The organism is Acinetobacter sp. ANC 4862 (assembly GCF_004336635.1).
GTDB lineage: Bacteria > Pseudomonadota > Gammaproteobacteria > Pseudomonadales > Moraxellaceae > Acinetobacter.
Window position 1 is genome coordinate 1 of the sequence record NZ_SJXH01000004.1, and the last position, 57,671, is coordinate 57,671.

58 protein-coding genes and 3 pseudogenes (1 of these 61 running past the window's edge) are annotated in these 57,671 nt (G+C 41.4%); 22 read left to right on the forward strand and 39 right to left on the reverse strand.

What is annotated here, in order from left to right; translation table 11 throughout:
- The 5 genes from E0409_RS02720 to tig form a co-directional block, all read right to left on the reverse strand.
- Positions 1-297 (reverse strand): IS5 family transposase (locus tag E0409_RS02720; RefSeq protein WP_131287340.1); only part of this gene is annotated, 297 nt, incomplete at its 3' end.
- A gap of 113 nt (positions 298-410) precedes the next feature.
- The gene (locus E0409_RS02725; protein WP_131287343.1) at positions 411-1,124 is read right to left on the reverse strand and encodes a DUF2846 domain-containing protein; all 714 of its coding nucleotides are present in this window, start codon (positions 1,122-1,124) and stop codon (positions 411-413) included.
- A gap of 204 nt (positions 1,125-1,328) precedes the next feature.
- Positions 1,329-2,639 carry an ATP-dependent protease ATP-binding subunit ClpX gene (clpX, locus tag E0409_RS02730; RefSeq protein ID WP_131287345.1) on the reverse strand — a complete coding sequence of 437 codons (1,311 nt, stop codon included), beginning with the start codon at positions 2,637-2,639 and terminating at the stop codon, positions 1,329-1,331.
- Between the two features lie 27 nt (positions 2,640-2,666).
- Complete coding sequence (gene clpP / locus E0409_RS02735; RefSeq protein ID WP_131287347.1) at positions 2,667-3,272, reverse strand: ATP-dependent Clp endopeptidase proteolytic subunit ClpP; 606 nt, start codon at positions 3,270-3,272, stop codon at positions 2,667-2,669.
- Between the two features lie 192 nt (positions 3,273-3,464).
- Complete coding sequence (tig, locus tag E0409_RS02740; RefSeq protein ID WP_131287349.1) at positions 3,465-4,799, reverse strand: trigger factor; 1,335 nt, start codon at positions 4,797-4,799, stop codon at positions 3,465-3,467.
- Between the two features lie 804 nt (positions 4,800-5,603).
- Here tig and E0409_RS02745 point away from each other — a divergent pair.
- From E0409_RS02745 to E0409_RS02785, 9 genes are all read left to right on the forward strand, one after another.
- Positions 5,604-7,913 carry a TonB-dependent receptor gene (locus tag E0409_RS02745; protein ID WP_131287351.1) on the forward strand — a complete coding sequence of 770 codons (2,310 nt, stop codon included), beginning with the start codon at positions 5,604-5,606 and terminating at the stop codon, positions 7,911-7,913.
- 107 nt (positions 7,914-8,020) lie between these two features.
- A complete protein-coding gene (locus E0409_RS02750; RefSeq protein ID WP_131287353.1) occupies positions 8,021-8,704 on the forward strand; it encodes a Fe2+-dependent dioxygenase in 684 nt (227 codons plus the stop codon).
- 366 nt (positions 8,705-9,070) lie between these two features.
- On the forward strand, positions 9,071-11,308 hold the full coding sequence (locus E0409_RS02755) for a catecholate siderophore receptor Fiu (protein WP_131287355.1): 2,238 nt from the start codon (positions 9,071-9,073) through the stop codon (positions 11,306-11,308).
- Positions 11,309-11,684: 376 nt separating this feature from the next.
- Positions 11,685-12,368, forward strand: coding sequence for a Fe2+-dependent dioxygenase (locus tag E0409_RS02760; RefSeq protein WP_131287357.1), 684 nt, complete (start codon positions 11,685-11,687; stop codon positions 12,366-12,368).
- Entirely contained in the window at positions 12,365-13,468 is a 1,104-nt protein-coding gene (locus E0409_RS02765; RefSeq protein WP_131287359.1) for an alpha-hydroxy acid oxidase, read from the forward strand. The genes E0409_RS02760 and E0409_RS02765 overlap by 4 nt, the downstream gene beginning before the upstream one ends.
- A 267-nt stretch (positions 13,469-13,735) precedes the next feature.
- On the forward strand, positions 13,736-15,433 hold the full coding sequence (gene leuA, locus E0409_RS02770; RefSeq protein ID WP_131287361.1) for a 2-isopropylmalate synthase: 1,698 nt from the start codon (positions 13,736-13,738) through the stop codon (positions 15,431-15,433).
- Positions 15,434-15,534: 101 nt separating this feature from the next.
- A complete protein-coding gene (gene metX / locus E0409_RS02775) occupies positions 15,535-16,695 on the forward strand; it encodes a homoserine O-succinyltransferase MetX (RefSeq protein ID WP_131287363.1) in 1,161 nt (386 codons plus the stop codon).
- Positions 16,695-17,288, forward strand: coding sequence for a methionine biosynthesis protein MetW (gene metW / locus E0409_RS02780; protein ID WP_131287365.1), 594 nt, complete (start codon positions 16,695-16,697; stop codon positions 17,286-17,288). Before metX ends, metW begins: the two co-directional genes overlap by 1 nt.
- Complete coding sequence (locus E0409_RS02785) at positions 17,285-17,872, forward strand: tetratricopeptide repeat protein (protein ID WP_131287368.1); 588 nt, start codon at positions 17,285-17,287, stop codon at positions 17,870-17,872. The genes metW and E0409_RS02785 overlap by 4 nt, the downstream gene beginning before the upstream one ends.
- Before the next feature lie 38 nt (positions 17,873-17,910).
- On the opposite strand, the gene E0409_RS02790 is transcribed toward E0409_RS02785, so the two are convergent.
- A complete protein-coding gene (locus E0409_RS02790; RefSeq protein ID WP_252151764.1) occupies positions 17,911-18,351 on the reverse strand; it encodes a GNAT family N-acetyltransferase in 441 nt (146 codons plus the stop codon).
- Between the two features lie 124 nt (positions 18,352-18,475).
- Between E0409_RS02790 and rdgB the strand changes: the two genes are divergently transcribed.
- A complete protein-coding gene (gene rdgB / locus E0409_RS02795; protein WP_131287372.1) occupies positions 18,476-19,102 on the forward strand; it encodes an RdgB/HAM1 family non-canonical purine NTP pyrophosphatase in 627 nt (208 codons plus the stop codon).
- A 124-nt stretch (positions 19,103-19,226) separates the two neighbouring features.
- On the opposite strand, the gene E0409_RS02800 is transcribed toward rdgB, so the two are convergent.
- Positions 19,227-20,114, reverse strand: coding sequence for an AEC family transporter (locus E0409_RS02800; RefSeq protein ID WP_131287375.1), 888 nt, complete (start codon positions 20,112-20,114; stop codon positions 19,227-19,229).
- A 154-nt stretch (positions 20,115-20,268) separates the two neighbouring features.
- Here E0409_RS02800 and tatA point away from each other — a divergent pair, with 154 nt between their 5' ends.
- The 4 genes from tatA (at position 20,269) to E0409_RS02820 (ending at position 24,178) form a co-directional block, all read left to right on the forward strand.
- Positions 20,269-20,502: a twin-arginine translocase TatA/TatE family subunit gene (tatA, locus tag E0409_RS02805; protein WP_131287377.1), complete on the forward strand. Its 234-nt coding sequence runs from the start codon at positions 20,269-20,271 to the stop codon at positions 20,500-20,502.
- A gap of 6 nt (positions 20,503-20,508) precedes the next feature.
- Complete coding sequence (tatB, locus tag E0409_RS02810; RefSeq protein WP_131287379.1) at positions 20,509-20,976, forward strand: Sec-independent protein translocase protein TatB; 468 nt, start codon at positions 20,509-20,511, stop codon at positions 20,974-20,976.
- Positions 20,973-21,752, forward strand: a complete 780-nt coding sequence (gene tatC / locus E0409_RS02815; protein WP_131287381.1) for a twin-arginine translocase subunit TatC — start codon at positions 20,973-20,975, stop codon at positions 21,750-21,752. Before tatB ends, tatC begins: the two co-directional genes overlap by 4 nt.
- Before the next feature lie 170 nt (positions 21,753-21,922).
- Positions 21,923-24,178, forward strand: coding sequence for a PhoX family protein (locus E0409_RS02820; protein WP_131287383.1), 2,256 nt, complete (start codon positions 21,923-21,925; stop codon positions 24,176-24,178).
- Between the two features lie 41 nt (positions 24,179-24,219).
- On the opposite strand, the gene E0409_RS02825 is transcribed toward E0409_RS02820, so the two are convergent.
- Complete coding sequence (locus E0409_RS02825; protein WP_131287385.1) at positions 24,220-25,002, reverse strand: NRDE family protein; 783 nt, start codon at positions 25,000-25,002, stop codon at positions 24,220-24,222.
- A 93-nt stretch (positions 25,003-25,095) separates the two neighbouring features.
- Between E0409_RS02825 and lgt the strand changes: the two genes are divergently transcribed.
- The 3 genes from lgt (at position 25,096) to E0409_RS02840 (ending at position 26,742) form a co-directional block, all read left to right on the forward strand.
- Positions 25,096-25,908, forward strand: coding sequence for a prolipoprotein diacylglyceryl transferase (gene lgt, locus E0409_RS02830; RefSeq protein WP_131287387.1), 813 nt, complete (start codon positions 25,096-25,098; stop codon positions 25,906-25,908).
- Positions 25,909-25,990: 82 nt separating this feature from the next.
- Positions 25,991-26,377, forward strand: coding sequence for a hypothetical protein (locus E0409_RS02835; RefSeq protein ID WP_131287389.1), 387 nt, complete (start codon positions 25,991-25,993; stop codon positions 26,375-26,377).
- Complete coding sequence (locus tag E0409_RS02840) at positions 26,377-26,742, forward strand: hypothetical protein (protein WP_131287391.1); 366 nt, start codon at positions 26,377-26,379, stop codon at positions 26,740-26,742. The genes E0409_RS02835 and E0409_RS02840 overlap by 1 nt, the downstream gene beginning before the upstream one ends.
- Positions 26,743-26,816: 74 nt before the next feature.
- On the opposite strand, the gene rplT is transcribed toward E0409_RS02840, so the two are convergent.
- Both rplT and rpmI read right to left on the reverse strand, forming a co-directional pair.
- Positions 26,817-27,176: a 50S ribosomal protein L20 gene (gene rplT, locus E0409_RS02845; protein WP_131287394.1), complete on the reverse strand. Its 360-nt coding sequence runs from the start codon at positions 27,174-27,176 to the stop codon at positions 26,817-26,819.
- 11 nt (positions 27,177-27,187) lie between these two features.
- Complete coding sequence (gene rpmI, locus E0409_RS02850; protein WP_004278281.1) at positions 27,188-27,382, reverse strand: 50S ribosomal protein L35; 195 nt, start codon at positions 27,380-27,382, stop codon at positions 27,188-27,190.
- A 236-nt stretch (positions 27,383-27,618) separates the two neighbouring features.
- Here rpmI and E0409_RS02855 point away from each other — a divergent pair, with 236 nt between their 5' ends.
- Both E0409_RS02855 and E0409_RS02860 read left to right on the forward strand, forming a co-directional pair.
- The gene (locus E0409_RS02855; protein ID WP_131287396.1) at positions 27,619-28,878 is read left to right on the forward strand and encodes an MFS transporter; all 1,260 of its coding nucleotides are present in this window, start codon (positions 27,619-27,621) and stop codon (positions 28,876-28,878) included.
- A gap of 104 nt (positions 28,879-28,982) precedes the next feature.
- Positions 28,983-29,717, forward strand: a complete 735-nt coding sequence (locus E0409_RS02860) for an energy transducer TonB (protein WP_131287398.1) — start codon at positions 28,983-28,985, stop codon at positions 29,715-29,717.
- A 38-nt stretch (positions 29,718-29,755) separates the two neighbouring features.
- Here the strand turns inward: E0409_RS02860 and E0409_RS02865 are convergent, their stop codons facing one another.
- The 3 genes from E0409_RS02865 to E0409_RS02875 all read right to left on the reverse strand — a co-directional run bounded on the left by E0409_RS02865 (position 29,756) and on the right by E0409_RS02875 (position 31,214).
- Positions 29,756-30,178 (reverse strand): YqaA family protein, encoded by a 423-nt coding sequence (locus E0409_RS02865; RefSeq protein WP_131287602.1) that lies wholly within the window; start codon positions 30,176-30,178, stop codon positions 29,756-29,758.
- 18 nt (positions 30,179-30,196) lie between these two features.
- Entirely contained in the window at positions 30,197-30,481 is a 285-nt protein-coding gene (locus E0409_RS02870; RefSeq protein ID WP_131287400.1) for a hypothetical protein, read from the reverse strand.
- A gap of 109 nt (positions 30,482-30,590) precedes the next feature.
- Complete coding sequence (locus tag E0409_RS02875; protein ID WP_131287402.1) at positions 30,591-31,214, reverse strand: glutathione S-transferase N-terminal domain-containing protein; 624 nt, start codon at positions 31,212-31,214, stop codon at positions 30,591-30,593.
- Between the two features lie 317 nt (positions 31,215-31,531).
- On the opposite strand from E0409_RS02875, the gene E0409_RS02880 reads away from it, so the two are divergent.
- The gene (locus E0409_RS02880) at positions 31,532-31,999 is read left to right on the forward strand and encodes an Hsp20 family protein (protein ID WP_131287404.1); all 468 of its coding nucleotides are present in this window, start codon (positions 31,532-31,534) and stop codon (positions 31,997-31,999) included.
- 202 nt (positions 32,000-32,201) lie between these two features.
- Here the strand turns inward: E0409_RS02880 and infC are convergent, their stop codons facing one another.
- From infC to E0409_RS02900, 4 genes and pseudogenes are all read right to left on the reverse strand, one after another.
- Positions 32,202-32,753: a translation initiation factor IF-3 gene (gene infC / locus E0409_RS02885; protein ID WP_131287406.1), complete on the reverse strand. Its 552-nt coding sequence runs from the start codon at positions 32,751-32,753 to the stop codon at positions 32,202-32,204.
- Positions 32,754-32,758: 5 nt separating this feature from the next.
- Complete coding sequence (gene thrS, locus E0409_RS02890; RefSeq protein ID WP_131287408.1) at positions 32,759-34,681, reverse strand: threonine--tRNA ligase; 1,923 nt, start codon at positions 34,679-34,681, stop codon at positions 32,759-32,761.
- A gap of 230 nt (positions 34,682-34,911) precedes the next feature.
- Positions 34,912-36,072: pseudogene (locus E0409_RS02895) on the reverse strand (alanine racemase).
- Positions 36,073-36,082: 10 nt separating this feature from the next.
- Positions 36,083-36,913: pseudogene (locus E0409_RS02900) on the reverse strand (D-arabinono-1,4-lactone oxidase); the annotation flags it as partial.
- Between the two features lie 329 nt (positions 36,914-37,242).
- Here E0409_RS02900 and E0409_RS02905 point away from each other — a divergent pair.
- Positions 37,243-38,883, forward strand: coding sequence for an acyl-CoA synthetase (locus E0409_RS02905; protein ID WP_131287410.1), 1,641 nt, complete (start codon positions 37,243-37,245; stop codon positions 38,881-38,883).
- A 149-nt stretch (positions 38,884-39,032) separates the two neighbouring features.
- On the opposite strand, the gene yjgA is transcribed toward E0409_RS02905, so the two are convergent.
- The 9 genes and pseudogenes from yjgA to mazG form a co-directional block, all read right to left on the reverse strand.
- A complete protein-coding gene (gene yjgA, locus E0409_RS02910; protein ID WP_131287412.1) occupies positions 39,033-39,569 on the reverse strand; it encodes a ribosome biogenesis factor YjgA in 537 nt (178 codons plus the stop codon).
- A gap of 2 nt (positions 39,570-39,571) precedes the next feature.
- Positions 39,572-39,841, reverse strand: a complete 270-nt coding sequence (locus E0409_RS02915; protein WP_010325935.1) for an HPr family phosphocarrier protein — start codon at positions 39,839-39,841, stop codon at positions 39,572-39,574.
- Positions 39,838-40,689 (reverse strand): RNase adapter RapZ, encoded by an 852-nt coding sequence (rapZ, locus tag E0409_RS02920; RefSeq protein WP_131287414.1) that lies wholly within the window; start codon positions 40,687-40,689, stop codon positions 39,838-39,840. Before rapZ ends, E0409_RS02915 begins: the two co-directional genes overlap by 4 nt.
- Before the next feature lie 25 nt (positions 40,690-40,714).
- Positions 40,715-41,560, reverse strand: a complete 846-nt coding sequence (gene panC / locus E0409_RS02925) for a pantoate--beta-alanine ligase (protein WP_131287416.1) — start codon at positions 41,558-41,560, stop codon at positions 40,715-40,717.
- 2 nt (positions 41,561-41,562) lie between these two features.
- On the reverse strand, positions 41,563-42,372 hold the full coding sequence (gene panB, locus E0409_RS02930; RefSeq protein ID WP_131287419.1) for a 3-methyl-2-oxobutanoate hydroxymethyltransferase: 810 nt from the start codon (positions 42,370-42,372) through the stop codon (positions 41,563-41,565).
- Between the two features lie 39 nt (positions 42,373-42,411).
- Positions 42,412-42,900 (reverse strand): 2-amino-4-hydroxy-6-hydroxymethyldihydropteridine diphosphokinase, encoded by a 489-nt coding sequence (gene folK / locus E0409_RS02935; protein WP_131287421.1) that lies wholly within the window; start codon positions 42,898-42,900, stop codon positions 42,412-42,414.
- Entirely contained in the window at positions 42,897-44,348 is a 1,452-nt protein-coding gene (pcnB, locus tag E0409_RS02940; protein ID WP_131287423.1) for a polynucleotide adenylyltransferase PcnB, read from the reverse strand. Before pcnB ends, folK begins: the two co-directional genes overlap by 4 nt.
- A 136-nt stretch (positions 44,349-44,484) precedes the next feature.
- Positions 44,485-44,841 (reverse strand): annotated as a pseudogene (locus E0409_RS02945) (ComEA family DNA-binding protein).
- Positions 44,842-44,902: 61 nt separating this feature from the next.
- Positions 44,903-45,664, reverse strand: coding sequence for a nucleoside triphosphate pyrophosphohydrolase (mazG, locus tag E0409_RS02950; RefSeq protein WP_131287425.1), 762 nt, complete (start codon positions 45,662-45,664; stop codon positions 44,903-44,905).
- A gap of 120 nt (positions 45,665-45,784) precedes the next feature.
- Here mazG and E0409_RS02955 point away from each other — a divergent pair, with 120 nt between their 5' ends.
- Positions 45,785-46,558, forward strand: coding sequence for an SDR family oxidoreductase (locus E0409_RS02955; protein ID WP_131287427.1), 774 nt, complete (start codon positions 45,785-45,787; stop codon positions 46,556-46,558).
- Positions 46,559-46,638: 80 nt separating this feature from the next.
- Here E0409_RS02955 and E0409_RS02960 read toward each other — a convergent pair whose 3' ends face one another.
- From E0409_RS02960 to E0409_RS03020, 13 genes are all read right to left on the reverse strand, one after another.
- Positions 46,639-47,286, reverse strand: coding sequence for a 4'-phosphopantetheinyl transferase family protein (locus E0409_RS02960; protein WP_131287429.1), 648 nt, complete (start codon positions 47,284-47,286; stop codon positions 46,639-46,641).
- A gap of 92 nt (positions 47,287-47,378) precedes the next feature.
- Positions 47,379-48,788 (reverse strand): ribosome biogenesis GTPase Der, encoded by a 1,410-nt coding sequence (gene der / locus E0409_RS02965; RefSeq protein ID WP_131287431.1) that lies wholly within the window; start codon positions 48,786-48,788, stop codon positions 47,379-47,381.
- Between the two features lie 3 nt (positions 48,789-48,791).
- Positions 48,792-49,940, reverse strand: a complete 1,149-nt coding sequence (bamB, locus tag E0409_RS02970; protein WP_131287605.1) for an outer membrane protein assembly factor BamB — start codon at positions 49,938-49,940, stop codon at positions 48,792-48,794.
- Positions 49,940-50,641 (reverse strand): YfgM family protein, encoded by a 702-nt coding sequence (locus E0409_RS02975; protein WP_131287433.1) that lies wholly within the window; start codon positions 50,639-50,641, stop codon positions 49,940-49,942. Before E0409_RS02975 ends, bamB begins: the two co-directional genes overlap by 1 nt.
- Positions 50,642-50,671: 30 nt before the next feature.
- Positions 50,672-51,967, reverse strand: coding sequence for a histidine--tRNA ligase (hisS, locus tag E0409_RS02980; protein ID WP_131287435.1), 1,296 nt, complete (start codon positions 51,965-51,967; stop codon positions 50,672-50,674).
- Positions 51,964-53,079 (reverse strand): flavodoxin-dependent (E)-4-hydroxy-3-methylbut-2-enyl-diphosphate synthase, encoded by a 1,116-nt coding sequence (gene ispG, locus E0409_RS02985; protein WP_131287438.1) that lies wholly within the window; start codon positions 53,077-53,079, stop codon positions 51,964-51,966. Before ispG ends, hisS begins: the two co-directional genes overlap by 4 nt.
- Before the next feature lie 24 nt (positions 53,080-53,103).
- Positions 53,104-53,892: a helix-turn-helix domain-containing protein gene (locus E0409_RS02990; protein ID WP_131287440.1), complete on the reverse strand. Its 789-nt coding sequence runs from the start codon at positions 53,890-53,892 to the stop codon at positions 53,104-53,106.
- Positions 53,883-54,689: a type IV pilus biogenesis/stability protein PilW gene (pilW, locus tag E0409_RS02995; protein ID WP_502699784.1), complete on the reverse strand. Its 807-nt coding sequence runs from the start codon at positions 54,687-54,689 to the stop codon at positions 53,883-53,885. Before pilW ends, E0409_RS02990 begins: the two co-directional genes overlap by 10 nt.
- 16 nt (positions 54,690-54,705) lie before the next feature.
- On the reverse strand, positions 54,706-55,941 hold the full coding sequence (gene rlmN, locus E0409_RS03000; protein WP_131287442.1) for a dual-specificity RNA methyltransferase RlmN: 1,236 nt from the start codon (positions 55,939-55,941) through the stop codon (positions 54,706-54,708).
- 123 nt (positions 55,942-56,064) lie between these two features.
- On the reverse strand, positions 56,065-56,496 hold the full coding sequence (gene ndk, locus E0409_RS03005) for a nucleoside-diphosphate kinase (RefSeq protein ID WP_067722016.1): 432 nt from the start codon (positions 56,494-56,496) through the stop codon (positions 56,065-56,067).
- Positions 56,497-56,605: 109 nt separating this feature from the next.
- Entirely contained in the window at positions 56,606-56,806 is a 201-nt protein-coding gene (gene iscX, locus E0409_RS03010; protein ID WP_131287444.1) for a Fe-S cluster assembly protein IscX, read from the reverse strand.
- A gap of 86 nt (positions 56,807-56,892) precedes the next feature.
- Positions 56,893-57,444: a phosphatase PAP2 family protein gene (locus tag E0409_RS03015; protein WP_131287446.1), complete on the reverse strand. Its 552-nt coding sequence runs from the start codon at positions 57,442-57,444 to the stop codon at positions 56,893-56,895.
- A 31-nt stretch (positions 57,445-57,475) separates the two neighbouring features.
- On the reverse strand, positions 57,476-57,671 hold the 3' end of the coding sequence (locus tag E0409_RS03020) for a glycosyltransferase family 4 protein (protein ID WP_131287448.1). Its footprint extends 1,088 nt past the window's final position; the window shows 196 of its 1,284 coding nt (coding positions 1,089-1,284); its start codon lies beyond the right edge, outside the window; its stop codon occupies positions 57,476-57,478.

Sequence of the window (57,671 nt, forward strand, 5' to 3'; positions counted from 1 at the left end):
CACAATGGTTGAGTCCAGCATGGCATATTCATTATCACTTTCATGTGATAGCACTTCAAAAACTTTCTGCCATACGCCTGCTTTAGCCCAACGGCTAAAGCGAGTGTGCACGACTCTAAAATCCCCAAAGCGTTCTGGTAAATCTCGCCACGGAATACCTGAACGATACCGATACAATACTGCTTCAACAAATAGCCTGTTGTCTTTGGCAGTTACTCCAACAGTACTCGCTCGTCCGGGCAACAGATCCTTAATCTGTTCCCACTGATCATCTCTTAATGCATAGCGTTTAGTCATGAAAAAATAATGAGGACAGGTTAGATTTTCTCAAGCTAATTGATGACAGGCTCTAGATAAATTTTTTACTTAATCGAAACTTATTTTTCAGCTTCAAATTGAGGAATGTGTATTTACCAGGTCATTGGATTCCACAACTTAAATGGTGTGGTCAGTTGCACATCTTCCGCAGGATCATATTTAGCAGGTTTAAGCTTTTGAGCTTTTTTGCGTATCTTACCTGTATTTTGATCTTGGGCCACAAAGTTAAAACTTTCCGATTTTAACTGGGTAAATGCAATTTCGTTTAAGCCTGCTTTTTCAGGCACCATCATCAATGGACCCGAAACTTCACGACGAGTACTTAAATTTTCTTCATCATATTTAATAAAATAGGACTGCCCAGCTTCCACGGTAAAATCTAAATATTTAGGCTTTTGAAAATGTTGTGCACCCAAAGGACGACTGCTCGATAAACGATAGGTTCCTGCTGGCAATTCAATCCAGTAATAATGATTATTCAATAAACTGGGAATGCGCTCACTATTAATAAAAAGACTAGATGCCACAATTTCTTGACGGTTCCATTTACTGTCAGGACGATACATATACACAATGGCAGCTTGATCATTTTGTGCTTGTACAGGCTGAAAGCGCTGGCCTAATTTTTGGTTGACCCAAGCACCAATGGTAAACATACCGAGACGGTGCTGCTCAATAAAGCCTGGCTTGCTGTTAAAATCAACAGGTTTTAGGGTTGATGTTACTTGGGCATGTTCAACAGCAGATTTGCCATGACACCCCATTAAAATAATGCTTGCACAGACCGCAATACAGACTCCACGCATGATTTTCCCTCACCGCGTATTTTTTATTTTTGTACTCAATTAAACACTTAATTTTTCGCTATATTGATTGCGACATTGATCTGAGTTAGTTGATCTTATTTAGGCATCCACGCCTAGTGTTTGAGATTAACATTGCGTTTTATTTTTGGAAATAAAAAACGTGCGAAAACACAAGTTTTCCGCACGTTTCAGACGAATAGCGAATTAAGCAGATTTAGAGTTTACAACTTTCAAATCTACTTTAGGCGCAGCTTCAGTCTCTGCTTTAGGTTGACGCTCTGCCTTTAACTCTGGCTTTCCTTCACCATTAATCACCGCATCAGTTACGACCACAGTACCGACATCGGTGCGGCTTGGTAAATCATACATGGTTTCAAGTAAAGAATTTTCCAGGATTGAACGCAGACCACGTGCACCTGTATTACGTTCTAATGCTTTTTTAGCCACAGCACGCAATGCAGAATCTTCAAATACAAGGTCAACATTTTCCATACCGAATAAATATTGGTATTGGCGTGTTAAGGCATTTTTCGGTTCAGTCAGAATCTGCATGAGTGCTTCTTCATCCAACTCTTCCAAAGTTGCAATCACTGGTAAACGACCAATGAACTCTGGAATTAAACCGAATTTCACCAAGTCATTGGCTTCCACTTGACGGAATAAATCAGACAATTTTTTAGTTTCGTCTTTTTTCTTCACGTCCGCAGTGAAACCAATACCGCCTTTTTCTTGACGTTGTTGGACAATTTTCTCAAGACCTGAGAAAGCACCGCCACAAATGAACAAGATATTCGAGGTATCAATTTGAATGAACTCTTGTTGTGGATGCTTACGACCACCTTGTGGTGGAATCGAGGCAACCGTACCTTCGATCATTTTCAATAATGCTTGCTGTACACCTTCACCCGATACATCACGGGTAATCGACGGGTTTTCAGACTTACGGGTAATCTTGTCGATTTCATCGATATAGATAATACCCTTTTGCGCTTTCTCTACATCGTAATCAGCTTTTTGAAGAAGTTTCTGTACGATGTTTTCAACGTCTTCACCGACATAACCAGCTTCGGTTAATGTCGTTGCATCTGCCATAGCAAATGGAACATCGAGAAGACGCGCTAAAGTTTGAGCAAGCAAGGTTTTACCTGAACCGGTTGGTCCAACCAGCAGAATATTACTTTTCGCAAGTTCTACCGCATCATCAGGTTTATGACCTGAGTTGGTGACTTTTAAACGTTTGTAATGGTTATAAACCGCAACTGAAAGCGTTTTTTTCGCAACATCTTGACCAATGACATATTGATCAAGCGCAGCACGAATTTCATGTGGTTTTGGCAAAGGTTTAGTTGCCCAATCACCAGATTCGACTTGCTGACTGGTCTGGACTAAATCTAAGCATACGTCCACACACTCATTACAGATGTAAGCGTCCTCACCTGCAATCAGTTTCCCGACTTCAGACTGCGTTTTACCGCAAAATGAACAATGCTTTTGTCCTTGAGGATGTTCGGACATATTCACTCCAATATTAAAATCTGAAAATTATGGACGTTTACTTAACACTTCATCCACGAGACCGTATTCTTTAGCAGCCTGGGCTGTCATAAAGTTGTCACGGTCAGTATCTCTTGCAACAGTTTCATAGTCTTGACCACTATGCTCTGCCATTAAACGGTTTAAACGTTCTTTAATGAATAGAATTTCACGTGCGTGAATTTCAATATCCGATGCTTGACCACGGAAACCACCGAGTGGCTGGTGAATCATCACACGGGCATTTTCCAAGCAATAACGCTTACCTTTCGCACCGGCATTCAACAAGAACGCACCCATAGATGCCGCCTGCCCCATACAATAAGTCACCACATCCGGTTTAATAAACTGCATGGTGTCATAAATTGCCATACCTGCAGTCACCGAGCCACCTGGTGAATTAATATAGAGGTGTATATCTTTATCTGGGTTCTCTGCTTCTAAAAACAACATTTGCGCAACAATTAAGTTGGCCATGTTGTCTTCAACTTCACCTGTTAAAAAAATTACACGCTCACGCAAAAGGCGTGAATAAATATCAAAAGAACGCTCACCACGAGAGGACTGTTCTACGACCATTGGCACTAAAGCGTTATCAATTGTTGGAACATACATACGTTATTTATTCCTAAATTTTTTGTTACTCAACTCATAGTCACAATATGAGGGATAATTGTCGAAATTGCAAAATATTCCCAATTAAATAACAGATATTTTTTGCATAAGCTTTGTTAATCCAGGACACGTTGAATATAAGCCAATACATAAAAAAAGGCGCATGATGCGCCTTTTTTCGATCAGCTAAACTTAGCCTTGTTGACGAGCTTGTTGCTCTTTCAACAATTCTTCGTAGCTTACAGCTTTATCAGTCACTTTAGCAGACGCTAAAATGTGATCAACGATTTGATCTTCTAACACAACAGCTTCGATTTGAGCACGTTGTTGTTTGTCATTGTTGAAGTATTCAATAACTTCTGTAGGATCTTCATAAGAAGAAGCCATGTCATTGATGTAAGCTTCAACACGAGCAGGATCAACTTCGATTTTAGCATCAGCTAAAACTTTGCTTACCAACACACCCAATTTAACTGCTTTCTCAGCTTGTTCTTTGAACAAGTCATCTGGAAGCATGCTGCTGTCAAATGCTTGCGCACCTTGAGCACCAAACTGTTGAGTGAATTGTTGAATCATTTGTTGACGTTGACGGTCAATTTCTTGAGCCAACATAGACTCAGGAACTTCAACTTCGTTTGCAGCTACAAGCGCGTCAAAAGTCGCAGCTTTAACTTGGTTACGAAGACCGTTTTTCACTTCACGATCCATGTTTTTACGAACGTCAGCTTTTAATTTTTCAACGCCTTCTTCTTCAGTTAAACCAAAGATTTTTAAGAATTCAGCATCAATTTCTGGAAGTTTTGGTTTTTCAACTTGCTTAACAGTAATTTTGAACTGCGCAGCTTTACCAGCAAGGTTTTCAGCTTGGTAGTCTTCAGGGAAAGTTACATCAATAACTTTCTCTTCGCCTTTCTTCATACCAACGATACCGTCTTCGAAGCCAGGAATCATACGACCAGAACCTAAAACAAGTTTAAAGTCTTCAGCAGTACCGCCTTCAAACTTTTCACCGTCAACAGTACCTTCGAAATCGAAAGTTACTTGCATGTCTTTTTTAGCCATGCCTTTGGTTTCAGCCCAAGTTTGACGTTGTTTTTGAAGGTTTTCAATCATTTGGTCAACGTCTTTATCGTTAACTTCAGTTGTTTTACGTTCAACTTCCAAATCGTCAAAAGCTTTCACTTCAACTTCTGGATAAACTTCTACAGTTGCTTGATAAACAAGAGCGTCTTCTTTGTTTTCAACTTTATCAATGTTTGGCATGCCAACAGCATTGATTTTTTCTTGCTGAATTGCTTCGAATACTGTGTCACGAATTACATCGTTCACAACTTCTTGATAAATGCCTGCGCCATATTCACGACGTACAACATTTAAAGGCACTTTACCTGGACGGAAGCCGTTGATCTTCACAGTTTTAGCAGTGCGTTTTAAACGAGCTTCAAATTGCTCGTTCACACGGCTCGTCGGTACAGATACATTTAAACGACGGGCAACGCCCGAAACCGCTTCAGAAGTTACTTGCATGGCTTCCTCGATATAGAAATAGTAATTGCAATTTTGAAAGTGCCATATTATATGACAACATTGGAAGATATACAAAACAGGATGATTTAACCATTAAATTTTAAGCTTTCTTCTGATAAAATCCGTTTTTATTTCAATTTCCTAACACTTTATCTGGCAAATACGCTCATTTTGTATGCTCTTTAGCTAAAAGCGTAAATTTTCTTAATTTTGAGTAGTTAGCTGATTGAGTTCGTACATCCTAACTTAGAGTTGCATCACTCTTTGTAACTGCCAATAAAAAAACGTGCTTTAACTGGTAATAATCTCAATCACTGAAAATCACTTTTTTAATTGCGTTACAAAATTTATAATGCGCCAATACTCCCTATTTAAATCCGGTTCATAACCTTTATCACCCAAAACAAACACGGATGAACTTTGTATAATTTCATTACAAGAGATCTTGAACAAAATTTATTAGCGCTTCGACTCAAGTGAAAATAGGGCATTGATAATGAATGCAACCTACTCCATGGAAGAAACACGATGTAACATCAAATTAACGCTTCGACATCAAAAATTGCTTAAAAAATTCTTAATATTATTATGATTAAAATTCACAATCAAAAATCACACATTAACCGTTTTTACAAATAAATAAATAAAATCAAAAATTTAAAAACTTATTACCATATTCTTTTATTCAACAAACAAATCAATATAAATATAATGATCGCAAACTACAATCAAAATTAATAGTTATATAAAATAAGAATCATTATTATTCTCATACATTTTCACAGTTCACCTTTTGAGTTAGAAATGGCCTTCATAAAAACACGCAAAAAAATCGTATCTTCTGCGATTGTGTCATCACTTTCAGTCATGGCAGGGAATGCAATTGCACAAGATCAAGTGACTCAACTTGATACTATTCGTACTCAAGCAGAAGTAGAAACAACTCAAGGTTTAAAAGTAGATAAATCTGCAAACACGAAGTTCGTTGCTCCGCTGCTGGATACACCTAAATCAGTTTCTATCATTTCTAAACAACTGATTGCCGATACTCAAGTAACAACTTTAAGCGATGCTTTGCGTACTGTGCCTGGTATTACTTTAGGTGCGGGTGAAGGTGGTAACCCAAATGGCGACCGTCCATTTATTCGTGGTTATAACTCTGAAAGTTCAATGTATGTGGATGGTGTGCGTAGCGCAACTTCACAAAACCGTGAAATGTTTGCTGTAGAGCAAGTTGAAGTCACTAAAGGTTCAGCTTCTGCAATGGGTGGTGCGGGTACCACTGGCGGTAGCATCAATATGATTTCTAAAGTTGCTAAAAAAGGTGACTTTTTGGAAGGTTCTGTTGGTGCAGGTACAGACAATTACCAACGTATCACTTTAGATGGCAACAAAGATTTTGGTAATGGTATTGCAGCCCGTGTTGCAGTATTGGGTCACAAAAATGAAAAAGCAGGTCAAGCCGATGGTACTGAATACGCACGTGCTGGTATCGCGCCAAGTATTACTTTTGGTTTGGACACAGCGACTCGTGCAACTTTAAGCTATTACTACTTAAAGTCGGACGATACTCCAGATTCAGGTGTTCCGTATAACAATCCTTTCTCAGCAACCAATCAGCCTGCTCGAATTTCTGAAAATGGCAATGGTAAACCAATTGATGTCAAACAAGGTATTTACTACGGTTGGAAAGATCGTGATTTCCAAAAACAGGAAAATCAGATCGGAACAATCAAGTTAGAACATGATTTAACCGATAACTTAACAATTAGTAATACTGCCGTGTATGGCAACTCTAAAAATGATTACCTTTGGACCAATCCAGATGATTCAAGAGGTAATTTTTATCAACTTGGCGGTTCTTTAACAGGTAATGTTTGGGCACGTGCAAACTCTCGTGTAGCCGATACTGATACTTTTACTGACCAGCTTGCACTCACCGGCAAATTCAATACAGGTTTCCTTAAGCATAGCTTTAACCTAGGTGCAGAGTACTCAGATCAGGAAACAGATCGTACTCAATACATTATTGATGGTGTTAACGCTACAGGTAATGTACACAATGCCTGTAATGCTGGCGATATTACTTTGGGCTGGTGTACTTCGGTACAAAACCCAAACCGTGGGCCATGGACAGGTACATTAAGTACTAATGGTGCCGACCAATACAATATTCAAAGCAAATCAAAATCTGTTTATTTCTTAGACAGTATTGAATTTAATCCACATTGGATTTTAGATTTGGGCGTTCGTTGGGATGACTACTCAACTGAGCAAACCATGCTTGCAGGTCGTTTTAATACTACGACTCCAGCAGGAACAATTGTCAAACTTGAAAATGATAAAGACTTTATCAACTATCAAGCGGGCATTACATTTAAACCGGTTGAAAATGGCAGTATCTATGCCAGCTATGCAACATCTGCAAATCCAGTCGGTGTAGATGGTGGCGATGGTTCTGAAGGGATTACAGCTGCAATCAATAATCTTAAACCTGAAGAAGTCCGCACCATGGAGTTAGGAACCAAATGGGATGTCTTGAATGACAAGCTCAACCTGACTGCAGCTATTTTCCGTACTGAAAAAACCAATACCCGTGCAATAGCAGACGATGGCACAACCAGCAATATTGGTGAAACTCGTGTCGATGGTATTGAGCTTGGTGTAAATGGGAACATCACGGATAAATGGGCTGTATCTGCGGGTTATACTTATTTAGACAGCGAGTTAGTTGATGGTGGTTATGAAGAAATTACACCTAGTACAATGCCTAAAACTTATAGACCAAGCAGCAATAACGGCAATCAGGTTCAAAACGTATCGAAAAACAGTGCAACACTTTGGACAACCTATGCACTAACTCCAGCTTTAACACTAGGTGCTGGCGCTGTCGCGATGGACAAAGTCTATGGTAATGCAGCAAATACCAAGTTTGTACCGGGCTATGTCCGTTATGATGCCATGGCACGTTACAACGTAAACAAAAATGTTGACCTGCAGTTGAATGTCAACAACCTGTCTGACGAACGTTATTTCACTAAGGCTTATGCATCGCATTATGCAACTGAAGCAGAAGGTCGTAGTGCAGTATTGTCTTTAAACTTCAAATACTAATTTCAATTAAAACCATAAGTTAATTATGGATTTAATCTAAAATAGCCTCATAATAATGAGGCTATTTTTATAGCTAAAAGAATTCATTCTTCCAAAGGTGTATTGCCGTGATCCATCATATTCCCAACGTACTGAGTAAAGAACAAGTTCAATATTTCCGTGAAGAAATGAATAAAATTGAATGGGTGAATGGCAAAGTCACTGCGGGTACACTTTCAGCCACAGTTAAACAAAACCAACAACTTCCGGAAGATCTTCCCTTAACCCATCATTTAAGCACCATTATTTTAGAATCATTAGGACAACATCCCTTATTCCTGTCTGCCGCTATTCCTTTAGACATCATTCCTCCCCTGTTTAACCGTTATGAAAATAATGAAGCCTTTGGTTTCCATGTCGACAATTCGATTCGTCGAATTCGTGGAACCAATGAACGCTTAAGAACAGATTTATCCTGTACGGTTTTTTTAAGCGAGCCAGAAGAATATGAAGGTGGGGATTTAGTCGTAGAAGACACGTATGGCTACCATGAAGTCAAACTTCCTGCAGGCGACATGATTCTCTACCCTTCAACCAGTTTACATGAAGTCACGCCAGTAACCTCAGGTTGCCGTATTGCATCATTCTTTTGGGTACAAAGCATGATTCGTGATGAAGCTGAACGTCATATGCTTTTCAATCTTGATCAAAGTATTCAGAACCTGCGTATGCAGTTGGGTGATCAGCATGATGAAGTGATCAAGCTGACCAATCTTTATCATAATTTAATGCGTAAATGGGCTGAACTGTAATTCTTTTAACCCCAAAAATTAAATGGGCGGCCGAGATTTGATATCGGCTAGCCTAGTCAATGACTTATAAATATAAGAATATCTGTTTTCTCTGTGAGCCAGATTTGACTGTCATCATATCGTTTTCCCTGTGAGCACGATTACTTTATTTAATGAACAAGCTTGAGTTAAATCATATTCTCAGCCATTTTCATGATAATTAAATACTTACCATCACTATTGCTAATAATAATAATTATCATTATAATTTATATTAATTGTTACAGGCCATAACAATATCTCCACTTTTGCTGCTATTTTGCCGACTTTAAAAGTGGCAAGGCAGTAATGGAATTCTGTCATATACGATATTAGGGATTAGCCACAATGGCACAGATTAAAAGCCGTAAACACAATCGAAATGCGCAACTGGTTGCTTTAGCCGCATCTCTCCCCCTCATGGCTCATGCAGCAAATACACAAGATGTCACTCAGCTTCCCACCATTACCGTGAAATCAGATGCAGAAAATAAATATAAAGCGGATAAGGTGAGTTCGCCTAAATACACTCAACCTCTGGTAGATACCCAACAAACCGTTTCAGTGATTAAAAAAGAATTATTAAAAGAACAAGGTGCAACCTCTCTGGTTGAAGCCTTAAGAAATACGCCGGGAATTACCCTGCAGCTCGGTGAAAATGGCAATACCAGTGCCGGTGATGCTTTTCAAATGCGTGGTTTTTCAACCCAAACGTCGACCTATGTCGATGGTATTCGTGATCTGGGTGCTGTTACTCGGGATGTATTTAACCTGGAACAGATTGAAGTCGTCAAAGGCCCTTCTGGCGCAGAAGCAGGACGTGGATCGGCATCGGGTTATATTAACTTGGCCACAAAACTTCCTCAGACTGAAAATAGTCGCGAAGTTTCTGCAACTTATAATACGGCAGAACATGCCCGCCTGACTGCCGATATGAATCAAGTGATTAGTGATGGCGTTGCTTTTCGTTTAAATGCGATGGGACAAGACGGCGGTGTCGAAGGTCGCGATTTTATTGAAAATAATAGTTGGGCCATTGCCCCTTCAATTTCTTTCGGTCTAGATAGCGATACGCGTCTGTATCTCTATTCACAGCATATTCGTCAACGCAATATTCCGGATGGCGGTATTCCGACTGTCGGCATGGAAGGTTTTTACAATACAGATTCAGCTTTAGCTTCAGCACCTAAAGTCAACCGTGAAAATTATTACGGTCATGTGAATGATTATGAAGATGTCGATGCAGACATGTTCACTACAAAAATCGAAAGTGATTTGGCAGAAAACCTAAAACTGACCAATATTACCCGCGCAGGCAAAACCCAGATGCAACGGGTATTAACCGGGATTAATAGCCTGAGTACCAACGGTTCGACCAATCCGAATGACTGGACAGTGAGCCGCTCTCGCCAAGGGGTAGATCAGGAAAATAAGATTCTGGCTAACCAGACTACTTTAAATTTGAATTTAAAAACCGGTGCTATTGAACATGATGTTGTTGCAGGTCTGGAATTCTTAAAAGAACAACAACATACAAAAACTATGGCGACGCAAATGCCGGGTCAAGCGACGGTCACAACCTCTTGGGCCAATCTTTATGATCCAGATCGCAATGAAGCAATGCCCGGCCTGATGTATAACGGGGGCTATACCCATGGTGAAACCGATACAGCTGCCGCCTATTTATTCGACACGCTTAAATTTGGCGAGCGCTTCCAGCTGAATGGTGGGGTACGTGTCGATTATTATGATACTGAATATGGTGCTTTAACCCTGCCATCAGGCAGCAGTAGCTTAGTGCCTGCCAATTTTGCTGCACACGATACTTTAGTGAGCTGGAAACTCGGGGGGCTATATAAACCTACAGCTAAAAGTAGCGTTTATGCCTCTTATGCCAAATCATTGACACCGCCCGGCAGTGCCAACTTTAGCCTTTCAGCAGAAGGGATTAACAGTGCAGCTGCAAAACCACAGGAAACCAACCACTATGAAATTGGAACCAAGTGGGATCTGCTGAATGATCAATTGGCGATTAATGCTACTGTGTATTACACTGAAAATGAAAACCAGTTTACTCAGGATGCAATTACCAGAGAATCCATTCAGGAAGGTAAAACAACCGTCAAAGGTGTAGAACTCAGTGCTGTAGGTAAAATCACCGATGCATGGAGTGTTTCTGCGGGTGTCGCCCATATGAAAACCGAGCAAGAAGACCAGTTAAGTGTTAATGCAACCACTGGAGCGATTACCCATACCAATAACGTACGCTGGTCACCTGAATGGACTGCAAGCCTATGGTCGACCTATGATGTTGCAGGCTTTAAACTCGGCTTGGGTGCACGTTATGTGGATGATCAAAAACGTGTGATTACGGACAGCACTGCAGTGGCGAATATGCCAAGTATTCCGAGCTATGTGGTATTTGACGCCATGGCCGGTTATACCCTCAATAAAAATGCCTCTGTGAACCTAAATGTCTATAATCTGGCAGATAAAGAATATATCAGCACCTTAAACAATGGCGGCGGTCGTGTGGTATTGGGTCAACCACGTTCAGCAGCGTTGACCTTTAATTATAAATTTTAAGCAATTCGCTAAGTCTGAGCAGATTGAGTATAAATGTAGTGTGTTAGAGCTAGGGTCTGTTGACACTTCCTCTATGTTTGCGACGACGCATATTTTTTAGCTGATATGAGGCATGGAGTAGGAAATTTAGTCATTCTAAATGGCTACTTCATAACGATATAGCAGCAAAAAATATGCTTGTCCCGTAGGGCTGTGGCTAAAATTATCTCAGATTTCGTTTTGAAACTTGATAATAGTCTCGCTATTCTCTACGTTTCATGCCTCATCTGCTCAATTTTAGCCTACAGCGCAAATCATTTATGAAGTATCAACAGACCCTATGCACTACATGATTTATTTTTGAGTCCACCTTATTCAAGGGATGCAGATAAAGCTGATGATGTTACATATTCCTGAAATTTTAACCAAACAGCAGGTTACTGAATTACGCCAGCAACTGGATGTCAGCCATGCCTGGATTCAGGGTCAACAAAGCGCAGGCTTTCAGGCTCAAAAAATAAAAAATAATCTGCAAATCGATGTGAACAGCATTATCTATCAATCCCTCTCTCCCAAGATCTTGCAAGCCTTACAACGAAATGCTCAGGTCAAATCTGCGGCACTGCCCAAACATATACTCTCGCCTTTGTTTAACTGCTATCAAGATGAGGGCAATTATGGCAATCATGTCGATAGTGCAGTGCAATATTCAGATGCAGCAGGACATGCAATTCGTACCGATGTTTCCATCACCCTGTTTTTATCTGAACCGGATGAATATGAAGGTGGTGAACTGATTATTGAAGACAATTATGGCAGCCATGCAGTAAAACTGGATGCAGGTGATGCCATTCTCTACCCTGCGACCAGTTTGCATCGGGTTGAACCGGTAACTCATGGCAAACGGGTTGCAGCATTTACCTGGTTGCAAAGCATGGTCAAAGATGATTGGCAACGCAGTATGTTATTCAACCTGGATATGACCATTATGAAACTACGACTACAAGTGGGCGATTCAGAAGAAATTATCAGTTTAACAAGCCATTATCATAATTTATTGCGCCAATGGGGCGATTTATGAAACCGGTTACACCACTTGATCCTTTCAGCCAAATTCCGGCACATTTGCAAACCCTTGCCGATTATGAGCGACAAGCTGAAAAGCACCTTCCAGAAAGTACCTGGCATTACTTGCAAGGCGGTGCCATGGATGAAGTCAGTGTTCAGGAAAACCTGGATCAGTTTAAAAAAATCCAGTTGATTCCCAGACATTTAAATGACCTAACTCAAGGTAATACCGCATGTGAAATTTTGGGACAAACCTTTCCTCATCCAATTTTTTTGGCACCGATTGGTCATCAACAGCTGTTTCACTCGGATGCTGAACTGGTGACGGCTTTAGCCGCTGAAGTACTACAAAGCAACCTGATTTTAAGTACTTTTAGCAATACCGATATGCGTAGCCTTAAAGCTGAAAATCCTTACAAATGGTTTCAACTCTATTGGCAAGGTGACCGTGAAAAATCTTTAGCATTGGTTAAAATTGCAGAGCAGCATAACTTTAAAGCTCTAGTCATTACCGTCGATTCACCGCATACCGGTATTCGGGATCGTGAACGTCGGGTGTTTTTTCAGTTACCCGAAGGTATGCAACATCCGCATACACCCACGCATATTCCCCTGCCTGAAATTGGTGAAGATCAACATCCGGTATTTAATGGCTTAATGCAGATTGCCCCGAAATGGGATGACATCGAGTGGATCATTAAAAACACCTCACTCCCGGTGATTTTAAAAGGTGTGGTTCATCCCAAAGATGCAGAACGTGCAGTTCAATCCGGTGTTCAAGGATTGATTATTTCCAATCACGGTGGACGAGTTTTAGATAGCTGCATTTCGCCACTCACTGCCCTGCAACGTATTAAAGCAGTGGTTCCTCAGGATTTCCCTTTAATTGTCGATGGTGGAATTCGTCGCGGAAGCGATATTTTTAAAGCCATTGCTTTAGGTGCTTCAGCCGTTTGTATTGGTCGTCCCTATATTCATGGTTTAGCGGTTGCCGGTGCTTTAGGGGTTGCCCATGTGATTAAAATCTTAAAGGAAGAATTTGAGATTACGATGGCTTTAGCGGGAACTGTGACATTAAACGAGATCACTTCCGACTATATTTTTCACAAATAATCAAATTAAAGGAAAATATTTTCTATAAATATGCTGTAAACGCAAAAATAGAAATTTATTTTCGGAATAAGTGGATTAATATTTAGTTATAGATTTGCAAGTACTGCGATAAAGCTAAGTCGTAATAATTTATCAATATTTTACGACTTTCGACTAAAGTACCTGAAGCAGTGCTTGTAAATGGTTAGAATAGACACAATCTATATTCGTAGTACGTTGCCGTTATCCACGATTAAAAGCAATACATGCTACACAAGGAGTTACCTCATGATGTTGGCTGATCCAAGTAAAAAATATCGTCGCATGTACCAACGTGTAGACTTGCCAGACCGCCAATGGCCAAATAACGAAATTAACAAAGCGCCAATATGGATGAGCACCGACCTTCGTGACGGTAACCAAGCGATTTTTGAACCGATGGATATGGATCAAAAATTCAAAATGTTCCAGATGTTGGTGAAAATTGGCTTTAAGCATATTGAAATTGGTTTCCCTTCTGCATCGCAAATTGACTTTGATTTCACCCGTAAATTGATTGAAGAAAATCATATTCCAGATGACGTTTACATCGAAGTTTTGGTTCAGGCGCGTGATCATTTGATCCAACGTACTTTTGAATCGTTGATTGGTGCAAAACGCGCGATCGTACATATCTACAATTCAAACTCACCGACTTTCCGTCAAAAAGTCTTGAATGTCGATGTTGCCGGTGCAAAGCAGTTAGCGGTAAATGCTGCGACAAAAGTGAAAGAATATGCAGCGCAATATCCTGAAACTGAATTTATTTTTCAGTACAGCCCGGAATGTTTCTCTGCGACTGAATTAGAAGTGGCAAAAGCGGCCTGTGATGCAGTGACTGAAGTTTGGGAAGCTTCCCCGACCAATAAAGTGATCTTGAACTTGCCAGCTACTGTGGAGGTGTCGACACCAAACGTCTATGCCGATCAAGTAGAATGGATGCACCGTAATATTGAACGTCGTGATGGCGTGATCATTTCTGTGCACTGCCATAATGACCGTGGTTGTGGGATCGCAGCTTCTGAATTGGCAATTATGGCCGGTGCTGACCGAGTCGAAGGTTGTGTGTTTGGTAATGGCGAACGTACCGGTAACGTGGACGTTGCAGCAATTGCATTGAACATGTACACCCAGGGTGTTGCACCAAACTTGGATTTCTCCAACATTAATGAAATTATTGCCACTGTTGAAGAATGCACAGGTTTGCCAGTGCACCCGCGTCATCCATATGCAGGCGACTTAGTATTTACTGCATTCTCTGGTTCGCATCAGGATGCGATCAAAAAAGGTTTTGAATACCAGAAAAACCAAGAAATGTGGGATATGCCTTACTTGCCAATCGACCCTAAAGATTTAGGTCGTGACTATGATGCGGTGATTCGTGTCAATTCACAGTCAGGTAAAGGCGGTATTTCCTACTTGTTGGAATCAAATTACAATGTAGTGTTGCCGCGTCGTTTACAAATTGAGTTCTCACAAGCGGTTCAGCAAGTCACGGATGAACAGGCAAAAGAAATTTCAGCACAAGATATTTGGGCTTTGTTCAAACAGAATTATGTTGCAATCAAAGACGCTCATTACTCTGCGAAAAACTACAGATTGTCTGATGACAATGGCAACCAGGTGATTGAGTTAGATATCGAAATTAACGGTAAAAATCAACACTTACGTGGTGAAGGTAACGGTCCGATTTCTGCCATCTTGAATGCATTACAATTACCAATTGATGTCTTGAACTATGAAGAACGTAGTATTAGTTCGGGCGCTCATGCCAAAGCCTTGGCTTTAATTGAGCTTCAAGTGAAAGGCACGGGTAAATCTGCATTTGGTGCAGGTGTTCACGACAACATTGTGACTGCTTCAATCGAAGCGATCATTGCCTGTACCAACCGTTTGATCGAGCAAGGTGTATTGAGCACAGAACAGGTTGTTGCGGCTGCCGTATAAGTATTAGCAATAATATTTAGCACTAAAATGACTTTAGAAGGATACCCTCAAGTGGTATCCTTTTGTTTATACATTCTAAAGATTTAAGGCGAATTATTCCTGTGTCTTTTCCAGCTGAATCAGTGGGTCTAGTTACCCCACAAAAGTTCTCATTCGAAGAGCCGTTAGAGCTTGAATGTGGTCGCATTCTCCCACGTTTCGAAATCATGGTTGAAACCTACGGTACACTCAATGCAGATAAATCCAATGCGATTCTGATTTGCCATGCGTTGTCGGGTCATCATCATGCTGCAGGCTATCATCATGAAGATGATAAAAAGCCAGGCTGGTGGGATGCCTGTATTGGTCCGGGCAAAGCGATTGATACCTCTAAATTCTTTGTTGTTGCCCTCAACAACATTGGCGGTTGTAGTGGATCTACCGGTCCAATATCGCCAAATCCTGAAAATGACAACCGCCCTTATGGTCCAGACTTTCCTTTAGTTACCGTTCGTGACTGGGTCAAAACCCAAGCCATGCTGTCTGACCGTTTAAGCATTGATGTCTGGTACTCGATTATTGGTGGTTCACTTGGCGGCATGCAGGCTTTGCAATGGTCGGTGGACTATCCCGATCGTTTAAAAAATTGCGTGATTATTGCCAGTGCACCAAAACTGTCTGCACAGAATATTGCCTTTAACGAGGTTGCGCGTCAGTCGATTTTGTCGGATCCAGATTTCCATAACGGCCGCTATTTGGAAAATGACAGTTATCCAAAACGTGGCTTAATTTTGGCACGTATGGTCGGTCATATTACCTATTTGTCTGAAGAAGCCATGAAACAGAAATTTGGCCGTGACTTGAAGTCAGGCAAATTTATGTATGGTTTTGACGTTGAATTTCAGGTGGAAAGCTATTTGCGTTATCAAGGTGAACAGTTCAGTCGTAACTTTGATGCCAATACTTACCTGATTATGACTAAAGCACTGGATTATTTCGATCCTGCACGTGAATATGAATTGTCTTTAACCAAGGCGATGGCGAATACCAAATGCCGTTTCCTGGTGGTTTCATTCACCACCGATTGGCGTTTTACCCCGAAGCGTTCACAAGAAATTGTGGATGCACTGATTACCAATCATAAACCGGTCAGCTATGTCGATATTGATGCAGAACAAGGTCATGACTCGTTCCTGTTCCCTATTCCGCTTTACGTTAAATCATTACGTGCATTTTTAGGTGGCGCAGAACACCTTGAAGCAACACATCAGGAGACTGTGTAATGCGTATCGATCATCAACTTGCAGAAACATGGATTAAACCTGATTCAAGCGTACTCGATTTAGGTTGTGGTGATGGTGAACTGCTGGCGCATATGGGCAAAAAGCACAATATTCGTGCATATGGATTGGAAATTGATCAGGAAAAGATTGCAATTGCGGTCAGTCGAGGGTTAAATATTATCCAACAAGACCTGAACCTCGGTTTAAGCCGCTTTGCAGACCAGTCCTTTGACTATGTGGTTATGGCACAGGCTTTGCAAGCAGTAGATGCACCAGACGTATTATTGCGTGATATGGTGCGTGTGGGGAAACAAGCAATTATTACCTTTCCTAACTTTGCCCATTGGAAGACGCGTTCTTTCTTGGCTTTAAAAGGAATGATGCCTGTTTCAAATGCTTTACCGTATATGTGGTATAACACGCCTAATATCCACTTATGTACTTTCCGTGATTTTGAAGCACTTTGTGCGGAAAACGATATCCGGATTATTAACCGACTCGCCGTGAATGGGGATCAGCAAGGTAGTTTACTCAGTAAACATATCCCGAATCTGTTTGGTGAAGTCGCTATTTATAGAGTGAGCGCACTATGAAAAAAATATTATTAAGCACACTATTAGTTGGACTTTTTAGCCTTCAAGCCCATGCAGATTATGTTGCACCTGCACCATCTGTTTCCAGTCAAGCTGCACAATATTCTGTCATGGATATTAATAGCCTGATTAAATCAGCAAAATCAGGTCAAGCCGCTGCGCAGTTTTATTTGGCGACCAAGTATCAACTCGGCAAAGATATTCAAAAAGATCAACAACAGGCTTTCGTCTGGTACAAAGCAGCTGCCGATCAAGGTCTGACTGCTGCACAATTGAATGTCGGTCGTATGCTGGCGGATGGTATTGGCACCAAAAAAGATGAAACCTTAGCACGTAAATACTTTGAAAAAGCAGCCAGCCATGGTGACAACCGTGCCAGCTTTAATCTTGCGATGATGGAAGAGCAAAAGAAAAATTACGTCGGTGCATACCAATGGTATGAGCTTTCTACACGTGATGGCATGCTCGACAATAAGGTTATTACCCTGTCTGAAGGCAAGAAGACCGCTTTGGCTGCCAACCTGACCCAAGAACAGATTCGCATGGCACGCGACCGTGCCGACAAATGGATTCAAGCTCAATAATCATTGATGGATTCTATAAAGCACCTTCGGGTGCTTTTTTAATGTACCGAGAAATCTTTTCGCATTTTAACAAAACGTAGTCCATAAGCCTCTGCCACATCAGAAATGACTTTAAACCCCATTTTTTGATAAATAGGCACTGCGTATTCACTAGAATTCACACTCATACTTTCTGAGCTTAGTTTTAGTTTTTCTTCTACGAAATTCCACATATACCGCCCTAATCCTTGTTTTTGATATCGAGAATCCACAAAGAAATGGATGAGATGTGCTGGTTTTTTATAAGCAATCACGCCTTTTAATCTCCCCTTATCTTCCAATAGCCAATAATATAATTCAGGTGTATGAATGAGCTGACAAATCGCCTCTATACTAAACTTTTGCTCACCTTCTATATTTACAGCAAAATCATAAATATAAGGATGAATTAAAATACGGATTGCTTCCGCATCCCGCAGGGTAGCTTGACGTAATTTCATCATTTTTCTTTCAATTATTATTGTTATTCACAGCATAACGGATTTATCTATATCTGCATATTTTAACGTACTGTATAAAATCCGCTAAAATAGCCTTATTCATTGTCACATTAAGATCGAAATAATGGCTTCTAAAAATTGGTTATCCCAAGGAACACTGGTACTTGCAAGCAATAACAAAGGAAAAATTGCAGAATTTGAAAAACTATTTGCAGAATTGAACTTACCTGTTGAAGTACTTGCGCAAGGTAAACTCAATATTGAAGATGCGATTGAAGACGGTTTAAGCTTTGTCGAAAATGCCATTATCAAAGCGCGTCATGCGTCTAAGATTTCAGGAAAACCAGCGATTGCAGATGACTCTGGTATTTGCGTGCCTGTTTTAGGCGGTGCGCCGGGCATCTATTCTGCGCGCTATGCAGGCGATCATGGTAATGATACTGCCAATAATGAAAAACTGTTAGCTGACCTTCAACCACTACGTAAAGACGGTGAAGCGATTGAAGGGATGTTTGTCTGCGTACTTGCACTGGTGCAACATGCAGAAGATCCCCTTCCACAAATTTTCCAAGGCATCTGGAAAGGTGAAATTTTAGAAGCTGCACGTGGTGAAAATGGTTTTGGTTATGACCCATTGTTCTGGTTGCCTGAACTCGGTATTTCTAGTGCAGAACTGTCTAAAGAAGAGAAAAATAAAATCAGCCACCGTGGTCAGGCGATGCAGTTGTTTAAGGCAAGTTTGGACAAGTAATTTCTTGCTCTCAAAGAGAGTCCCTTCTCTCTCTTGCGCCATACATGGCTCAGGGCAGCGAATTACATGTGATTTAATCAAAGCATAATTTTAAATCGATGTCCTCCCTCCCTTTAGGAGGGAGTTAGAGGGCGGGCAATAAAAGATGAAGTATCGCTCCATACAGCATCACCACCACACAACTGATAATTGTTCCCGAAGCGATATATTTCGCTGAAGTTCCCGTGCCTTGATAATGGGTTTCTAGCGCCACAATATTGGCGGCTGGCGGTAGACAGAACAATAAAAACATCACGCCTATATAATTTTCAATATTTGGAATTGGAATAAAGAAGTAAGTCAGACTACAGATCACCACGCCTACAGCGATTTTAATCAAGAAAATTTTACCACTGCGCATTAAATCTTCCACATGCACTTTGGTATGTCGTAGCCACATGCCGAGTACGCACATTCCGGTAAAGCTCATGCCCACTTTTGCAAAACTATAAATTATATCCAGCCAATCATGCTGTTGCAGATGCTGTAAACCTATAACTCGACAAATTAAGGCAATCAATAGCGCGAAAACCGGCGGTGACAAAGCAACTTTTTTGATTACCGTTGAAAGAGGTTGAACATCCAGACTGACTGCAGTCACTGCCCAGATATTGCCGAATATAGAACCGCCAACATATAGCGCCACCATCGCCGCACTAATTTCAGGACCAAACAAAGCCAAAGCAAATGGGAAACCGAGCCATGCTAGATTGACATAACTAACGCAGAGTGCACGAAGCTTATCTTTAAAAATAAAGTGAAAAGCATAGAACATGAAAATAGCCACAACAAAGCTAAATATCATCAGGCTGAGGCTACCCGCCTGATAAAACACCATGTTGTAAATAATCACGAGGGGAATAAAAAACCGTGCTAACAGACTCGCGAATAGTGATTTTAAAGCTGCGGAAAATTGCGTTGAAGCGAGTCCCCATCCACATAAAAAGCCGAAAAGTGGTAAAAGCAAAGCCACAGCATCATCCTGAAGGAGCAATAGAAATATGCTAGCAGCAAATCAAACACAAAAGCAGCTTTAATCCAGTCTGTCTTTAAACTGAAATTTTTCAGTCACATTGCTGTCATCGCAACATGTTCAGATGAGCTTAAATAAAAAATGAGTAAAGAACATGGCAGGATTATCGATTTGGCACGTTGTGATTTTTGCAATTGTGGTAATTTTATTGTTTGGCACATCCAAACTTAAAAACCTGGGTAAAGATGTCGGTGGTGCAGTCAAAGATTTTAAAAAGTCGATCAAAGAAGATGAAGCAACTACTTCAGCATTAAATGAACCAAAAATTATTGAACATCAAACAAGTCATTCCGATGTTAATTCTCCGGTAAAAACCCATTCAGGCTAAAACGTTATGCTTAATATTGGTATGACTGAACTGCTGGCTTTCGGCATTATTAGTTTATTGGTGCTCGGGCCTGACAAGCTTCCGGAAGCTGCACGCTTTGCGGGAAAATGGTATGGGAAATTTAAACGTACGATCAGCAATGTACAAAATGATATTGATCGCGAGCTGCGTTTATCTGAATTACGGGAACAGATGCAAAATGAAATGCAAAGGATTCAAGAGCTAGAACAAAAGATGCAAGCTCAAATGCATGAACTAAAACAACAATCCCAACCTGCAACAGAAAAACAATTACAAAATGCAGTGCCCAATAATAAAAATGTTGCCACTTTTTATTATTTTATTAAACAACCTCTGCCTTCGTGCGTTTATTTGAGCACACAAACTGCTTGCAGCATTACGCCGTCAATAGAACAGCCTTTAAACATCATGCCTCCAATTTCACAGTTAAATGAATTAAAGGTGGCAGTATGAACACTCCAATAGAAAATCAATTGCCGATTCCCCTTGCAGATCAACAATCCTCTAATCTGGAAGAAATGCCGATTACCCAACATCTCATGGTCTTGCGTCAGCATCTCTTTAAAATTGTCGGTTTGCTGTTGGTGTTATTTTTTTGCTTATTGCCTTTTGCCAATCAAACCTATCAGCTTTTGTCTGAACCTTTACGTGCACAGCTCCCCGTTAGCTCATCGATGATTGCCACCGATGTCACCGCAACATTCATGGCACCGTTTAAGTTAAATTTCTTTGTTGCCTTGATGTTGGCGATGCCTTTTATCATTTTCCAACTCTGGAGCTTTGTGAAACCCGCGCTCTATGAAAAAGAAAAAACCTTAGCGATGCCATTACTGCTTGGTAGCATCAGTTTATTTTATGCCGGGATTGCTTTTGCATATTTCGTTGCGCTGCCTTCTATTCTGCATTTCTTCATCAGTGTTTCACCTGAAACGGTTGCGCCAATGACCGACATTAACAGTTACCTAGCTTTCTGCTTAAAACTGTTCTTGGTCTTTGGATTTACCTTTGAAATCCCGATTATTACCTTAATTCTTATTTTAATTGGACTAGTTTCTACGCAACAATTAGTGGAAAAACGGCGCTTTATTGTGGTCGGCTGCTTCTTTGTGGCGATGTTCGTAACACCACCGGATGCAATTTCCATGATCATGCTCGCCATTCCCATGTGGTTGTTATTCGAAATGGGCTTGTTCTTTGGCAAACTGATTGAAAAACGACGGGCGGCTTAAATGCTGGCAGCAAATTTTTAGGCAGACTTCGGTCTGCTTTTTTCATCAATTTTTTTTCATCAGAGCGACTCATTTTCTTCACCAGACTGTCATTTAAACGTCAGCGCGCTGTCATATATTTCACCTAAGTTTGATACAACTTTATAACAACCATATACTTGGGAAATATCATGACAGACTTTACGCCATATCATGAAGAGCAAGAATTAGACAACAATACTTCTGACAATGTCCATTTCCGTGACATTTTAGAGCAAGCGATTACACGCCGCAGCCTCATCACCAAAACTGCGAGCGGCGCAGTTGCCTTGACTTTGGCTTCAACTTTGACAGCTTGTGGCAGCGATAGTGACTCAGGAACAACACCTCCACCTGCTGATCCAAAAAAATTACCGACAAAGTTGAGCTTTACCCCAGTCGCGAAGAACCTGAATGATATCGTGACGGTTCCAGAAGGTTATGAAGCCAAAGTACTTTATGCGCTGGGTGATTCCATCAATCAATCCTATGGTGCATGGGATGATAACGATATCCCTTCAGGTCCAAGCTTCCAGTTCCGTTCTGGTGACTGTCATGATGGTATGAGCTATTTTGGTCTAAATACTACAACAGGCCGTTATGATGACACTAAATCTGATCACGGTTTATTAGTTTTAAACCATGAGTACATTAACCAAACCTTCTTACACCCTAAGGGTCCGACCAAAGATACAAGTGGTCGTCGCCCTGAAGATGAAGTGATTCGTGAAGTCAATGCGCATGGTGTATCCATCGTTCATGTAAAAAAAGATAGCAAAACCCAAGCCGTTGAAATTTTGAAAAATTCAATTTTCAACCGCCGTATCACCGCCTCTACAGAAATGGCTTTTGCTGGTTTAGCTGCTAATTCATCTTTACTTTCAACGCGCTTCTCTCCATCAAGTTCAAAGACTCGTGGTACCCAAAATAACTGCGGTAATGGCTATACACCTTGGGGTACCTATCTGACTGCTGAAGAAAACTTTATTGGTTATTTTTTCCGTTCAGGCGCAGATCAATACGAGCGAACTGCCAATGAAAATGTGGCATTAGGACGCTACGGTTTAGGCTTAGAAATTTCTTATCAAGATACAGCAAAGACAATTGAAAATAAGGATGCTCAAGGACGTACTCTTTATAAAGATAAAACATCTCGCTATCAATGGGAAACAGCCCTTGCTGGTGTAGAAGATCAAGATATGTATGATCGCTGGAATGCTTCCGTAGTGGGCACATCTGCGACTGCTGACTATCGCAACATCCCAAACAATTTCGGTTGGATTGTCGAAATTGATCCATTTGACAGTCGTCAAGCTCCTGTAAAACGTACTTCATTAGGACGTTTTGCGCATGAAGACTGCCGTACTAGCCGTGCCATTGAAGGTCAGAACCTGGCATTCTATATGGGTGATGACTCACGTGGTGAATACATCTATAAATTCGTTTCTGATACAAAATGGGATGCAAAAGATATCAATGGCGGTTATGCAGCCGGCGATAAATACATGAATAGCGGTAAACTGTATGTTGCCAAATTCAATGCCGATGGTACAGGTCAGTGGATTGAGCTATCAACTAGCAACCCAGCAATTTCTGGTTATACGACTTACGCATTTGCAGACCAAGCGGATGTATTGACGCATGCACGTATCGCTGCAGATGCTGTTAGCGCAACCAAAATGGACCGTCCTGAATGGGTTGCAGTCAATCCAAACAATGGTGAAGTGTATGTCACGCTCACCAATAACAGTAACCGTGGTACTAGCTATACAACTGATGCCGCCAACCCACGTAACTATACCGACCCTGTAGGCAGCAATGGTAAAGGTAACGTGAATGGTCACATTATCCGCTTCCGTGAAGATGCAGATACCACAACAGCCACCACATTCAAATGGGATATTTACCTGTTTGGTGCTGAAGCACAAATGCTTGAGAATGTTAACCTGTCTGGTCTAACTGACAATAATGACTTCTCTAGCCCAGATGGTATGTGGTTTGACCCACGCGGCGTGCTCTGGATTCAAACAGATGATGGCGCTTACACTGACGTGACCAACTGTATGATGCTGGCTGCATTGCCTGGTACGATGGGTGATGGTGGCAAAGCGACTGCGCTTTCAGGCACTGCTACACAAGATACCTTTATGGGTGCCAAAGTGACCGATGAAAATCTACGTCGCTTCCTAGTAGGCCCTAAAGATTGTGAAATTACTGGTGTGACCATGACACCTGACTACAAAGCCATCTTTATTAACGTTCAGCACCCTGGTGAAGATTCAACTGCTTATAATAACGCAACCAGCCACTGGCCTGCGACACAAACAGATCCAACCAATACCACTGCGCGCCCACGTTCAGCAACGGTGGTGATTACCCGTAAAGATGGTGGAGTGATTGCTGGATAAGTTTCTAAATCTTAAAAATACCGGCTTTATGCCGGTATTTCTTATTTTGTAAGTGGAATTTTTAACTTTATAATCCTACCCTGATGTTCCCCTTGCTGGGATTTTTCTTGCCACAGCCATGTCTGATTTTTCATTCTTAAAAAATTTGAACAACGGGTGCCATAAACGGGGCTTTGAATAAAAGTCGATGAAAGTAATTCTTCCATCTCTGCACTAATACCGGTTTGTGGAAGCAGTTCAGGAATAATTTTTCGTTCATCTTCTAAAATGTCCCACACCGTAAATTCAAGATCCGGTTCAGTAATAGAAGCCTGCTGCAACATCGGCAAGAATTCTTGGGTAAAGCGTTTACGTAAATGTTTAGTCTTTTCCCAATGTTCAGTCATTAAACCATTGGATACAACATATACCCCTTTGGCTAAAACCTGAGGGGCTTCACCGCGGTTACTCATATAAACCGCCTGATCTTGATCGCCGAGCAATAAATTAAAACCGGCATAATCACACTGGCGTTTTTCTAACGCTTGAGCAAAGCGGATGGGCGTTAAATCCGACTCTAAAAAAGCTTGAATCAGATGACCGCGTGAAGTCGGATAGGTTTTTTTATCGGTTGCATCTCGAAAGTTGGTCACTACCGCCCATCGTCCTGATTTCGTTACGCCCATCCAGGTGCCGCCAGACTGTAGATCTTGTCCGGCAATAATCGGGCTATTTCCCCAAGCTTTTAAACCGTTGGTCGGGCGCTGATAAAACTCATCCCGATTGGAAATCAGACACAAAGGCGTATCTTCCAAGACTTGCCAAGCTAAAGCGACAATACACATAATCCATGCTCTTTATCTTTACACATTGAATGTACAACATTTTTCATCACATTCAGCTAAAATCTGTGCAAAACAGAATCACAAGGAACAGGAATGCTGACCTATCCAAATATTGACCCAGTTGCCGTATCGCTGGGGCCGTTACAAGTCCATTGGTATGGACTGATGTATTTACTGGCATTTTTATTTGCCTGGGGACTTGCCACTTATCGCACCAAACACCGTGATGGCTGGACACCCGACATGGTGTCTGACCTGATTTTCTATGGCGCCTTAGGTGTAGTAATTGGTGGTCGTGTAGGCTACGTGTTCTTTTATGGCTTTGAACAGTTTCTGGCCAATCCGCTCTGGCTATTTCAGGTCTGGACTGGTGGCATGAGCTTCCATGGCGGCTTCTTGGGCGTGATGATTGCCATGCTGTTCTGGTGCAAGAAATACCAGAAAACTTGGTTCCAAACGCTGGACTTTATTGCTCCTTGCGTACCAACTGGCTTGATGTTCGGCCGTATTGGCAACTTCATTGGTGGCGAACTCTACGGTCGCCAAGTCACTGACCCAAACTTTGCATTGGGCATGATTTTCCCGACCGATCCGCTGCAATTGGTGCGTCACCCATCACAGCTTTATCAGGCATTGGCTGAAGGTTTAATTCTGTTTATTGTGTTGTGGTGGTTCAGTTCAAAACCGCGTCCACGTATGGCCGTTTCAGCCTTGTTCCTGATTGGTTACGGTATTGCACGCTTTGTGGTGGAATTCTTCCGTGAACCGGACAATGGGCAGCTGTTTATTGGCTGGATGAGTAAGGGCCAATTCCTGACTGTACCGATGATTTTGATTGGCCTCTGGATGATGTGGTATGCCTACCAAAAGAAAATTTATGATTGGGGCCCACAGAAAAATACTTAATTTTTAGCGAGGCAAAAGCCTCGCTTTTTTAGCTTTGTTTTTGCTAAAGTGCAGTCAGTCCTCGTTTATCTATCAGAAGAATATGCTCGAATTTTGGTTTAATCCTAAAGTTTCCATCCTCCGTAAACTCATGATCTTTGTATCGATTGCGATTTCAACAGGCATACTTTACTGGATGGAACCGCTAAAACCTGATGCAATTCTCATGTTCTTAGGCACGGGTATTATTTTTCTGATTTGTCGTTATTGCAAAATTCATTTTGCCTCAAAAAATCCAACCGGATTGCTATATCGCCTCCTGACTTGGATTCCGATTGCACTATTACTGGCCCTTATTTTTATGCAGATGAAAGAAGGTGAAATTTTAATTCCGGGTGCGCAAGGTATTGGTTTTACGGCTTTAGCCATCTGTTTATTTTCACCTTTATCTTTACTGAATAAAAATGATGCTTCAGACGAGAAAAAATAATGCTGGAATTTTGGTATTCAGATAAATGTACCCGCCAAATGAAGCTGATTGTCTGTATTGCCACCTGTGTGATGATTTATCTGTGTTCTACAGTGCAACAACTTTCACCAATGTTTACAGGTATTAGTATTGTCATTGGGATGAGCCTACATGGGTTAAGGACTTTAAGCTTAAAAATAGCGGAAGATAATCCTTATAAAAAAGGTTTCGCCATTTTAACTTTTGTGATGCCGCTGATCGCTTTAATTACTTTAATTTCAATGCTGCCGGCAGAACATAGACTGATGCTTATTATTCAGCTGATCGGCTTTGCTGCAATTGGTTTATTTATCTTATCGACATTTCCAAAACGCAGATTTGATTAAAATTGTTCGGTATTTTTGGAAACTCAAAATAAAAAAAGACCGCTAAAAGCGGTCTTTTTTAAAGTCATAAAGACTTATGCAGCCAAAGCATCTTTCGCTTTAGTCGCCAATGCAGCAAACGCAACTGCGTCATGCATAGCGATGTCAGCTAAAACGCGACGGTCGATAATTACTTGAGCTTTTTTCAAGCCAGCAATCATACGGCTGTATGACAAACCGTTAAGACGCGCACCAGCATTGATACGTGCAATCCACAAAGCGCGGAATTGACGTTTCTTCTGACGACGGTCACGGTAGGCATATTGACCAGCTTTGATTACCGCTTGGAACGCTACGCGGTAAACGCGTGAACGAGCACCATAGTAACCTTTAGCGCGAGCAAGAATTTTTTTGTGACGGCGATGAGCCTGTACACCACGTTTTACACGAGCCATTTATAATCTCCTTAGATGTACGGGCACATACGGCGAACTGAAGCAACGTCACTTACGTGAACCATTACACAGCCGCGTAATTGACGAATACGCTTAGCAGATTTTTTGGTCAAAATGTGGCGTTTGAACGCTTGTTTACGCTTAAAACCGTTAGCAGTCGCTTTAAAGCGTTTAGCTGCACCACGGCGAGTTTTCATCTTAGGCATAACAACCTCTTTTGAACACCTGTTCGGCTCGTTTGCACCATTACAAAACGACCTGCAGGTAAGGGAGCCAGTATTCTAAAGCATCTTTGCTTAAAACAAAAGCAAATATCCTTAAAATACACGACCAATCGTCCGCTTCTCTTAGTCTTATTTCCAATATCAAATGCGCGATGTTTTTATTAATAAATCAACTATTCAGCACTATAATTATCACAACATAAGAATATTGGACCAATATGACTCCCGCACAGGATGCTTTTGCAGCACTGCGCTATCGTGACTTCTCTATTGTTACGGTGAACCAGTTCTGTCTCACCCTCGCCATTTTAATTCAAGAAATTATTGTCGCGTATTCACTTTATCAAATTACCAAAGACCCACTGACGCTAGGTTTAATTGGTTTAGCTGAAGCTATTCCGTTTATCACCCTGTCTTTGTGGGGCGGCTATTTTGCAGACCGCTTTAATAAACAGACCATTATGAAAATCTGTTTGTTCTTTGCCGTGCCCTTACCTCTGGTTTTATGGTGGCTGTTTCATACCTATGGTGTAGGTGAAATTGGGATAAATACCCTTTCTTGGGGAATCTATGCCGTTGTTTTTGGCTTGGGTACGATTCGTGGTTTTTACAATCCTTCTGCAACTTCACTCAAGCCTTTCCTGATTCCACGTGAACTCTATGCCAATGGTGCAACCTGGACCACGATCGGTTGGCAAAGTGGCGTGATTATTGGTCCCATGCTCGGTGGTTTCATGTTGGCATTTTTAGGTCGCGAAACCAGTTTGCTATCAGTCGCGGTATTGTTGAGTATCTGTTTTATCCTGATTAACCTGCTACAAAACCGTAGCTTCCCAAAAATTGAAACGAATAATTTGATCGAAAGTTTGGGTGATGGTTTCCGCTTTATCTGGAAAACTAAAATCGTACTGTGGGCGATTTCACTGGATTTGGTTTCTGTTCTCTTTGGTGGGGTAATTGCCCTGCTGCCTATTTTTGCAGAAGATATTCTAAAAGTCGGTCCTGAAGGGTTGGGTTATTTGCGTGCCGCACCTTCCATTGGCGCACTTTTTACCATGATTGCCTTAACCAAGTTTCCCCCTACTCAAAATGCCTGGCGCAATATGCTGCTTGCCGTGGCGGGTTTTGGGGTGTTTACGCTATTGTTTGCCTTTTCCAATAACATGTGGTTGTCCCTGTTTGCTTTAGCCATGACCGGAGCCTGTGACAGTATTTCAGTGGTGGTTCGTCAAACCATCCTGCAGATTTATCCACCTGAAAATATGCGTGGCCGCGTTGCCGCAGTAAACGGCATGTTTGTCTCAAGCAGCAATGAACTTGGGGCATTTGAATCTGGCTTAGCCGCAAAATATATGGGCACCATTATGGCAACGGTGTTTGGTGGATGTATAACCATGGTCGTGGTTGCGATAAGTTGGGCAAAAACCCATGATTTATTTGGCGTAGACATCACTCAAGGTGATGATCAAATACGTTAATTCACTTTTTAGACTTGCGAGTATTTCTAATTCAGGAAATACTTCGCACTCACAATGCTCCGCTATCCATACAACCTCTGGCCTGATTAAAGAAATAAATATTTATGAAGAAAATCCTGTGTTTTTCTCTACTTATGAGCTTACCGTTAAGTGCTACCTATAGCGCTGCACCTAAAGCACCAAAACAACTCTCGGTTCAGAAAAGCGCAGCCCTTCCCGCGCATTTAACCACGCGCATTCAGTGGAGCAAATTTCCACGTCCAAGCTATAAAAGTGAAGATTTAGAAGATCAAAACCGTAGCGCGATTATTCGTATCTATGCCGATGAAACCGGCAGTATCAGCAAAGCCAGCGTACAAGAAAGTACCGGCTTAACGCATTTAGATGATCTGTTAATTAAAGCGGTTCGTGAGGCGCAGGTAAAACCCTATGTCGAAAATGACACTGCCATTCCACAAATTGGCTATCAAACCTTTAGCCTTAAACTAAGCCAAGAGGATTATGCAGAAGTTTGCCAATACAACTTTAATTCTAAAAACTGGCAGGCTCAGCAGCAAGACAAAAAAGCCCCCTTTTCATATCGTGCTCAACCCGCTTTAGATATCGATTCTGAACAACTCAATGGGCACAATCGTACAGTGAAATTCACCTTTAAAGTGAATAAACATGGAGATGTGAAAAAAATAAAAGTGAAAAATGGTTCTGGCATTTATGCTTTAGACCAACAAATTGTACGCGCAGTCTCAAGTGTAAAAGTAGATGTACCACGTAAATATTGGGTTTATAAAAAATCGACTCTTAAAGATGAAATCAAGTTCGATTTAAATCACTGTCAGTAATCTAGGCAATGAAAAGAGATGCGCAATGCATCTCTTTTTTAAAACATTGAAAAAGCGCTATAGATAAATAAATAGCGCCCCACTTTCGCAAGACTCACCATCAATAAAAACTGCCAAAAGTTTTCTTTGAATAAGCCCGCAATCAAGGTAATTGGATCGCCAATGATCGGCACCCAACTCAATAGCAACGACCAGTAACCATACTTTTGGTAGATTCCCTGTGCTTTCAACATTTTCTGCTCTGAAACGGGAAACCATTTTTTATCTTTATAGTGTTCGATTTGCAAACCTAGCCACCAGTTTACACAGGAACCCAAAATATTTCCCAAGCTTGCAACAAACAGCAGTCCAATAACTGAATGACTACCCTCGGCCAACAGTGCCAATAAAACGGCTTCGGACTGTAATGGCAATAAAGTCGCTGCGCCAAAGGCAGAAATAAACAGTAAAGCGTAGGACAGCATTAGGTGAACAACGGTTTAAAGACCGAGTTTTTTCTTGGTAGATTTATATTCATAAATAGACCAAACAATGAATAAAGCCATCACCAACCATCGCATCAAACTATAACGATGAGCAATCACACCAAATATTTCTTTGGATACCGATGGATCATTGGCTTTTAGCGTCTCTGCCACTGACTGCATATGCACCACTTCAGCAATAAACAACAATAAGCAAGCTGCAATACCAAAGATAATTGCCCAATAAATTTTCTTATTTGTTTCAATAATATGCGTTAAATTTAAGAAAAAGTCTTTCATAGCCATGAGGTCCAATAAAAAACCACAGCAACGGGTGGTTTATTTTTGCGAGATTTAAGCGGTATTATTCTCCAATCTTAGCACAAAAAACATTTTTCAATTTTTATCCTCAGGCATTCACTTGAATTGCCAAAGCACGTTGCACTGCTGGGCGTGCGGTCAAGTGATCTACATATTCTTTTACGTATGGATAATCTTCGAGTTGAATCTGCTGCCACTCATAACGCAAAATCCACGGCAGAATTGCCATATCGGCAATTGAATATTCACCCGCCACGTACTTTTGACCAATCAACTGCTTGTTCAACACACCGTACAAACGTTTGGTCTCGGCTACATAACGATCAATCGCATAGGGGATTTTTTCAGGCGCAAATTTACCAAAATGATGATTCTGCCCAAGCATCGGACCCAAACCGCCCATTTGCCACATCAACCACTGTTCAACTTCAACGCGTTGCTGTTCATCGTCTGGATAATACAAGCCTGTTTTACGTCCTAAATATTGTAAAATGGCACCAGATTCAAAGACTGAAATGGCTTCGCCACGCGGGCCATCCTGATCGACAATTGCCGGAATTTTATTGTTTGGAGAAATACGTAAAAAGTCAGGTTGAAACTGATCATTTTCCATAATATTGATGGGGAAAATTTGATAATCCAAGCCCATCTCTTCTAAAGCGATTGTAATTTTATGACCATTGGGCGTTCCCCAATAATATAGATCAATCATGTTTCCTACCTTTTGTCGTTCTCATTTTGCATGACATTATTGAACTGTGTTGATACTTATATCATGTTTTATATTGATAAATCATCAAGCTTTACTGAAGTTTAAAACACAAAATAATCAAGCATAATCAATTGTTTTTATTCAACATTAAAAGCTTATAAATTTTTCAAGCTGAATTCTTGAAAGCACTAAAAACAGTACAATATATAACAGAGGACAATGATCTTATCAGATATTGTTCTACATACTGTTCATGCATGCATAACAGAATTGCAATCTTGTTTATAAAAATTATTTGCACTCAAGAGGTTATATCAATGAGCAATATCAGTCTTACTCCCCTATTCCGTCGTAGCATTGGTTTTGACCGTCTCAATGATCTATTTGATTACGCCATGCAAAGCGATACCCCCAATTATCCGAACTATAACATTGAAAAAACAGGTGATAACAACTATCGAATTGTCGTTGCTACAGCGGGCTTTAATGAAGATCAACTTGAGATTAATCTTGAAAATCAGCTACTCACGATTACCGGTAAAGCTGTAGAAGAAAAGTCAGATACCACTGTTGAATTTTTGCATAAAGGCATCGCCAGTCGCTCATTTAAACTGTCGCTACGCCTAGATGAACATATTGAGGTACAACAAGCCAATTATGAAAATGGTTTATTGAAAATAGATTTGCAACGTTCTGTTCCTGAAGAAGCCATGCCGCGCCAAATTCCGATTGGTAAAAAGACGGCGATTGAAAATACGGAAAAGACCAGCGTAGACGCACAATAAATCTCTCTTATTGAGAAAGACCCTTCTTGGGTCTTTCTTTTTGGGTCAAAAAGCATAGATTGGCATTTTAGGAATAAAAAATAATCATCTTTACCAACAGATTATCCAAGTCCGTCCCAGTATTGGAATTTTAAACCAAATCCTAAGCCATAAAAAAAGCACTGCATTGGCAGTGCTTTTTTATCAATGGATCAATGAGTGCTTACTTTTTACGTTTTGGTCCAAGTAGCATACCCATTTGACGACCTTCCATTTTTGGTGATTGCTCGACTGTACCGTATTCGATTACGTCTGCTTCAACTTTTTGCAATTGAGCAAGACCTAATTGTTGGTGAGCCATTTCACGACCACGGAAGCGTAAGGTGATTTTTACCTTGTTGCCTTCTTCAAGGAACTTGATAATTGCACGTAATTTTACGTTGTAATCACCAACATCAGTCGCAGGGCGTAGCTTGATTTCTTTCACCTGTACTTGATGCTGTTTTTTCTTCGCTTCTTTCTGCTTTTGCTTAAGATCAAACAAATGCTTGTTGAAGTCCATGATCTTACAAACGGGTGGCTCAGCATTGGCAACGATCTCTACAAGATCAAGCTCAACGCTTTCTGCTGCACGTAAGGCATCAGCCAAGCTTACGATACCTTTTTGCTCGCCATTTTCGTCTACAAGACGGACTTCTTTTGCACGAATTTCATCATTCAAGGCAGGACGGTTTGATTTGTTACCGCCCTGTTGATTACGGTCAGGCTGTTTAATCGCTGTTACTCCACAATGTACCGGCCGCGTTCGGCTACGGCTGCTTTCACTAGGTCAACGAAGGCATCGATTGACATAGTACCTAAATTTTTTCCTGAGCGGGTACGGACATTCACAGTACCTTCCTCTACTTCACGGTCTCCAAGAACCAGTAAGTAAGGAATACGCTCTAAAGTACGTTCACGAATCTTAAAGCCGATTTTCTCATTTCTCAAGTCAGAAATGGTACGAATTCCACTTTCTTTAAGTTTAGCGACGACTGACTCACATGCCTCGGCTTGAGAATCAGTAATATTCATTACACACGCTTGAACTGGTGATAACCATGGTGGCATGAAACCAGCATAGTGCTCAATAAGTATACCAATAAATCGTTCAAAACTACCTAGAATTGCACGGTGCAACATCACAGGCTGATCACGATCATTATCTTCTGTGACATAAGACGCATCTAAACGCCCTGGTAAGTTGAAGTCACACTGAATAGTACCACATTGCCAGATACGACCTAAGCAGTCTTTCAGTGAGAATTCAATTTTCGGACCGTAGAATGCGCCTTCACCTGGTTGTAAATCCCAAGCCAGACCAGCAGCATCTAAAGCATCTGCCAAAGATTTTTCCGCCATATCCCAAAGTGCATCTTCACCAACACGTTTTTCAGGACGAGTCGACAACTTCATTTGTACTTCTTCGAAGCCAAAGTCTTTGTATACATCCAGTGTCAATTTGATAAAGTCTGCAACTTCTTGACCAATTTGTTCTTTGGTACAGAAGATATGCGCATCATCCTGAGTAAAGCCACGAACACGCATAATGCCGTGTAATGAACCCGATGGTTCGTTACGGTGACATGAACCGAATTCTGCTAAACGTACTGGAAGATCACGGTACGATTTTAAACCCTGGTTGAACACTTGCACATGACAAGGACAGTTCATTGGCTTCACCGCATAGTTGCGGTTTTCAGAATGTGTGGTGAACATGTTGTCTGCATAGTTTGCAGCATGTCCTGATTTTTCCCACAAAGTGAAATCTACAACCTGTGGTGTACGGATTTCTTCATAGCCATTGTCTTGCTGAACTTTACGCATGTATTGTTCAAGGACTTGGTAAATGGTCCAACCGTTTGGATGCCAAAACACCATACCCGGTGCTTCTTCTTGCATATGGAACAAGTCAAGCGCTTTACCGATTTTACGGTGATCGCGTTTTTCTGCTTCTTCAATACGTTTTACATAGGCAGCAAGCTGTTTCTTGTCTGCCCAAGCTGTACCGTAAATACGTTGTAACTGTTCATTCTTCGCATCACCGCGCCAGTAAGCACCAGAGATTTTAGTCAGCTTGAATGATTTTAAGAATTTGGTGTTTGGAACGTGCGGACCACGGCACATATCCAAATAATCTTGATGGTAGTACAAGCCCATTTGTGTTTCTTCAGGCATGTCTGCAATCAAACGCAGTTTGTATTCTTCGCCACGTGCTGTGAATTCTGCAATCACTTCATCACGTGGAGTCATTTTTTTCACGACTTCATAGTCTTGATCAATGAGCTTTTTCATACGCTCTTCAATCGCTGCCATGTCGTCTAATGTGAATGGACGTGGCATCCAGATGTCATAGTAGAAACCTTCTTCAATGACCGGACCAATCACCATTTTTGCTTCTGGGAACAATTGCTTAACAGCATGGCCAACCAAATGCGCACATGAGTGACGAATAATTTCGACACCGGCATCGTCTTTAGGCGTAATAATTTGTAGTGTTGCATCTTCAGTGATGAGATCAGACGCATCGACTAAACGGTCGTTAACGCGACCAGCAACTGTATTTTTTGCAAGACCAGGACCAATGCTGAGGGCAACGTCCATCACAGATATGGCGTGATCAAACTGTTTTTGATCGCCATTTGGCAAAGTGATAATTGGCATAAGAAATCCTTAAGGAGTGATGCCCCGTACCATAGGGCATATCACCGCGAGATTATGATCGAGGAGAACCTCAAAAGATAAAAACGGTGGATAAATAAAAATCGATTAGAATTTTACACGTCTTACCCCTTCGATTAAACCTTTTCCCCAATAAAATTCGGCTTCATAACCAAAATTTAGTTTTAAGCGGATATATGAAGTGATGATTTATGGTTTAAACGACCCCATATTTACTCTCGACAGGTTTCCCAAACTTCAAATTTCCTATGTTCATATACATAGAGATGGGCGAATTGTGGAATAATCGCTTCGCTCTGTTGTGGCCTTAAAAACACATAATCATCGACAGAAATTTCGTACTGTTTGGGAACCTGAAGTATTTCCTGATTACTGCTGCGGCCATACAAAATGTGCGGCTGACTTTTTTCAGGATAAATATAATCTGCTCGCCAATAGCCCCCATAGACAAACAAAGCTTGATAATGATGTGGAAGATAATCCAACATTTCTAGACCGGGTAACTGGCTATAAGGCAAAACTTTTAACACGGGTGTAGCAATCCAGAGTGCACATTCTAGTTCTGATAAATTGTCCAGATCAAAATCACTGGGCTTGAGCAGCATCGAGCCAAAAGCCAAATCATTACATTCGCTCTACTGACAATGGTGCATAAAGGTTGGACTCCCTCCACCGTTAAAACATAGGTTTTCATGCCATAAATCCGGAAATTGCTGCTGAAGAATACTTTTGTATTGTTGATAAATTTGTTGCGATTGTTGATAAGTTTTTTCGGGGCTTTTCAGAATTTTCGGCAGTTTTGCTACATGTGCATCATAGCCCATCAGACCGGCTAGTTTTAAATGCTGTTGAATCAGCTGGAGCAATGCAACAAATTGCTGCGAATTCTGTACTCCACCGCGATGCAAACCGACATCAATTTCAATATTTACATGCAAACGAATATTGAGTCGTTGCGCGATTTGCTAATATTGTTGTAATCGCGCCACATCATCAATCAGCCATTAAATGTTTGCTTGATCATTTGCTTTATTTTGCTCAGGTGAAGTTTGATAAAAATGTCTTACGGCCTGAATCGGCATCGGTTTTCCCAGCAAAATATCGGCTTGCGGAAATGATCCCATAATTTCCGCAAGATGCGGCAGATGAAACACCATAAAGCGCTGGGTATTCAGTTTTTCACTGGCCAGTTTGAGTAGCTGGATGCTGGCTAAGGATTTCACCACCAGACGTGGTTTTAACTGCACAGGCAATTTTGACTGTACATAGTCCAAATTATGTTGATATTGAGCCAAATCCAGAATCAGTTGCGGGGTGCCAGTACCCTGCTGTTTTAAATCCTGAGTTAATTGCTGAAAATAATTTGATTGCATCGCCCTCTCCTCATTTTCCAGGCAAAAATAATTGCTTTAAATATAGATTCAGCCATTTTTGATGTGGATCCAATTGCTGACGCAACGCCATAAAATCGTCCCATTTCGGGTATAAATCGCGAAGCGAAGTTGCTGTCATGCTATGCAATTTCCCCCAATGTGGCTGTCCCTGATATTTCTGTAAAATCGGTTCGACCAAATCAAAGATCGCATGATAATCCTGTTTATAGAACTGATGAATGGAAATAGAAACTGAATCACGCTGATAAAAAGGACTGAGCCAGATATCATCCCCTTTGACATAACGAAATTCGATCGGGAAAAACATCGGCACTTGATGTTTGCGTAAGGTATGTAAAATTTCATCCAGACACTGTAAACCTAAATTGACCGGAATCTGATATTCCATTTCATTAAATTTGGTCTTGCGCGGGGTCGGAAAAATCCAGGATGACCAATCCACATAGCAACTTGGTTTTACAAACACACTCAGCAGTTTTTGCAGATAGGGATTGGTATGTAAAAAAGCCCAGAATTCAATATGTCGGTGCTGATGTTTCCATTGATCAATATGGGTAAATACGTCTTTTAATGAACACAGCCGAATCTGTTCTTTTAATTTAAAGCATGGTCGATTTTGCAGGGTGATTTGGGTCAATATACCCAAACTGCCCAATGCTACCCGTCCAGCCAGAAATATCTCAGCATTCTGCTCACGATGACATTGCAACAGCTCTCCATCCGCGGTCAGTAATTCAAAGCCTTCCACAAAAGCAGATATGCAAGGTAAATCGATGCCTGTGCCATGCGTTCCGGTAGAAATGGCTCCCGCCAAACTTTGTAATTAACTAATCTGGCTGGGCTGAACAATCCGCGCAGCACTGGACTGGCTCCCTGACCAATTTCGCCACACTTCATCCGCCTGTTGTATTTTCATTATTCTTCCTTGGCTGATATTATTTTAATTGCTCAAGTAGAGTAAAATACCTAAAAAATCAAACATGGGAACCCATGCGTTCAAAACATTTAAGTACGGTTAAATATTTTCATTAATATTCAATAGCTTAAAATTTATAAAAACGTACTCGACTAAAGCATAAATGCAACATTCATGATAAATACATATCTTTTCAACAGGATATGAAAATAAATATACAACGGAGTTTCCCAATGGTTAGCGCATATGATGAATTACCGCGTACCCCCGCAAATTTTGTAGCGTTGTCACCTTTACGCTATCTTGATCGTGCAGCTTATATCTATCCCAATCAGAACGCGATTATTCACGGTAAGCGCCGAATCACTTGGCGTGAGAAATACAACCGTTGCCGTCAGTTTGCCAACCAACTCCAAAAATTAGGCATCGGTAAAAATGATACCGTTTCAGTACTGCTACCTAACGTTCCTGCCATGATTGAAGCGCATTTTGCTGTGCCGATGGCAGGCGCAGTCCTCAACACCTTAAATACCCGTCTGGATGCCAAAACCCTTGCTTTCATGCTGGAACATGCTGAAAGCAAAGTCTTATTGGTTGATCCTGAATTTACAGCGCTTGCAACTGAAGCGCTTGCCTTGGTTCCACAAGACATCTATGTAATTGATGTGGCCGATGAAGAATTTGAAGGTGAAGACAGCCGTATTGGTCAAATCGAATATGAAGACTGGATTGCCCAAGGTGATGCAAATTTTGAATGGCATTTACCACAAGATGAATGGGATGCTATCAGCTTAAGTTACACTTCTGGAACCACGGGCAACCCTAAAGGTGTGGTTTACCATCATCGCGGTGCCTACATTAACGCAGCCAGTAATATCATTGCTTGCGGCATGATGCCTCGCGCCACCTATTTATGGACACTGCCCCTGTTCCACTGTAATGGCTGGTGCTTTGCCTGGACCATGGCTGCCAACGGCGGAACCAATGTCTGCTTACGTAAAGTCGATGCTGAACTGATCTTCAAATTGATTGCTGAACATAAAGTGGATTACTTCTGTGGCGCACCGATTGTTCTGTCGATGCTGATCAACACGCCTGAAGAGAAAAAGACCGAGATTGATCACCGTGTCGAAGTGATGGTGGCGGGTGCCGCTCCTCCTGCAGCAATCATTGAAGGTATGCGCAATATCGGCATTAACGTGACTCATGTTTACGGTCTGACAGAAACCTACGGTCCTTCGGCACTGTGTGCTTCTCAAGCCGGCTGGAGTGATTTGTCGATTCAAGAACAAGCACAGTTGCATTCACGTCAAGGTGTTCCTTACCCATTACAAGACGGTATGAAAGTGCTTGATCCTGAAACCATGCAGGAAGTTCCACATGATGGTCACACCATGGGCGAAATTATGTTCCGTGGTAACATTGTGATGAAGGGGTATCTGAAAAACCCTGAGGCAACAGCGGAAGCCTTTGCCGGTGGCTGGTTCCATACCGGTGACCTTGCCGTTTGCCAGCCCGATGGCTATGCCAAAATCACCGACCGTTCCAAAGATGTGATTATTTCCGGCGGAGAAAATATTTCATCGCTTGAAGTGGAAGAAGTGCTGTATCAACATCCGGCTGTGCTGACTGCGGCGGTGGTTGCGAAGCCTGATCCACGCTGGCAGGAAGTTCCATGTGCCTTTGTGGAACTCAAACAAGGTAAAACAGCAACACCTGAAGAACTGATTGAATTCTGCAAACAACATCTAGCACGTTTCAAAGTGCCTAAAGATCTGGTGATTACAGAAATTCCAAAAACCTCAACCGGGAAACTGCAAAAATTCATCTTGCGTGACTGGGCAAAAGAACGTGCTACAGGTGAGTTTCAGTAATTTACCCTCACCCCACAACCCTCTCTCTAACTCTATCCCTGAGCAAGCGACAATGCACTGCATTGTCGCAAAGCGCAAGAGCGAAATACCAAAGCATAAAAAAGCGGCTCATATGAACCGCTTTTTTATTTCTATCACTGAACAAAAAATCAGTTATCTGAAATCAATGCCACTTGCTGAATATAGTTAAATAATTTCAACTTAGAAGCAGCGACTTGTTCTTCAGGCAATTGTTTGGTGATATCACGCTGAATACGCAAGATATGCTGACGAATCGGATGATGTTCAGCCGCATTATGCGCTTTCATGAATTCTTTGATTGCTGGATCACCCTGTGCAATCATTCGGTCAACCCAACGCTGCAATTGTGCGGTTTTTTTCGCACCTTGTTGCGGGGTCAAATAAGATAAAATCACTGCCTCATCTTCATTGCGCAATAATTTACCAATCCGGAGAAATTGGCGACGGCGTGCTTCATGTGACGTAATATTACGTACGTCTAACAACGCATCAATTAAACGTTCTTCCACAGGGAGTTTCTGAATTTGTTTAAGACTCAATTCAGAGAGTTGTTCACCTAAAGCAGCCATACGCTGAACTGCTTTTTTTTGTTCGGTTTTGCTTGCACGTCCTTCTAAAGTTTCAAAGTCATCTTCAGTAAAACGCTGTTGCGGTCGACGTGCCACGATTAATCTGCCTCGTAAAATTTTGCTGCAAATAGTGCCTGAATTTCAGATAAAGCTTGTTCTTCATCTGCACCTTCAAGCACTAAACGTAAAGTTGTGCCTTTGCCTGCACCGAGCATGAGCAAGGACATAATATTTTTTGCATCGACTAATTTGTCACCTTTACCAATTTGAATCGATGAACGAAATTTGGTGGTAACTTCAATTAGCTTTCCAGACGCACGCGCATGTAAACCTAGTTTGTTAATTACGTCAACAGTTGTGTCAATCATGACCAGTGCTTCATTTCCCTGTGTAAGACCTGAATAGACCATTTTGCCTCAAGAGCCTTTTTGAGTCTATCCACAATATATACTGAACGGTGCTGCCCTCCCGTACACCCAATAGACACCGTCATATAGTGACGATGCCCCTCTGCAAAGGCAGGCAACCATTTATCTAAAAAATGATAAATGTCTTCGAACATCTCGTTGGTTTGTTCACTTTGCAGCAAAAACTGTTGTACAGGTAAATCTAAACCTGAATATTTTCGCAATTCCAGATCCCAATGCGGATTAGGCAAATGACGTACGTCAAACACATAATCGGCATCGAGGGGAATACCGTGTTTATAACCAAAAGATTGTAAAATTAAAATTAAGTTATCGGATTGTCCAAGTTTAGACAACAAAGTGTGCTTTAGATCATGCACACTTTTATCACTGGTATCAATATGAACTGTGGAACGTAATTGTATCGGAAGCAATAAGGTTTTTTCTTCCTGAATACACTGATTCAAACTTTTAAAACGACTGGATAAAGGATGTGGACGCCGCGATGCACTAAAACGGGAAATCAATTGTTGATCTTGTGTGGTCAAATAAATGATATCCACCGAACCATGTCTTTGCAGTTGTTCAAAAACATGATCAAACTCTTGTAGATCTGCACGGGTACTGCGTACATCCACCCCTAAAGCCAATTGCTCTAAATTATTTTCACTGTCCAGTTTGGCAACAATTTCAGGCAGCAATGCCAATGGTAAATTATCAATACAGTAATAGCCCAAATCCTCAAGCACCTGCAAGGCAGATGATTTTCCTGATCCAGATTGTCCTGTAACGATTAAAATACGCTTCATGGCAAGGCTGTCCTATGACTAAATTTTATGCAGTATACTTAACTTGCAAGTTATCAATCAGTCGAGTTGTACCTAATTTAGCAGCTACAAACAAAACGACATCCTGATCAAATGCTTCAATTTTTTGTAATTCTGGAGTACGTGCTTCCACATAATCCACAATAAAACCCACTTGTGTCAACTTTTGCTTAATATTTTCCAACACTTCCGCTAGAGCAACACCATTTTGCAGTTCTTGTTCAGCCGCTTTTAAACTTTGGTAAATTGTCGGGGCAATCTGACGATGTTGTTCACTTAAATAACCATTACGCGAGCTTAAAGCCAAACCATCTTCTGCACGGGTGATCGGCACACCAATCACTTCCAATGGAATATTCAAATCACGTACAAACTGACGAATCACCGCCAGTTGCTGATAATCTTTTTGTCCAAAGAATGCAAAATTCGGCTGCACCATATTAAACAGTTTAGTCACAACCACAGCCACGCCATCGAAATGACCTGGACGCTGTAAACCACATAAATCGTTAGTAATTTCAGACACAGTGATATTAGTTAAACGTGGTTTATTGCCATACATTTGCTCAACACTTGGTGCAAATACAATGTCACATCCCACATCTGCCAACAAATGGCTATCCTGTTCTAAAGTACGTGGATAATTTTCAAAATCTTCATTTGGACCAAACTGAATTGGATTGACAAAAATACTAACCACCACGACATCACATATCTTGCGTGCTTCACGCACCAGGTTTAAATGACCTTCATGCAAATTCCCCATGGTCGGGACAAAACCAATAATTTTTCGTGCCGCTCGAGCTGGACTAAGTGAAGCGGTTAATCCTTGAATAGTGGTTTCAGTTTTCATGTTTACAGCTCGACTTGAAAAGTTTGTTCTTTAGCAGGGAAAGAACCATCCTGTACTGCAGCATGGTAGGCTTTAAAAGCATCCAGAATTGCAGTTTCCCCTGCCTGTTCTTTCATAAAGTTACGTACAAATTTAGCCACGCGACCAAAGGTCAAGCCCAGCATATCTTGAACGACTAGCACCTGACCGTCGGTATCTGCACCTGCACCAATCCCAATCACTGGAATATGCGGGAACAATTCACTAATTTCTTTACCCAATTGTGCAGGTACACATTCTAATAATAATAATGCAGCACCCGCTTCTACCACGGCTTTACAATCTGCAATCAGTTGATCCGCTGCTTCACGGGTACGTGCCTGTAATTTATATCCGCCAAAGACATGAACAGATTGAGGCGTTAAACCCAAGTGTACACAGACTGGAATGCCATTACGTGTCAAAACAGTGACAGTTTCACTTAACCAGGCTCCGCCTTCCATTTTGACCATTTGCGCGCCAGCTTGCATGACGGTTTTTGAGCTTATCAATGCGTCATTTAAAGTGGCATAACTCATAAATGGCAAGTCAGTCATAATGAAGGCATGCTGATTCCCACGGCGTACCGCAGCGGTATGGTAAGCCATATCTTCCACAGTCACGGGCAGGGTTGAATCACGGCCCTGGATCGACATCCCTAAAGAATCACCAATTAAAATGCTGTCGACTTCTGCAATTTCCATTGCCTTTGCCATACTGGCGTCGTAACAGGTCAGACAAGAAAATTTGCGTCCATCAGTTTTAAATTGTCTTAAGTCACTGAGACTAATCATCAAGATGTTCCTCTAACACGTTCCAAGAACATGCCTAAATTAAATATTTGACCAAGTTTCATCATCCAGAACAGTCAGGGTTGGATGTTGAACCACGGGTAAATCTTTTAATCGTTGTGCTTTAATTTCTATATTTGCATCTAAATCTAACAAGGGGATGACCACAAAATCACGTTCCAACAGCCCCACATGTGGAACGGTTAAACGCTCATTTTGAATGTGTTCTTGCCCATAGACCAATAAATCTAAATCTAAAGTACGCTCGCCCCAACGACGTAAACGCACCCGACCTGACTCTTGTTCAAAACGTTGTAACTCATCCAATAAAAGCAAAGGCGCTAAATCAGTTTCTAGCTGTACCACCGCATTTAAATAATTCGGTTGGTCTTGGGGTCCCATGGGAGGACTTTGATATAACTTGGATGTTTTCACGGTTCCAAGTGTTGCCAGCTTTTGCACAGCTTCAAGCAAAATCTGGCGTGAATCACCCAAGTTACTACCTAAGCCAATATAGGTGACTATGCTCATTGTGTCGGTCCAAAAACAACTTGGCTTAAATCACGTTTTACACGTTTACGTTTTAGAATTGGATGGTCATATGCAATCTCCGAGCCACCTGCAGAAACTGTTTGAACAGGTCGGTCAGATCGGGTTCTGCTCTTGCGTTCACGACGGCGTGGTTCAGGCTCGTTTACCAAAGGCTCAATTTCTACAGAGACGGATTTAGGTTCAATCACATCTTCTGTTGCGGCCTTACGACGACTTTTTGCGCGTTGGCGATTATATTGACTAATGGCACGTTCTTTTTCATCCGTACTCATCAGCTGATATGAATCCCACCACATGCCCATACCTTGGGTAGTGTTGTCGCCTGACTTCTCACGAAGCAGCAGGAAATCGAAGCCGGCACGGAAACGTGCATGGGTCGATAACGCTTGTATTTGCTGTGGTTTTGGATTCAGCAAACGGGTTTGCATTTCCCAAACTTCACGAATAAAGGTTTCTGCAAAACGTGGAATAATGGTACGGGTAGCCTGACGTTTTAATACATCCAAACCCGCCTGTGCACGTGCTTCTGCAGCAACAACACCTTTACTGAGGTAAAATTCACAACGTTCTAAAAAGGGTTTCCACAGCAACACGGCATAGAAAAATGCAGGGTTAATGGTTTTACCAATTTGAATACGTTGATCGGTATTGATGGCTGCGCGTTCGATAAAGGTTGAAATATCTGGACGGATATCCGCAAACAGCTGACGCCAGATATCAAAATCAATCAGCATCGGCAGCACGCGATTCAAATGCCCCATGGTGAACAATTTCTGCGATTCGTCATATAAACGATGCGGAGAAATATCACGCAGTAACTGGGTCATTTCAGGGGTGAAAATCTCTAAAATTTCAGGCGCAATACTGAAATTTAATTTTGCCGCAAAACGCAAAGTACGCAGCATACGCACTGGATCTTCTTCAAAACGTAAAGTCGGATCGCCCAATAAGCGTAAAGTTTTATTTTCTATATCATCAACTGCATTACAAAAATCGAGCACGATCCCTTTACGCGGCTGGTAATACATCGCATTAATGGAAAAATCACGGCGGGCAAAATCTTGCTCAATCGTGCCCCAATTATTGTCACGTAAAATCATACCTGAAGCAGAAGTCACTGCTTTTTTAGGCGGTGCACGGAATGTCGCAACTTCGATCAGTTCTCGGCCTGAATAGACATGAGCAAGCTCAAAACGTCGCCCAATAATACGACAACGCCGTCCGAAAACTTCTTTCACTTGCGCCGGTGTGGCATCAGTGACTGCGTCAAAATCTTTGGGATTCAGACCCAACATTAAGTCACGGACACCGCCACCGACGATATAAGCTTCAAAGCCTGCCTTATTTAAGGCATCGATAACATCTAATATGGAAGAAGGTAATTGAGCGGTTGATAAACCACATTTTGACGCGCGCAAAGTTTGCAAAAGACGCTGTCTCCTACGTCTGAACGTAAAATATCTAAGATGACGCTAATCATATATCTAACACAATCAAAGGGCAATTTGATTATCTCAATGCTAAATATATTGTTTGGCCCTTCTTGACTGCTTGACCTATGAATTACAGGCTTAATCGATCTTTATTCTTGGCAAATAAAGCGGGTCCAATTCCCTTGACCTGCTGTAATTCTTAAATGTTTTTAAATTTTCCATTTTTTTGACGATAGGCAATGATCGCTTCTGCTTTTTTTAAACCGATCCCAGACAGCTCTTGTAACTGTTCCAGATTGGCCTGGTTCAAACTTATTTTAGCCCCAGTGGATGCCTGTAAAGCAGGTTTCGCCAAATAGTAATTTTTTGGCGGAGATACATGCGGTATTTTTAAACGTGCATCCTGGGCTTCCTGTTCAGCCTTCCATTTTAAATAGTGTTGGTCGAATTGTTGAGCATAACCCGTCGTTCCGCTCAACACCGACATCAATACACCCATATAAAAAATTGCATTCAGGATCTGTATTATTTTTTTCATTATCGGCCTTTTATTTTAATTGTTGTTTTGCCTGCTCCCAGAGTCGATCCATTTCTTCTAAAGACAGAGTCTCAATTTTTTTATGTTGTTGCTGAGCGTGATCTTCAATGAAAGCAAAACGAGTTCTAAATTTATGAATAGTGCTTAAAAGCGCCATTTCACTGGAAAGTCCCAGTTTACGTCCAACATTGATGAGTGAAAACAAACAATCACCAAATTCATCGAATATTTCGTCGGAATTTTGATTATGCATGGCCTGTTGCAGCTCTTGTAATTCTTCATTCAGCTTGTCATAAGCGCCTGCCACATCAGGGAAATCAAAGCCAATTTGTGCAGCATTTTTTTGAATTTCATGCGCTTGTTGAATTGCAGGTCCATGCTTGATCTCATCTAAACGGGATTGGGCTTTTCCCTGTTTTTCTTGTTGTTTAATTTGTTTCCAAAGCACAGCAACATCATCTGAACTGAGCTGTGAAAATTGCTCTGCCTGAAATACATGTGGATGACGACGAATTAACTTTTCAGTAATCGCATTCACGACATCATTAAAATCAAAAGCACCGACTTCACTATACATTTGCGACTGAAAAACGACTTGCAGAAGTAAATCACCGAGTTCATCGCGTATCTCGTTTGTATTTCCCTCCCTAACCGCCGCTTCCACCTCATACGCTTCTTCGATGGCATATTTAGTCAGGCTTTGCGGAGTTTGCTGCTGATCCCATGGACATTTTTCACGTAATTCACGCATCACTGCCAATAATTTATCCATGTTTTCATCACTCCAATCATTTCCAATTAACAACGGTTTTCACTATCCAGGTTGGTTATGCTCAAACACAACGAGTTAAAAAATTAAGCGCACAAAAACAAAATTGATAGGGAAAAACCTATGCACAGTATCTTTATTAGTGGTGCAGCACAAGGCATTGGTGCTGCAACGGCAAGGCTCTTTTATCAGCACGGCTATAAAGCCGGCATCTATGATATCAATGAGGTTCTAGCCCGAAAACTTGCCCAGCAATTAGGATCACAAGCTAAAGCAGGTTTACTCGATGTTGCTGATTATCAGCAATCGCAACGAGCTTTAACTGAATTTCAAACTTGGGCAGGCGAAATGAATGTGTTGGTCAACAATGCTGGCATTCTCTATTCAGGGGCTTTTGAACAGACCGATATTGCAGCACATCACCGAACCGTCGATATTAATGTCAAAGGTGTTTTAAATGCTTGCCATGCCGCTTTACCTTTCCTAAAGCAAGCTTCTTTCGCTCGTATTATCAACCTGTCTTCTGCCGCTGCAATTTATGGCCAAGCCGATTTAATCTCGTATTCAGCCAGTAAATTTTCGGTTCGCGGCATTACCGAAGGCTTAGATATTGACTGGCAAAAATACGGCATTCGCGTTTTAGATGTCATGCCTCTATTTGTTCAAACCGCAATGGTCAAAGATATGGATGCAGGCAGCATCCAAAATATGGGCGTGCATTTAACCGCTGAAGATGTCGCACAGGCAATTTACGCACGTGTGCAAGCAAAAGACTCCCTATTCGCCAAAATCCATCAAGCGGTAGAACTTAAAACCAAAGTACTGATGATGCGTTCTAAGCTCAGCCCGCAGTTTATTAACCGGATGAGCAATATATTTTTGGCAAAAAGAAAATAAGCAAAATCGAAGTAAAAAAGAACCTGATGAACAGGCTCTTTAAAAACTCAATGATTCATAAAGTTTATTTAAAAAACTTTTTAAGCTGGAAAAAATATTTTGATTTCTGGAAAAGCAAAACCTTTACAAGAGGCTTCTGCACGCCATGCAACGGTTAACATGACATGACTGAGGTTGAAATTTTGATAAGCAAATGTTCCGATTAAAGGATGAGTGCATAATCCTCCATCATAAACAGGATGCACCTGAGTCTCTAGCTCATTTAAATTTAGATGTATACCCAAGCCAGATGCTTTCAATACCGCTTCTTTAGTCGTCCAGACTTTAAACCAATAGTCACGATCGTGTTCCAGTTCCTTCCAGTGTTGCAATTCATTGGGGTGAAAAGCATGCGCTGCCAAAGCTTCAAATCGTACCTTTCGATCTAAATCTTCAATATCCACACCTAAATCCTGCATATGGGTACTGGTTACTAAAGCATAATTTTTTTGACTATGACTATGATTAAAATAAAATTTAGGCGATTTAACTAAATACGGTTTGCCATGTTGAGTGGTAGCAAAATCTTCTTGCTGAATTGTGGTCTCTAATTGTTGGGAGAGTAATTGATTTCGATAATGATAAATTGCCTGTTTTTGCTGCTGAATTTTAGTCTTGCGATCCAATTCTTTAGATAGAGGGACAATATGCTCAATTGTATCGACATCTATTCGTATCAATCTGGTCACGTGTACATCCTTATCCCAAAATATAATGACATCTTAAAAGAAAAAAGCCCAAAGTAAACTTCGGGCTTTTTATCAGCATCAACAAAAATCCATTAGCGCTTAAATTTCTTTTCAGCCTTTTTAAACTTCTGAACATAACGACGTTTACGTGCTGCAACGCGTTCATCCATTTGCGACTTACGCCCTTCAAACGGATTTTCAGACGTTTTAAAGTCAATACGAACCGGTGTACCTTCAAGTTTGTAGACACGACGGAAGACATTTTCTAAATAGCGACGATAATCTGCAGGGGTTTTATCAACCTTATTACCATGCACAATAATCGTTGGTGGATTTTGACCACCCATATGGGCATAACGCATTTTAATACGTTTACCGTTAATCATTGGCGGTTGATGTGCTTCAGTTGCATCATTCAAAATTTGGGTTAATTTCGCTGGCGAAACTTTCAAATGTGAAGAATCAAATGCACGATGGATTGAAGGATACATTTCCCCCACACCAGTACCATGAAGTGCTGAAATTAAGTGCACTTTCGCCCATGGAATAAAGTCAAAACGACGTTCAACATCAAGCTTACATTGCTTGCGGTCATACTCCGTCATGTTATCCCATTTGTTGATTGCAATCACCATTGCTCGACCCGCTTCTAAAGCATAGCCAATCAAATGTAGATCTTGTTCAACCACGCCTTCGCGTGCATCCAATACCACAATTACAACGTGAGCATCTTTAATGGCTTGCAAAGTTTTCACGATTGAGAATTTCTCAACCATTTCATCTACCTTGCCTTTACGACGTACACCTGCAGTATCAATCAGCGTGTATTTCTGCTCATTCCGTTCATACGGAATATAAATAGAATCACGCGTAGTACCTGGCATGTCATAAACCACAACACGCTCTTCACCCAGTAAACGGTTGACCAAGGTCGATTTACCGACGTTCGGACGACCAATCACGGCTAAGCGTAAACCAGTGTTCTGGTCATGCAACTCAGGATCTTCATCCTCAGGAACATCTGCAAGCACATCTTCCAGCATTTGAGCAACACCACGACCGTGGCTTGCTGCAACATGTAATGGTTCGCCAAAGCCGAGTTGATAAAACTCAACCACTGCAGCTTCTGCATGTACACCATCAACTTTGTTTGCAACCAAGTAAACTTTTTTCCCTAGGGTACGAAGTTCTCGTGCAATTTGTTCATCTGACGCTAGTAATCCCGCACGCGCATCAACAACAAAAACAATAATATCGGCTTCATTGATGGCTGTTTTTGATTGCTCAGCCATATATGAATCAATACCTGCTTCACTTTCACCGATACCGCCTGTATCAACTACAATGAAGGATTTATTTTGGAATACTGCATCGCCATATTTGCGGTCACGAGTAAGACCAGCAAAGTCAGCAACGAGTGCATCACGACTCTTGGTAATCTGGTTAAATAACGTTGATTTACCGACGTTCGGACGTCCAATTAGCGCAATTACGGGTTTCATAAATTAACGGTTCTGCCAAACGCTTAACGCGCCCTTTCTGGTGGAGACATATAGTTGTCCATCAATTTCGCGTAGTGAACGTACTTCACCACTTGTTTTTGATCGACCAATGAGTTGCCCAGAAGTTGGATCGATTAAGTGTAATACACCATCGAGATCACCAACCACAAGGTCTTGTCCGAGAACAACAGGATTACTGAGCTGACGATTGAGCAAACTATCGTTTTGCCATAATTGCTCACCTGTTGTTAGTGCATAAGCAGTGATTTTGCCATCTGCCTGTGCAACAAAAACGGTATTATTCATTACTTCTGGACGTTGGATACTGCTTGCATCTTCACTCCACACCACTTGTTGTGAAGCTAAATCTGTAACAGTGACTTGTCCTTGGAAACTGGTTGTTACAAGAAACTGACCTGCAACAACTGGATCGCCATCAATATCATTGAGGCGTTGAATATCTGAACGGCCTTCGCTTACTGCAACACGGCGCTGCATACGCGGTACACCACTGAGTATATCAAGGGCATAAACATAAGCATTTGACGAAGCAATCAATACCGTACGCGGGTCGAGTGCGACCGGAGATGCCATTCCACGTAAGCTAAATTGTACATTAGGAAGGTTATATGTCCAAACTTGCTGACCGGTGGCAAGATCATGTGCATAAACAGTGCCGTCATTACTGACAGTAATTACACGACCGGATTGAATCAGTGAAGTCGATAAAATGGCGCCTGCCAATTGTGCAGTCCACTTTTGCTCGCCTGTTGCTTGATCTAAAGCGAACAATTGACCTTTCTTGTTACCAACAACAAGAGTGCCTTCACCTGCTTCTACACCAGAGCTTAAGCCCTGCTTAGACACCTTTTTTTCCCAGATACGCTGCTTGCCTTGATAAGCCGCGACTTCACCTTTTGGATCTAAGGCAAAGATTACACCGTTATCCACATCTAAACGCAGACGTAATGGATCCGCTTTCAATGTTGATGAAACACTTTGAGAAAATACCGGAACAAGACTTTTGGCTTGAGCCAATTTAGGTAATGGATTCGGCTTAACCTCTTCCACTTTAATTTTATTGGTTGAACAGCCAACAAGTGCGAATGTTAAAATTGTCAGCGCAAACGGTATTTTGTATTTTCTATCCATCATGACTCATCCACTTGTGTTTCTAAAATTGGTCGTTCCACATCAGGATCATCAACTAAAACGCCGACACTTTCGAGTTTAATTTGTAAAATTTGACGTTCCTGCTGACGTTCAACCAGTGCATCCCATGCACTCTTGTACGATTTCTTAGCATTTTCTATATCATTTTTAGCAACATACACATCACCAAGCGCTTCATCAGCGGTCGCTTTAAAAGCGGGATCTGTCACTGCAGACAATGTCTTTAATGCATCATCATATTTCTTTTGCGCAAGCTGAGCATAAGCCAAGCGGAGTTTAACTAGCTGAATCAAGCCTGCATCATCCAGCTTAGAATTTTCAACTTTTTTTAATGCTTTTTCTGCATGCGCATAATCTGCTTTGTCATAAGCCAATTTAGCCATAAGCAATTGCGTTTGAATGGCTTGTGCAGAATCTGGGGCTTCTTTGACAATTTTGTCCGCAGTTGCAGATAAGGCATTAAATGCATTGGCATTGCCTTGCGCATTTTTAGCTTCATCCATCAACTGTTGAACCTTGGCTGTTTCCATTTGAGATTCAGCCAGGTTTTTCTTCTGCCAATATTCCCATCCGAAAAAGGCAATCAACGCAATTAAAATCCCACTAATCATGGCAGAGCCATATTTCTTAGTGAAAGATTTCAAGCTATCAAGTTGTTCTTCATCACTCAATGCGTTCATGTGATTACCCTTTCCTTATGTTTTTTAAGCTTATTTTGAAGAAAATTTTTCAATGAAGAATGGCACAATATTCGCCACAGCAACATCAGTTTGCTCGGCGGTCGCCAATTCTTTCACAGCTAATTGTTGTGCTTCCCACTCACGTTCACCTGCAATCACGGCAAAAATAGCGCCAGATTGATCGGCTTTTTTCATCTGAGATTTCATCGAACCTTGAGAACCGACTTTCAGGCGAATATTGCTATTTGCCTCTTCGATCTGGTTACGAATTTGTTCTGCAAGTACCAAGGCTTTACCTTGCGATGCAGGATCCGACAACAAGAATACTTCACAATCGCGTACAGGTGTATTGTCTTCAACTTGTTCAAGTAGAAGCAGTAAACGCTCCATACCCATTGCAAAACCAACCGCAGGTACAGATTGATCAGTTTTACCTTTCAATTGACCTACAAGACCATCATAGCGACCACCAGCACATACGGTTCCTTGTGAACCCAAATGTGTAGTTGTCCATTCAAAAACGGTTTTGTTGTAGTAATCTAGACCACGAACCAATTTTTGGTTAATCACAAATTCCACACCTGCATCAGTTAAATACTGCTGCAATTGTGCAAAATGATTCATGCTATCCTCACCCATGAAGTCATGCAGTTTCGGTGCATTTTCAAGGATTTTTTGCGTACGTGCATCTTTAGAATCGAGGATACGCAGCGGATTGGTGCTTAGACGACGTTGTGAATCTTCGTCTAAATCACCTTTATGCGATTCTAAAAACTCAACTAACGCTGCACGGTATGCCGCACGTTCGTCTGATTCACCTAAAGTGTTCAATTCTAAACGGACTTTATCCGCCACACCCATGCGTTTCCACAAACGTGCAGTCATCAAAATCAATTCTGCTTCCATATCCGGTGTAGCAACACCAAATGTTTCCACACCAAATTGATGGAACTGACGGTAACGCCCTTTTTGTGGTTTTTCATAACGGAACATGGGTCCGACATACCACACACGAGGAGTCGCACCGCGAAGCAAGTTATGCTCAAGCATGGCACGTACACAGCCTGCAGTCCCTTCAGGACGCAAAGTCAAAGACTCAGGTGGATTACCCTTGTCCAAGAACGTGTACATTTCTTTTTCAACAATATCCGTAGCATCACCAATTGAACGTTTGAACAGATTGGTCTGTTCAACAATCGGCAAACGGATTTGCTGGTAACCATAAGCATCCATTAACGATGCTAAATGTTGCTCAAGACGTCTCCACGCAGCAGTTTGCGTTGGAAGAATGTCATTAAAACCTTTGATTGCGACAATTGAACTCATGATGAACTACGAATAATCTCTTTAGATTTAGCTTTTTCAAGCTCTAGAACACGTTGACGAACCATAGTTTCGATTTCATCAACCAATTGATTGGTATCGATTAAATGGCTTTTCTCACCATTACGATACACCAGTGAACGCGGACTTGCACCAACCACGCCAATATCGGCTTCTTTGGCTTCGCCCGGACCATTCACTTTACACCCAATCACGGATACATCCATGGGGGTACGAATATCTTCCAAACGCTCTTCCAGTGATTGCATCACTTTAATCACGTTAAATTCTTGACGCGAACAGCTTGGGCAGGCAATAAAGTTAATTCCGTTAGAACGAAGCCCCAATGATTTTAAGATATCAAAACCAATTTTCACTTCTTCTTCAGGCTCTGCTGCCAAGGAAATACGCATGGTATCGCCAATGCCTTCCATCAACAAACCACCGAGGGCAATTGCTGACTTCACAGAACCGGTACGGTAGATCCCAGCTTCAGTTACACCCAAATGCAGTGGATTATCAATTTGCGCTGACAGTAAACGGTAGGCATCCATGGTTAGAAACACATTTGATGCTTTCACCGAAATTTTAAATTCCTGGAAATCCAGACGGTCTAAAATATCGATATGACGCATCGCAGATTCAAGTAACGCTTGACCTGTCGGCTCGCCATATTTTTTCTGAATGTCTTTTTCCAGTGAACCGGCATTCACGCCAATACGCATTGAAATATCGTGGTGACGTGCCGCAGCAACCACTTCACGAATTTTCGCTTCAGAACCAATATTGCCTGGGTTAATACGCAAGCAATCTGCACCGGCATCAGCAACAGCTAAAGCAATCTTATAGTCGAAATGAATATCGGCGACTAAAGGCACATTCACCTGTTTACGGATTTCACCAAATGCCGCTGCTGCTTCCATCGAAGGTACAGAAACACGCATGATGTCCGCACCGACATCGACACAACGTTGAATTTGTGCAACGGTTGCAGCCACATCACAGGTTTCGGTATTGGTCATACTTTGGATACTAATAGGTGCATCACCACCTACATAGACTGAACCAACACGAATTTTACGAGTGGGACGGCGCTTAATCGGATTTTCAATCATTAATATCGCTCTTCTCTTTACCCATTAACGTGACAAACGAAAGTCTGCTTTGCCATCCACTGTATAAGGTGACAACGCAATATTTTCATTATTTAAAGTTAATGTGACAGCTGATGCATCATCAAGGCGAATTTGGAATGGAGTTTCACCATTTAATTTCACTGTTGATGCTTGACGACCTGTTACCAGAACTTTACCGGTTGAATCTACAATATGAACAGAAGTTGGGCGGCTAAACTCAAGCTCCAACTGATCACCCGATACAGCTGTTGAATGATCTAGATTCAACACTTCTACATCGGATTCTGCAGGTGCAATTTCTTGGTTATCATCTTTATTTGACGACAAATTTTGTATAGCCATCACAGCAGCAACTACAGCAACCAATACCACTAAAGCAATGACGATACGTTTTAACCACTTCTTATTGCGATCACGATTTGAACCTGGGAGTTTGCCCATAATTTTAATCGGTGAATTGTTTAAGGCATGATTTGGCAATAACCCTGTATCATTTTGATAGATCTCATCAAAACGCTGGATGATCGCTGTTGCATCGACTTTTAAATATTTCGCATAAATACGATAGTAACCTTTAATAAAGGTCGCTTCCGGCAAAGCTTTATAATCATCTTGCTCTAAAGCTGTCAAAGTTTTCACTTGCATGTTCAAATCTTTGGCAGCGTCATTTAATTCACGCTTTTGTGCAATTCGAATTTGACGTAAGTACTCACCTGGACGCTGAACATTTCCTAATGCATTGGGTGCTACGCTTGAACCATTTGATTGCTGTGAATTAGGATTTACTTCCATACGGCCTCAGTACTGTACTGTAATTGCAGATAACGTTGGTATTCCGGACTCTCTGGAAAGAGTGCACGTAATTGATTGACAAGTACCTGCATTCCCATTGTGTCACTATTTGCCCGTGCATTTCGGATACCAATCCAGAGCGCACGCGCACCTTGATTCTTTTGACCAACACCACGCACAAACTGTTCATACAACTGTGTCGCAGCAGTGGTCTGCTGTTTCAAATAAAAAATTTCGGACAACTCTAACATTGAAATGTAGGAGTCACGATTTACTTGCAGGGCCTGTTTGAATGATTTTTCAGCATTCGCCATATCACCTAGTTTTAAATAAATTCGCCCTACATTTTCCAATGCCTTGTAGCGCTGATCATAACCCAATGTTGTTCCCGCTACATTGAGTTGCTCAATCGCGTCATTATAACGCTCAATTTGATACAAATAAGTACCGTAGTTGTTACGCGCTTGTGCATTTTTCGAATCAGCAGAAATGGCACGCTTAAAATATGCTTCTGCCTTATCCATACTGACTTTACTGCCTTCTTGTTGCAGTAAAATCCCCATCATCATATTCGCAGCGGAATCTCGAGGATTCATTTCAAGCGCTTGGTCTAAAGTACGCTTTGCAGAATCCAGATCGCCCGATTTGATATATTCTGCAGCCAATTGAGTGCGAACTTTAACTGCTTTTTCTGGATCTTTCTTCACCATTGTTGTCGATGTCTGACAAGCAGTGATAAAAATAGCAGACATACAAATCATTGTAATAAAAGCTAATTTATATGCGGGCTTTCTCAATTGACGTCCCCTTTTATTATCCTTGAGAGCGCATAATCTCATTACTTTGCGCAATTTTCTTTTTCCACTGTTCCGCACGACGGGTACGGTCAGCCACTTGACCCACTAACTGTCCGCACGCAGCATCAATATCATCACCACGTGTCTGACGAATCGTACACACAAAACCTGCATCAGACAAAGTTTTTTGGAAAGAAATAATGCGGTTACGGCTTGAACGACCGTATGGTGCATGCGGGAATGGATTAAATGGAATTAAATTAATTTTACTTGGTAAATTTTTTAACAACTTAATCATTTGTTGTGCATGTTCAGGATGATCATTCACCCCATCCAGCATCACATATTCAATGGTCACATGTTTACGTGAACTTTCGTTACCATCTTTGGCAATATAACGCTGACATGCAGCAATGAGCTGCTCTAACGGATATTTTTTATTAATTGGAACCAATTCATTACGCAGTTCATCATTTGGCGCATGTAAAGAAATGGCAAGCGCCACATCAATATCTTTGACCATTTGGTCGATTTTCGGCACCACACCAGACGTCGATAAAGTCACACGACGTTTTGACATGCCATAGGCAAAGTCATCTAACATCACACGCATCGAGTTCAACACGGCATCGTAGTTGAGTAATGGCTCGCCCATACCCATCATCACCACGTTGGTCACTGAACGTTCGCGCTCAAGCACCGGCACATCTTCCATATAGGAATAGTTCGCCATCCACAGCTGACCGATAATTTCCGCCTGAGTCAAATCACGCTGGAAACCCTGTTTACCGGTTGAGCAGAATGAACAGTCCAGTGCACAGCCCACTTGTGAAGAAATACACAAGGTACGGCGCAAACCGCTACGATGTTCTGCCGGAATCAGCACAGTTTCGACGAGAGAACCTTCACCATCGCCAACACGGAATACCCATTTACGGGTACCGTCTTTAGAATAGTTTTTATGCACCACTTCGGGCGCTTTAATTTCACAAATACGTTCCAATTTTTCACGCAGTTTGCCTGAAATATTGGTCATTTCAGCAAAATCAGTTACGAAGAACTGGTGAATCCATTTCATAACCTGCCCGGCACGAAACTTCTTCTCACCCATATCCTCAAAGAATTTTTCCAGTTGCGGACGTGACATGCCGAGTAGGTTCACTTTTTCCACAGCATTTTGCTGTGTCGGAGCGGATGGAGATGGTTGCTGGTCAGCAGAAATTGCTGATGTAGCGACGACTTCAGTACTCATGTGTAATTACCTAAACCATGTCTAAAGATGAAAGGAGAAGCTCAATAATCGAGCAAAGTATTATTCAGAGAATAAAAAAACCAGATAAGTATAATAACACTTATCTGGTTTGAATACTTCGAATTAACGAGTACGTGGGCAGATCTCAGTTTGAGCGAAGAAGTAGTTAACTTCACGATCAGCAGATGCAACTGAGTCAGAACCGTGAGCAGCATTTTCGTCGATGCTTACAGCGAAATCTGCACGGATAGTACCAGGAGCAGCTTCTTTAGGGTTAGTTGCGCCTAAGATATCACGGTGAGCAAGAACAGCGTTTTCACCTTCAAGAACAGATACTACAACAGGACCAGAAGTCATGAACGCAACAAGGTCACCGAAGAAACCACGTTCTTTATGCTCAGCATAAAAGCCTTCAGCTTCAGCTTGAGTCAAATGTTTCATTTTAGTTGCAACGATTTTAAGACCAGCTTTCTCAAAACGAGCAAAGATGTCACCGATGTTGTTTTTAGCAACTGCATCTGGTTTAACGATAGATAAAGTACGTTCGATAGCCATGATTGGCTCCTTATGTCAATTTGACGAGAAAATTTTGCCGCATTATACCGAGATAATCAGCAAGTATCAGCTTTTGATATGTAAAAAGTTGCTTTTTTCGATTTACTGATTAACGAACTTCATCAATCCAGGCCATTTGAATCCCTTCCAGCAAACCTTCAGTCGATTTTTCCGGGTCATCCTTGAAGTCTGGCAATGCGCAAACCCATGCATGTAGGTCTGTAAAGCGAATCCATTGCGGATCGACATCGGGATGTGCTTCAGAAAGTTCAATTGCAAGATCAATAGTGTTAGTCCAACGTAAACCCATGGTTATTCCTAAGCGCTAAATGAATGCCCTACTTTAACAAATTACTAAAATCGAGAGCTAGTTTTTCGATTTTTAAAAAGACATTTTTATAACACGATATTTAAAAATGGCGCGGTAAAAATAATTCCTGTTGCGACCAACACACCAATCAACGCCCCCACAATCACATCACTCGGATAATGCAGTCCTAAAACCATACGGGATATGGCAACCAAAAGCGTAAAAGGCAACATCAAAACAAGTAACATCGGCTGAATATAGCCCATCACTGTGCTCGCCATGACGGCATGCAAGGTATGTCCAGACGGAAAGCTAAAGTGATCTAGCGGTTGCTCTCGCAATAGAATCACTTGATGCACTTGATAAGGTCGAGGACGTGTAGTTTTTTGTTTCAAGATTTTATAAATTGCAGAACCTATAGACCCACTAATCAAGATATATAGCAACTGCTCGATATAAAACTTATCTTCCAATACCCAAAGACTGGCTAACATGAGGCACCAAAACAAACCATTACCGAGACGACTAATGATCTTAAAAAAATGGGCTACCGTATGTGAATGTGAAAAATGATTCAGATACATACATCCTTTTAAATCGAGATCTAGCATCGTTATTATTGCTTTTTTTAATTTCATGATGATTCTCCTTTAAGCATCTGCTTAAAATTCAGGATGTCATTTGCATCTCTCTGGCAACTCCATATAGTGCCTGTTCAAACTGTCGCACAGGATTTTGCCATCCTACATCCTGTACTGCTTCACGGGCTTTTATCCCCATGTATTTCAAGTGATGATTATTCGGTAACTGATAAATTAACTGAATCAGTTTATCCATCTGACCTAAAGGACTTAACCACCCTGTT

What these genes read in the sequence shown, in the direction of transcription:
- folK (WP_131287421.1), bottom strand. Translation starts at nt 42,900, where the DNA reads ATGAGCATAGTCACCTATATTGGCTTAGGTAGTAACTTGGGTGATTCA.
- bamB (WP_131287605.1), bottom strand. Translation starts at nt 49,940, where the DNA reads ATGGATAGAAAATACAAAATACCGTTTGCGCTGACAATTTTAACATTC.
- E0409_RS02760 (WP_131287357.1), top strand. Translation starts at nt 11,685, where the DNA reads ATGATGTTACATATTCCTGAAATTTTAACCAAACAGCAGGTTACTGAA.
- clpX (WP_131287345.1), bottom strand. Translation starts at nt 2,639, where the DNA reads ATGTCCGAACATCCTCAAGGACAAAAGCATTGTTCATTTTGCGGTAAA.
- E0409_RS02755 (WP_131287355.1), top strand. Translation starts at nt 9,071, where the DNA reads ATGGCACAGATTAAAAGCCGTAAACACAATCGAAATGCGCAACTGGTT.
- E0409_RS02870 (WP_131287400.1), bottom strand. Translation starts at nt 30,481, where the DNA reads ATGAAAGACTTTTTCTTAAATTTAACGCATATTATTGAAACAAATAAG.
- rpmI (WP_004278281.1), bottom strand. Translation starts at nt 27,382, where the DNA reads ATGCCTAAGATGAAAACTCGCCGTGGTGCAGCTAAACGCTTTAAAGCG.
- E0409_RS02955 (WP_131287427.1), top strand. Translation starts at nt 45,785, where the DNA reads ATGCACAGTATCTTTATTAGTGGTGCAGCACAAGGCATTGGTGCTGCA.
- rdgB (WP_131287372.1), top strand. Translation starts at nt 18,476, where the DNA reads ATGGCTTCTAAAAATTGGTTATCCCAAGGAACACTGGTACTTGCAAGC.
- panB (WP_131287419.1), bottom strand. Translation starts at nt 42,372, where the DNA reads ATGATTAGTCTCAGTGACTTAAGACAATTTAAAACTGATGGACGCAAA.
- E0409_RS02855 (WP_131287396.1), top strand. Translation starts at nt 27,619, where the DNA reads ATGACTCCCGCACAGGATGCTTTTGCAGCACTGCGCTATCGTGACTTC.
- E0409_RS02975 (WP_131287433.1), bottom strand. Translation starts at nt 50,641, where the DNA reads ATGAACGCATTGAGTGATGAAGAACAACTTGATAGCTTGAAATCTTTC.
- hisS (WP_131287435.1), bottom strand. Translation starts at nt 51,967, where the DNA reads ATGAGTTCAATTGTCGCAATCAAAGGTTTTAATGACATTCTTCCAACG.
- iscX (WP_131287444.1), bottom strand. Translation starts at nt 56,806, where the DNA reads ATGGGTTTACGTTGGACTAACACTATTGATCTTGCAATTGAACTTTCT.
- E0409_RS02915 (WP_010325935.1), bottom strand. Translation starts at nt 39,841, where the DNA reads ATGATTGACACAACTGTTGACGTAATTAACAAACTAGGTTTACATGCG.
- E0409_RS02790 (WP_252151764.1), bottom strand. Translation starts at nt 18,351, where the DNA reads ATGAAATTACGTCAAGCTACCCTGCGGGATGCGGAAGCAATCCGTATT.
- E0409_RS02840 (WP_131287391.1), top strand. Translation starts at nt 26,377, where the DNA reads ATGCTGGAATTTTGGTATTCAGATAAATGTACCCGCCAAATGAAGCTG.
- der (WP_131287431.1), bottom strand. Translation starts at nt 48,788, where the DNA reads ATGAAACCCGTAATTGCGCTAATTGGACGTCCGAACGTCGGTAAATCA.
- E0409_RS02725 (WP_131287343.1), bottom strand. Translation starts at nt 1,124, where the DNA reads ATGCGTGGAGTCTGTATTGCGGTCTGTGCAAGCATTATTTTAATGGGG.
- E0409_RS02820 (WP_131287383.1), top strand. Translation starts at nt 21,923, where the DNA reads ATGACAGACTTTACGCCATATCATGAAGAGCAAGAATTAGACAACAAT.
- leuA (WP_131287361.1), top strand. Translation starts at nt 13,736, where the DNA reads ATGATGTTGGCTGATCCAAGTAAAAAATATCGTCGCATGTACCAACGT.
- tig (WP_131287349.1), bottom strand. Translation starts at nt 4,799, where the DNA reads ATGCAAGTAACTTCTGAAGCGGTTTCGGGCGTTGCCCGTCGTTTAAAT.
- E0409_RS02785 (WP_131287368.1), top strand. Translation starts at nt 17,285, where the DNA reads ATGAAAAAAATATTATTAAGCACACTATTAGTTGGACTTTTTAGCCTT.
- E0409_RS02990 (WP_131287440.1), bottom strand. Translation starts at nt 53,892, where the DNA reads ATGGAAGTAAATCCTAATTCACAGCAATCAAATGGTTCAAGCGTAGCA.
- tatC (WP_131287381.1), top strand. Translation starts at nt 20,973, where the DNA reads ATGAACACTCCAATAGAAAATCAATTGCCGATTCCCCTTGCAGATCAA.
- tatB (WP_131287379.1), top strand. Translation starts at nt 20,509, where the DNA reads ATGCTTAATATTGGTATGACTGAACTGCTGGCTTTCGGCATTATTAGT.
- E0409_RS02905 (WP_131287410.1), top strand. Translation starts at nt 37,243, where the DNA reads ATGGTTAGCGCATATGATGAATTACCGCGTACCCCCGCAAATTTTGTA.
- E0409_RS02875 (WP_131287402.1), bottom strand. Translation starts at nt 31,214, where the DNA reads ATGATTGATCTATATTATTGGGGAACGCCCAATGGTCATAAAATTACA.
- rapZ (WP_131287414.1), bottom strand. Translation starts at nt 40,689, where the DNA reads ATGAAGCGTATTTTAATCGTTACAGGACAATCTGGATCAGGAAAATCA.
- E0409_RS02745 (WP_131287351.1), top strand. Translation starts at nt 5,604, where the DNA reads ATGGCCTTCATAAAAACACGCAAAAAAATCGTATCTTCTGCGATTGTG.
- ndk (WP_067722016.1), bottom strand. Translation starts at nt 56,496, where the DNA reads ATGGCTATCGAACGTACTTTATCTATCGTTAAACCAGATGCAGTTGCT.
- rplT (WP_131287394.1), bottom strand. Translation starts at nt 27,176, where the DNA reads ATGGCTCGTGTAAAACGTGGTGTACAGGCTCATCGCCGTCACAAAAAA.
- E0409_RS02835 (WP_131287389.1), top strand. Translation starts at nt 25,991, where the DNA reads ATGCTCGAATTTTGGTTTAATCCTAAAGTTTCCATCCTCCGTAAACTC.
- panC (WP_131287416.1), bottom strand. Translation starts at nt 41,560, where the DNA reads ATGAAAACTGAAACCACTATTCAAGGATTAACCGCTTCACTTAGTCCA.
- tatA (WP_131287377.1), top strand. Translation starts at nt 20,269, where the DNA reads ATGGCAGGATTATCGATTTGGCACGTTGTGATTTTTGCAATTGTGGTA.
- ispG (WP_131287438.1), bottom strand. Translation starts at nt 53,079, where the DNA reads ATGATTGAAAATCCGATTAAGCGCCGTCCCACTCGTAAAATTCGTGTT.
- E0409_RS02765 (WP_131287359.1), top strand. Translation starts at nt 12,365, where the DNA reads ATGAAACCGGTTACACCACTTGATCCTTTCAGCCAAATTCCGGCACAT.
- lgt (WP_131287387.1), top strand. Translation starts at nt 25,096, where the DNA reads ATGCTGACCTATCCAAATATTGACCCAGTTGCCGTATCGCTGGGGCCG.
- clpP (WP_131287347.1), bottom strand. Translation starts at nt 3,272, where the DNA reads ATGTATGTTCCAACAATTGATAACGCTTTAGTGCCAATGGTCGTAGAA.
- E0409_RS02860 (WP_131287398.1), top strand. Translation starts at nt 28,983, where the DNA reads ATGAAGAAAATCCTGTGTTTTTCTCTACTTATGAGCTTACCGTTAAGT.
- thrS (WP_131287408.1), bottom strand. Translation starts at nt 34,681, where the DNA reads ATGCCAATTATCACTTTGCCAAATGGCGATCAAAAACAGTTTGATCAC.
- E0409_RS02880 (WP_131287404.1), top strand. Translation starts at nt 31,532, where the DNA reads ATGAGCAATATCAGTCTTACTCCCCTATTCCGTCGTAGCATTGGTTTT.
- E0409_RS02825 (WP_131287385.1), bottom strand. Translation starts at nt 25,002, where the DNA reads ATGTGTATTGTCGCTTTAGCTTGGCAAGTCTTGGAAGATACGCCTTTG.
- E0409_RS03015 (WP_131287446.1), bottom strand. Translation starts at nt 57,444, where the DNA reads ATGAAATTAAAAAAAGCAATAATAACGATGCTAGATCTCGATTTAAAA.
- metW (WP_131287365.1), top strand. Translation starts at nt 16,695, where the DNA reads ATGCGTATCGATCATCAACTTGCAGAAACATGGATTAAACCTGATTCA.
- mazG (WP_131287425.1), bottom strand. Translation starts at nt 45,664, where the DNA reads ATGGATAAATTATTGGCAGTGATGCGTGAATTACGTGAAAAATGTCCA.
- rlmN (WP_131287442.1), bottom strand. Translation starts at nt 55,941, where the DNA reads ATGAGTACTGAAGTCGTCGCTACATCAGCAATTTCTGCTGACCAGCAA.